This window comes from Streptomyces sp. NPDC015139 (assembly GCF_043079785.1).
In the GTDB taxonomy this organism is placed as follows: Bacteria; Actinomycetota; Actinomycetes; order Streptomycetales; family Streptomycetaceae; genus Streptomyces; species Streptomyces albidocamelliae.
Genome location: NZ_JBIBUW010000010.1, coordinates 224803 through 280231 on the forward strand (window position 1 = coordinate 224803; position 55429 = coordinate 280231).

57 protein-coding genes (1 of these 57 cut by a window edge) are annotated in these 55429 nt (G+C 72.5%); 37 read left to right on the top strand and 20 right to left on the bottom strand.

Features of this window, described 5'->3' with window-relative positions; translation table 11 throughout:
- The first annotated feature begins 138 nt into the window (after nucleotides 1–138).
- From infC to ACF08B_RS26520, 10 genes are all read left to right on the top strand, one after another.
- Nucleotides 139–777 carry a translation initiation factor IF-3 gene (infC, locus tag ACF08B_RS26475; RefSeq protein WP_078637498.1) on the top strand — a complete coding sequence of 213 codons (639 nt, stop codon included), beginning with the start codon at nucleotides 139–141 and terminating at the stop codon, nucleotides 775–777.
- Between the two features lie 111 nt (nucleotides 778–888).
- A complete protein-coding gene (gene rpmI / locus ACF08B_RS26480; RefSeq protein WP_004933563.1) occupies nucleotides 889–1083 on the top strand; it encodes a 50S ribosomal protein L35 in 195 nt (64 codons plus the stop codon).
- A gap of 106 nt (nucleotides 1084–1189) precedes the next feature.
- Nucleotides 1190–1573 carry a 50S ribosomal protein L20 gene (gene rplT, locus ACF08B_RS26485; protein ID WP_014671645.1) on the top strand — a complete coding sequence of 128 codons (384 nt, stop codon included), beginning with the start codon at nucleotides 1190–1192 and terminating at the stop codon, nucleotides 1571–1573.
- Between the two features lie 166 nt (nucleotides 1574–1739).
- Nucleotides 1740–2603: a TrmH family RNA methyltransferase gene (locus ACF08B_RS26490; protein WP_392319700.1), complete on the top strand. Its 864-nt coding sequence runs from the start codon at nucleotides 1740–1742 to the stop codon at nucleotides 2601–2603.
- 50 nt (nucleotides 2604–2653) lie between these two features.
- Nucleotides 2654–3790 (top strand): ATP-binding protein, encoded by a 1137-nt coding sequence (locus tag ACF08B_RS26495; protein WP_093479092.1) that lies wholly within the window; start codon nucleotides 2654–2656, stop codon nucleotides 3788–3790.
- A 155-nt stretch (nucleotides 3791–3945) separates the two neighbouring features.
- The gene (pheS, locus tag ACF08B_RS26500; RefSeq protein ID WP_093479093.1) at nucleotides 3946–5067 is read left to right on the top strand and encodes a phenylalanine--tRNA ligase subunit alpha; all 1122 of its coding nucleotides are present in this window, start codon (nucleotides 3946–3948) and stop codon (nucleotides 5065–5067) included.
- Nucleotides 5067–7580, top strand: coding sequence for a phenylalanine--tRNA ligase subunit beta (gene pheT / locus ACF08B_RS26505; protein ID WP_392319701.1), 2514 nt, complete (start codon nucleotides 5067–5069; stop codon nucleotides 7578–7580). Before pheS ends, pheT begins: the two co-directional genes overlap by 1 nt.
- A gap of 208 nt (nucleotides 7581–7788) precedes the next feature.
- Entirely contained in the window at nucleotides 7789–8862 is a 1074-nt protein-coding gene (locus ACF08B_RS26510; protein ID WP_392319702.1) for a PP2C family protein-serine/threonine phosphatase, read from the top strand.
- 214 nt (nucleotides 8863–9076) lie between these two features.
- The gene (locus ACF08B_RS26515) at nucleotides 9077–10417 is read left to right on the top strand and encodes a transcriptional regulator (protein ID WP_392319703.1); all 1341 of its coding nucleotides are present in this window, start codon (nucleotides 9077–9079) and stop codon (nucleotides 10415–10417) included.
- A gap of 65 nt (nucleotides 10418–10482) precedes the next feature.
- Nucleotides 10483–11019 carry an NUDIX hydrolase gene (locus tag ACF08B_RS26520; RefSeq protein ID WP_073899608.1) on the top strand — a complete coding sequence of 179 codons (537 nt, stop codon included), beginning with the start codon at nucleotides 10483–10485 and terminating at the stop codon, nucleotides 11017–11019.
- On the opposite strand, the gene ACF08B_RS26525 is transcribed toward ACF08B_RS26520, so the two are convergent.
- On the bottom strand, nucleotides 11016–11276 hold the full coding sequence (locus tag ACF08B_RS26525) for a hypothetical protein (protein ID WP_073899605.1): 261 nt from the start codon (nucleotides 11274–11276) through the stop codon (nucleotides 11016–11018). The two genes, ACF08B_RS26520 and ACF08B_RS26525, sit on opposite strands and share 4 nt — an antisense overlap.
- A 194-nt stretch (nucleotides 11277–11470) precedes the next feature.
- Complete coding sequence (locus tag ACF08B_RS26530) at nucleotides 11471–12331, bottom strand: 3-hydroxybutyryl-CoA dehydrogenase (RefSeq protein WP_073899603.1); 861 nt, start codon at nucleotides 12329–12331, stop codon at nucleotides 11471–11473.
- Nucleotides 12332–12510: 179 nt separating this feature from the next.
- On the opposite strand from ACF08B_RS26530, the gene ACF08B_RS26535 reads away from it, so the two are divergent.
- Complete coding sequence (locus ACF08B_RS26535; protein ID WP_392319808.1) at nucleotides 12511–13818, top strand: glycoside hydrolase family 10 protein; 1308 nt, start codon at nucleotides 12511–12513, stop codon at nucleotides 13816–13818.
- 1 nt (nucleotide 13819) lies between these two features.
- On the opposite strand, the gene ACF08B_RS26540 is transcribed toward ACF08B_RS26535, so the two are convergent.
- Together ACF08B_RS26540 and ACF08B_RS26545 are read right to left on the bottom strand one after the other, a co-directional pair.
- The gene (locus tag ACF08B_RS26540; RefSeq protein ID WP_073899599.1) at nucleotides 13820–14017 is read right to left on the bottom strand and encodes a DUF1918 domain-containing protein; all 198 of its coding nucleotides are present in this window, start codon (nucleotides 14015–14017) and stop codon (nucleotides 13820–13822) included.
- 19 nt (nucleotides 14018–14036) lie between these two features.
- On the bottom strand, nucleotides 14037–14948 hold the full coding sequence (locus ACF08B_RS26545) for a DMT family transporter (RefSeq protein ID WP_392319704.1): 912 nt from the start codon (nucleotides 14946–14948) through the stop codon (nucleotides 14037–14039).
- Between ACF08B_RS26545 and ACF08B_RS26550 the strand changes: the two genes are divergently transcribed.
- The 3 genes from ACF08B_RS26550 to ACF08B_RS26560 all read left to right on the top strand — a co-directional run bounded on the left by ACF08B_RS26550 (nucleotide 14947) and on the right by ACF08B_RS26560 (nucleotide 17551).
- Nucleotides 14947–16380 (top strand): PLP-dependent aminotransferase family protein, encoded by a 1434-nt coding sequence (locus tag ACF08B_RS26550; RefSeq protein WP_392319705.1) that lies wholly within the window; start codon nucleotides 14947–14949, stop codon nucleotides 16378–16380. The two genes, ACF08B_RS26545 and ACF08B_RS26550, sit on opposite strands and share 2 nt — an antisense overlap.
- 67 nt (nucleotides 16381–16447) lie before the next feature.
- The gene (locus ACF08B_RS26555) at nucleotides 16448–16885 is read left to right on the top strand and encodes a GNAT family N-acetyltransferase (protein WP_392319706.1); all 438 of its coding nucleotides are present in this window, start codon (nucleotides 16448–16450) and stop codon (nucleotides 16883–16885) included.
- Between the two features lie 72 nt (nucleotides 16886–16957).
- Nucleotides 16958–17551, top strand: a complete 594-nt coding sequence (locus ACF08B_RS26560; RefSeq protein WP_392319707.1) for a histidine phosphatase family protein — start codon at nucleotides 16958–16960, stop codon at nucleotides 17549–17551.
- Here the strand turns inward: ACF08B_RS26560 and ACF08B_RS26565 are convergent.
- Both ACF08B_RS26565 and ACF08B_RS26570 read right to left on the bottom strand, forming a co-directional pair.
- Complete coding sequence (locus tag ACF08B_RS26565) at nucleotides 17548–18003, bottom strand: DUF6314 family protein (protein WP_392319708.1); 456 nt, start codon at nucleotides 18001–18003, stop codon at nucleotides 17548–17550. The genes ACF08B_RS26560 and ACF08B_RS26565 overlap by 4 nt on opposite strands.
- 101 nt (nucleotides 18004–18104) lie before the next feature.
- Nucleotides 18105–18542, bottom strand: coding sequence for a carboxymuconolactone decarboxylase family protein (locus ACF08B_RS26570; RefSeq protein ID WP_392319709.1), 438 nt, complete (start codon nucleotides 18540–18542; stop codon nucleotides 18105–18107).
- Between the two features lie 285 nt (nucleotides 18543–18827).
- Here ACF08B_RS26570 and ACF08B_RS26575 point away from each other — a divergent pair, with 285 nt between their 5' ends.
- From ACF08B_RS26575 to ACF08B_RS26620, 10 genes are all read left to right on the top strand, one after another.
- Nucleotides 18828–21401, top strand: a complete 2574-nt coding sequence (locus ACF08B_RS26575; protein WP_392319710.1) for a YfhO family protein — start codon at nucleotides 18828–18830, stop codon at nucleotides 21399–21401.
- 22 nt (nucleotides 21402–21423) lie between these two features.
- Entirely contained in the window at nucleotides 21424–22374 is a 951-nt protein-coding gene (locus ACF08B_RS26580; protein WP_392319711.1) for a glycosyltransferase family 2 protein, read from the top strand.
- Nucleotides 22371–22754 carry a GtrA family protein gene (locus ACF08B_RS26585; RefSeq protein ID WP_392319712.1) on the top strand — a complete coding sequence of 128 codons (384 nt, stop codon included), beginning with the start codon at nucleotides 22371–22373 and terminating at the stop codon, nucleotides 22752–22754. Before ACF08B_RS26580 ends, ACF08B_RS26585 begins: the two co-directional genes overlap by 4 nt.
- Nucleotides 22755–22799: 45 nt before the next feature.
- Nucleotides 22800–23828, top strand: a complete 1029-nt coding sequence (gene argC / locus ACF08B_RS26590; RefSeq protein ID WP_392319713.1) for an N-acetyl-gamma-glutamyl-phosphate reductase — start codon at nucleotides 22800–22802, stop codon at nucleotides 23826–23828.
- Nucleotides 23825–24976, top strand: a complete 1152-nt coding sequence (argJ, locus tag ACF08B_RS26595) for a bifunctional glutamate N-acetyltransferase/amino-acid acetyltransferase ArgJ (protein WP_392319714.1) — start codon at nucleotides 23825–23827, stop codon at nucleotides 24974–24976. The genes argC and argJ overlap by 4 nt, the downstream gene beginning before the upstream one ends.
- Nucleotides 24973–25881, top strand: a complete 909-nt coding sequence (argB, locus tag ACF08B_RS26600) for an acetylglutamate kinase (protein ID WP_392319715.1) — start codon at nucleotides 24973–24975, stop codon at nucleotides 25879–25881. The genes argJ and argB overlap by 4 nt, the downstream gene beginning before the upstream one ends.
- Nucleotides 25878–27086, top strand: a complete 1209-nt coding sequence (locus ACF08B_RS26605) for an acetylornithine transaminase (protein ID WP_392319716.1) — start codon at nucleotides 25878–25880, stop codon at nucleotides 27084–27086. The genes argB and ACF08B_RS26605 overlap by 4 nt, the downstream gene beginning before the upstream one ends.
- A gap of 7 nt (nucleotides 27087–27093) precedes the next feature.
- On the top strand, nucleotides 27094–27639 hold the full coding sequence (locus ACF08B_RS26610; RefSeq protein ID WP_093479117.1) for an arginine repressor: 546 nt from the start codon (nucleotides 27094–27096) through the stop codon (nucleotides 27637–27639).
- Nucleotides 27640–27748: 109 nt separating this feature from the next.
- Nucleotides 27749–28336 carry an RNA polymerase sigma factor gene (locus tag ACF08B_RS26615; protein ID WP_392319717.1) on the top strand — a complete coding sequence of 196 codons (588 nt, stop codon included), beginning with the start codon at nucleotides 27749–27751 and terminating at the stop codon, nucleotides 28334–28336.
- Nucleotides 28326–29096, top strand: a complete 771-nt coding sequence (locus tag ACF08B_RS26620) for a hypothetical protein (protein WP_392319718.1) — start codon at nucleotides 28326–28328, stop codon at nucleotides 29094–29096. Before ACF08B_RS26615 ends, ACF08B_RS26620 begins: the two co-directional genes overlap by 11 nt.
- A 33-nt stretch (nucleotides 29097–29129) precedes the next feature.
- Here ACF08B_RS26620 and ACF08B_RS26625 read toward each other — a convergent pair whose 3' ends face one another.
- The 8 genes from ACF08B_RS26625 to ACF08B_RS26660 form a co-directional block, all read right to left on the bottom strand.
- Nucleotides 29130–30020, bottom strand: coding sequence for a serine/threonine-protein kinase (locus ACF08B_RS26625; RefSeq protein ID WP_392319719.1), 891 nt, complete (start codon nucleotides 30018–30020; stop codon nucleotides 29130–29132).
- Nucleotides 30017–31831 (bottom strand): ABC transporter ATP-binding protein, encoded by a 1815-nt coding sequence (locus ACF08B_RS26630; RefSeq protein ID WP_392319720.1) that lies wholly within the window; start codon nucleotides 31829–31831, stop codon nucleotides 30017–30019. Before ACF08B_RS26630 ends, ACF08B_RS26625 begins: the two co-directional genes overlap by 4 nt.
- A 72-nt stretch (nucleotides 31832–31903) precedes the next feature.
- Nucleotides 31904–32095, bottom strand: coding sequence for a hypothetical protein (locus ACF08B_RS26635; RefSeq protein WP_392319721.1), 192 nt, complete (start codon nucleotides 32093–32095; stop codon nucleotides 31904–31906).
- A gap of 93 nt (nucleotides 32096–32188) precedes the next feature.
- A complete protein-coding gene (locus ACF08B_RS26640; protein ID WP_392319722.1) occupies nucleotides 32189–32992 on the bottom strand; it encodes an FAD:protein FMN transferase in 804 nt (267 codons plus the stop codon).
- Nucleotides 32989–33789: an FMN-binding protein gene (locus tag ACF08B_RS26645; protein WP_392319723.1), complete on the bottom strand. Its 801-nt coding sequence runs from the start codon at nucleotides 33787–33789 to the stop codon at nucleotides 32989–32991. Before ACF08B_RS26645 ends, ACF08B_RS26640 begins: the two co-directional genes overlap by 4 nt.
- Nucleotides 33790–33806: 17 nt before the next feature.
- The gene (locus ACF08B_RS26650; RefSeq protein WP_392319724.1) at nucleotides 33807–35189 is read right to left on the bottom strand and encodes a ferric reductase-like transmembrane domain-containing protein; all 1383 of its coding nucleotides are present in this window, start codon (nucleotides 35187–35189) and stop codon (nucleotides 33807–33809) included.
- A 59-nt stretch (nucleotides 35190–35248) separates the two neighbouring features.
- Nucleotides 35249–35704: an FMN-binding protein gene (locus ACF08B_RS26655; protein ID WP_392319725.1), complete on the bottom strand. Its 456-nt coding sequence runs from the start codon at nucleotides 35702–35704 to the stop codon at nucleotides 35249–35251.
- A gap of 10 nt (nucleotides 35705–35714) precedes the next feature.
- On the bottom strand, nucleotides 35715–37067 hold the full coding sequence (locus ACF08B_RS26660; RefSeq protein WP_392319726.1) for a ferric reductase-like transmembrane domain-containing protein: 1353 nt from the start codon (nucleotides 37065–37067) through the stop codon (nucleotides 35715–35717).
- A 198-nt stretch (nucleotides 37068–37265) separates the two neighbouring features.
- Here ACF08B_RS26660 and ACF08B_RS26665 point away from each other — a divergent pair, with 198 nt between their 5' ends.
- Both ACF08B_RS26665 and ACF08B_RS26670 read left to right on the top strand, forming a co-directional pair.
- Nucleotides 37266–38006, top strand: a complete 741-nt coding sequence (locus ACF08B_RS26665; protein ID WP_392319809.1) for a response regulator transcription factor — start codon at nucleotides 37266–37268, stop codon at nucleotides 38004–38006.
- On the top strand, nucleotides 38003–39487 hold the full coding sequence (locus ACF08B_RS26670) for a sensor histidine kinase (RefSeq protein ID WP_392319727.1): 1485 nt from the start codon (nucleotides 38003–38005) through the stop codon (nucleotides 39485–39487). Before ACF08B_RS26665 ends, ACF08B_RS26670 begins: the two co-directional genes overlap by 4 nt.
- On the opposite strand, the gene ACF08B_RS26675 is transcribed toward ACF08B_RS26670, so the two are convergent.
- Together ACF08B_RS26675 and ACF08B_RS26680 are read right to left on the bottom strand one after the other, a co-directional pair.
- Nucleotides 39474–40178, bottom strand: a complete 705-nt coding sequence (locus ACF08B_RS26675; protein WP_392319728.1) for a L,D-transpeptidase — start codon at nucleotides 40176–40178, stop codon at nucleotides 39474–39476. The genes ACF08B_RS26670 and ACF08B_RS26675 overlap by 14 nt on opposite strands.
- Nucleotides 40179–40181: 3 nt before the next feature.
- Nucleotides 40182–40769, bottom strand: coding sequence for a pyridoxamine 5'-phosphate oxidase family protein (locus ACF08B_RS26680; protein ID WP_093479125.1), 588 nt, complete (start codon nucleotides 40767–40769; stop codon nucleotides 40182–40184).
- 152 nt (nucleotides 40770–40921) lie between these two features.
- Between ACF08B_RS26680 and ACF08B_RS26685 the strand changes: the two genes are divergently transcribed.
- The 5 genes from ACF08B_RS26685 (at nucleotide 40922) to ACF08B_RS26705 (ending at nucleotide 46949) form a co-directional block, all read left to right on the top strand.
- The gene (locus ACF08B_RS26685; RefSeq protein ID WP_392319729.1) at nucleotides 40922–42115 is read left to right on the top strand and encodes an argininosuccinate synthase; all 1194 of its coding nucleotides are present in this window, start codon (nucleotides 40922–40924) and stop codon (nucleotides 42113–42115) included.
- A 126-nt stretch (nucleotides 42116–42241) separates the two neighbouring features.
- Nucleotides 42242–43675 (top strand): argininosuccinate lyase, encoded by a 1434-nt coding sequence (gene argH / locus ACF08B_RS26690; protein ID WP_392319730.1) that lies wholly within the window; start codon nucleotides 42242–42244, stop codon nucleotides 43673–43675.
- 83 nt (nucleotides 43676–43758) lie between these two features.
- A complete protein-coding gene (locus ACF08B_RS26695) occupies nucleotides 43759–44730 on the top strand; it encodes an aldo/keto reductase (RefSeq protein WP_392319731.1) in 972 nt (323 codons plus the stop codon).
- A gap of 83 nt (nucleotides 44731–44813) precedes the next feature.
- Nucleotides 44814–45362: a TetR/AcrR family transcriptional regulator gene (locus ACF08B_RS26700; RefSeq protein WP_392319732.1), complete on the top strand. Its 549-nt coding sequence runs from the start codon at nucleotides 44814–44816 to the stop codon at nucleotides 45360–45362.
- 63 nt (nucleotides 45363–45425) lie between these two features.
- Complete coding sequence (locus ACF08B_RS26705; protein WP_392319733.1) at nucleotides 45426–46949, top strand: MFS transporter; 1524 nt, start codon at nucleotides 45426–45428, stop codon at nucleotides 46947–46949.
- A gap of 73 nt (nucleotides 46950–47022) precedes the next feature.
- Here the strand turns inward: ACF08B_RS26705 and ACF08B_RS26710 are convergent, their stop codons facing one another.
- The gene (locus ACF08B_RS26710; protein ID WP_392319734.1) at nucleotides 47023–48666 is read right to left on the bottom strand and encodes a multicopper oxidase family protein; all 1644 of its coding nucleotides are present in this window, start codon (nucleotides 48664–48666) and stop codon (nucleotides 47023–47025) included.
- A 125-nt stretch (nucleotides 48667–48791) separates the two neighbouring features.
- Entirely contained in the window at nucleotides 48792–49421 is a 630-nt protein-coding gene (locus tag ACF08B_RS26715; RefSeq protein ID WP_392319810.1) for a lysophospholipid acyltransferase family protein, read from the bottom strand.
- Between the two features lie 467 nt (nucleotides 49422–49888).
- Between ACF08B_RS26715 and ACF08B_RS26720 the strand changes: the two genes are divergently transcribed.
- The 3 genes from ACF08B_RS26720 to ACF08B_RS26730 all read left to right on the top strand — a co-directional run bounded on the left by ACF08B_RS26720 (nucleotide 49889) and on the right by ACF08B_RS26730 (nucleotide 52210).
- Complete coding sequence (locus ACF08B_RS26720) at nucleotides 49889–51067, top strand: glycerophosphodiester phosphodiesterase (RefSeq protein ID WP_392319735.1); 1179 nt, start codon at nucleotides 49889–49891, stop codon at nucleotides 51065–51067.
- Nucleotides 51068–51160: 93 nt separating this feature from the next.
- A complete protein-coding gene (locus ACF08B_RS26725; RefSeq protein ID WP_392319736.1) occupies nucleotides 51161–51667 on the top strand; it encodes an RNA polymerase sigma factor in 507 nt (168 codons plus the stop codon).
- 45 nt (nucleotides 51668–51712) lie between these two features.
- Entirely contained in the window at nucleotides 51713–52210 is a 498-nt protein-coding gene (locus tag ACF08B_RS26730) for a GNAT family N-acetyltransferase (RefSeq protein ID WP_392319811.1), read from the top strand.
- Between the two features lie 70 nt (nucleotides 52211–52280).
- Here ACF08B_RS26730 and ACF08B_RS26735 read toward each other — a convergent pair whose 3' ends face one another.
- On the bottom strand, nucleotides 52281–52700 hold the full coding sequence (locus tag ACF08B_RS26735) for a hypothetical protein (RefSeq protein WP_333761226.1): 420 nt from the start codon (nucleotides 52698–52700) through the stop codon (nucleotides 52281–52283).
- A 1-nt stretch (nucleotide 52701) separates the two neighbouring features.
- Nucleotides 52702–53061 (bottom strand): hypothetical protein, encoded by a 360-nt coding sequence (locus ACF08B_RS26740; protein WP_093479136.1) that lies wholly within the window; start codon nucleotides 53059–53061, stop codon nucleotides 52702–52704.
- A 69-nt stretch (nucleotides 53062–53130) separates the two neighbouring features.
- Here ACF08B_RS26740 and ACF08B_RS26745 point away from each other — a divergent pair, with 69 nt between their 5' ends.
- The 3 genes from ACF08B_RS26745 to ACF08B_RS26755 form a co-directional block, all read left to right on the top strand.
- The gene (locus ACF08B_RS26745; protein WP_392319737.1) at nucleotides 53131–53781 is read left to right on the top strand and encodes an HAD family hydrolase; all 651 of its coding nucleotides are present in this window, start codon (nucleotides 53131–53133) and stop codon (nucleotides 53779–53781) included.
- A 396-nt stretch (nucleotides 53782–54177) separates the two neighbouring features.
- Entirely contained in the window at nucleotides 54178–55221 is a 1044-nt protein-coding gene (locus tag ACF08B_RS26750; protein ID WP_392319738.1) for a methionine ABC transporter ATP-binding protein, read from the top strand.
- A protein-coding gene (locus ACF08B_RS26755) for a methionine ABC transporter permease (RefSeq protein WP_392319739.1) crosses the window boundary here: on the top strand, nucleotides 55218–55429 show its 5' end (the start). Its footprint extends 532 nt past the window's final position; only the first 212 of its 744 coding nucleotides appear in the window; its start codon is at nucleotides 55218–55220; the stop codon falls past the right edge of the window. Before ACF08B_RS26750 ends, ACF08B_RS26755 begins: the two co-directional genes overlap by 4 nt.

The window sequence follows — 55429 nt, forward strand, 5'->3', positions numbered from 1 at the left end:
GGCGGTGCTCCGGTAGTCATTGGAGCCCGCCTGTGATCGTCCGGGGCATTTTTTGTGCCCCGGTGCGGTTGGGTCACAGGAACAAGATGTTACGCGGCTGTCCGCCAGACCGTCGCGTGGTGCTACCGAGGAGGATCCATCAGCGCCGAGCCCCGCATCAACGACCGGATTCGCGTTCCCGAGGTGCGACTTGTCGGTCCCAGTGGCGAGCAGGTGGGCATCGTCCCGCTCGCTAAGGCACTGGAGCTTGCGCAGGAGTACGACCTGGACCTGGTCGAGGTCGCGGCGAACGCCCGTCCGCCCGTGTGCAAGCTCATGGACTACGGGAAGTTCAAGTACGAGTCGGCCATGAAGGCCCGTGAGGCGCGCAAGAACCAGGCGCACACGGTCATCAAGGAGATGAAGCTCCGGCCGAAGATCGACCCGCACGACTATGACACCAAGAAGGGTCACGTCGTACGGTTCCTCAAGCAGGGCGACAAGGTCAAGATCACGATCATGTTCCGTGGTCGCGAGCAGTCCCGGCCCGAGCTGGGCTACCGACTGCTGCAGCGTCTCGCGGAGGACGTCCAGGACCTCGGCTTCGTGGAGTCGAACCCGAAGCAGGACGGCCGAAACATGATCATGGTTCTCGGTCCGCACAAGAAGAAGACCGAGGCGATGGCCGAGGCCCGTCAGGCGCAGGAGGCCCGCAAGGCCGAGGCGAAGGCGAACCCCGGTAAGTCGCAGAACCCTGCCGAGGCCGAGGCGCCGTCCGAGGAGCCTGCCGAGGCGTGATCCCGGGGGACCCGTGTCCCCGAGGATGTAACCGATACAAGAGCGACGCTCCACCGTGCCCGGTTTCACGACCGGGCATCGGAGCGCCACCGACGAGGAGAGAACGGCGCTATGCCGAAGAACAAGTCGCACAGCGGTGCCAGCAAGCGCTTCAAGGTCACCGGCTCCGGCAAGGTGCTCCGCGAGCGCGCCGGCAAGCGCCACCTGCTCGAGCACAAGTCGTCCCGCGTCACGCGTCGCCTCACCGGCAACGCCGAGATGGCCCCGGGCGACGCCGCGAAGATCAAGAAGCTTCTCGGCAAGTGACGCACCGGCGCTCACCATTCGCCGAGCGCCGCACGTCAGGACCGGGACCCAGTCGTTTCCGGGTCGTGTGAGCACCCCCCACGACCCCGCTACAAGGAGTTAACAAGTGGCACGCGTCAAGCGGGCAGTCAACGCCCACAAGAAGCGCCGGGCGATCCTCGAGCAGGCCTCCGGCTACCGCGGTCAGCGTTCGCGCCTGTACCGCAAGGCCAAGGAGCAGGTCACCCACTCGCTGGTCTACAACTACAACGACCGCAAGAAGCGCAAGGGCGACTTCCGTCAGCTGTGGATCCAGCGCATCAACGCCGCTGCCCGCGCCAACGGCATCACCTACAACCGCTTCATCCAGGGTCTGAAGGCCGCGAACGTCGAGGTCGACCGCAAGATCCTGGCCGAGCTGGCCGTGAACGACGCGAGCGCCTTCGCCGCGCTCGTCGAGGTCGCGCAGAAGGCGCTGCCGTCGGACGTCAACGCGCCGAAGGCCGCGTGACGCTGCGCTGGCACTAGCCGACGCTCACTGGACCCGCAGGCCGTGATGGCTTGCGGGTCCTGTTGTTTCGTTCCGGCCGCCGTCGTTCGGCCGCGGGCTCATCGTGGTTGCTCGCGCAGTTCCCCGCGCCCCTTCCGGGGCGCCATGACTCGTCGAAGGTATGAGGATGCCGTCCGTCTCCCCTGAGCTGATCTCGTCCCGGTCCGCCCGTGTCCTGGCCGCGCGCCGGCTCGCCAAGCGGAACTTCCGGGGCAAGGACCGGCTGTTCCTCGCGGAGGGGCCGCAGGCCGTGCGGGAGGCCGCGGGGCACCGGGGCCCGGACGGGACCGCGACGCTCGTCGAGCTGTTCGCCACGGTCGAGGCCGCCGAGCGGTACGCCGACATCGTCGGCGCGGCGCGCGGCGCCGGCGCCCGAGTGCACCTCGCCGCCGACGAGGTCATCGCCGAGATCTCCACCACCGTCACCCCGCAGGGCCTCGTCGGGGTCTGCCGGTTCCTGGACACCCCGTTCGAGGACATCCTCGCCGCCCGGCCGCGGCTCGTCGCCGTCCTCGCCCACGTACGCGACCCGGGGAACGCCGGCACCGTGCTCCGCTGCGCCGACGCCGCCGGCGCCGAGGCCGTGATCCTCACCGACGCCTCCGTCGACCTGTACAACCCGAAGGCGGTACGGGCCTCCGTCGGCTCGCACTTCCACCTGCCCGTCGCCGTCGGCGTGCCCGTCGAGCGGGCGGTCGCCGGACTGCAGGACGCCGGTGTGCGCATCCTGGCCGCCGACGGCGCGGGGGACCACGACCTCGACGAGGAACTGGACAAGGGCTGCATGGGCGGGCCGACCGCCTGGGTGTTCGGGAACGAGGCCTGGGGGCTCCCGGAGGAGACCCGCGCCCTCGCCGACGCCGTCGTACGCGTCCCCATCCACGGGAAGGCCGAGAGTCTGAACCTGGCCACGGCCGCCGCCGTATGTCTCTACGCGTCGGCCCGTGCACAGCGCGCCTCCGGAGGGTGCCGCTCCGTCACCCAGAGCTAGTAGGGTGACCCACTCGGGGCCCTGCGCCGTCTGAGAGGTGGGGTACGGGGATGAGTGTGGCCGGCACGAACGCTGCGCCGGAGGGACGGGACGCGCCGGGCACTCCCGCGCCCCGGCACGCCGAGGCCGGCCTCGGCATGGACCCCGACCAGCTGCCCGACGGCCTGGTCGTCGCCGACGAGCGGGGCCGCGTCGTCCGTTTCAACGCCGCCGCCGCCCGCATCACCTCCGTGCCCGCGGCCGACGTCCTCGGGCTGCCCCTGGAGAAGGCGCTGCCCCTGGAGGACCTGGAGGGCCGGCGCTGGTGGCAGCTCACCGACCCCTACGGCGGACTCGCGATCCGGGTCCGGCAGCCGGAGCGCAACCTGCTGCTGCCCGGCGGCCGCGAGGTGCTGGTCTCCGCCCGGTACGTGCGCGACGCACCCCTCGCACCCGTGCGGTGCGTGGTCGTCTCCCTGCGCGACACCGAGGCCCGCCGCCGCACCGAACGCAGCCACGCCGAACTCATCGCCACCGTCGCCCACGAGCTGCGCTCCCCGCTGACCTCCGTGAAGGGCTTCACGGCCACCCTGCTCGCCAAGTGGGAACGGTTCACCGACGACCAGAAGCGGCTGATGCTGGAGACCGTCGACGCCGACGCCGACCGGGTCACCCGGCTCATCGCCGAGCTGCTGGACATCTCCCGGATCGACTCCGGGCGGCTGGAGGTCCGCCGCCAGCCCGTCGACATCGGCGCCGCCGTCTCCCGGCACATCCAGGCCTACGTCGCCGCGGGCCAGCGGGCCGACCGCTTCCTGCTGCGGCTCGAACAGCCGCTGCCCGCGCTGTGGGCCGACCCCGACAAGGTCGACCAGGTGCTCAGCAACCTCATCGAAAATGCGGTGCGGCACGGCGAGGGAACCGTCACCATTGACGTCACGCCCTCGGCGTCCCCCCGCGAGGGCGAGGAGACCGGCACGTCGGTCACGGTGAGCGACGAAGGGCCCGGCATCCCGGAGGAATCCATGAACCGCGTCTTCACCCGCTTCTGGCGGGGCAGCAAGCGCGGCGGAACCGGTCTCGGGCTGTACATCGTCAAGGGCATCGTGGAGGCCCACGGCGGCACCATCACGGTCGGCCGTGCGCCCGGCGGCGGCGCCGAGTTCCGATTTACGTTGCCCGTGGCGACTCCGGCGTATCTCGCCTGACGGCCCACGGGCTCTTCGTGCACCTCCACCCCGTTAGACTCGGCCTTTGGCACCTTTGTGTCCTGCGCACGGCCCGCACGAGTCGGTGACGGGGACCATCCGCCTGGGGGCACCTCCCAGCGTCAGCTGGGGGACAAACGGAAGTACGGGAAGAGATGTCGGCACCCAATAAGTCGTACGACCCTGTCGAGGTCGAGGCGTTGAAACCGGAAGAGATCGAGCGCATGCGGGACGAGGCGCTCGCCGCCTTCGCCGCCGCGGACTCCCTCGACGCGCTCCACGAGGCCAAGGTCGCCCACACCGGCCCCGCCTCCCCGCTGGCGCTCGCCAACCGCGAGATCGGCGCCCTGCCCCCGCACGCCAAGGCCGAGGCCGGCAAGCGCGTCGGCATGGCCCGCGGCGCCGTGAACAAGGCCCTCGCCGGCCGTCAGACCGAGCTGGAGGCGGAGCGGGACGCCCGCGTACTGGTCGAGGAGGACGTCGACGTCACGCTGCCCTACGACCGCGTGCCGGCCGGTGCCCGCCACCCGCTGACCACGCTGTCGGACCGCATCGAGGACATCTTCGTGGCCATGGGCTACGAGGTCGCCGAGGGTCCGCAGGTCGAGGCGGAGTGGTTCAACTTCGACGCCCTCAACATCGGCCCGGACCACCCGGCCCGCGGCGAGGCCGACACCTTCTTCGTCCAGGGCCCGGACGGCGGCACCGAGTCCGGTGTGGTGCTGCGCACCCACACCTCGCCGGTGCAGATCCGCTCCCTGCTCGACCGCGAGCTGCCGGTCTACGTGATCTGCCCGGGCCGCGTCTACCGCACCGACGAGCTGGACGCGACCCACACGCCCGTCTTCCACCAGGTCGAGCTGCTCGCCGTGGACGAGGGCCTGACCATGGCCGACCTCAAGGGCACCCTCGACCACATGGTCCAGTCCCTGTTCGGCGAGGGCATGAAGACCCGGCTGCGGCCCAACTTCTTCCCCTTCACCGAGCCGAGCGCCGAGATGGACATGCTCTGCTACGTGTGCAAGGGCGAGTCCGTCGGCAACCCCGACCGGCCCTGCCGCACCTGCTCGTCCGAGGGCTGGATCGAGCTCGGCGGCTGCGGCATGGTCAACCCGCGGGTGCTGGCCGCCTGCGGTGTCGACCCGGAGAAGTACAGCGGATTCGCCTTCGGGTTCGGCATCGAACGGATGCTGATGTTCCGCCACAACGTCGAAGACATGCGAGACATGGTCGAGGGTGACCTCCGGTTCACCCGGCCCTTCGGGATGGAGATCTGATGCGGGTCCCGCTTTCCTGGCTGCGGGAGTACGTCGACCTGCCGGCCACCGAGACCGGACGTGACGTCCAGGCCAAGCTCGTCTCGGCCGGTCTGGAGGTCGAGACGGTCGGACAGCTCGGCGCCGACCTCAAGGGGCCGCTCGTCGTCGGCCAGGTGCTGACCATCGAGGAGCTGGAGGGCTTCAAGAAGCCGATCCGCTTCTGCACCGTCGACGTCGGTCAGGCCAACGGCACCGGCGAGCCCCAGGAGATCGTCTGCGGCGCCCGCAACTTCGCGGTCGGCGACAAGGTCGTCGTGGTCCTCCCCGGCGCCACGCTCCCCGGCGGGTTCTCCATCGCCGCCCGCAAGACCTACGGCAAGACGTCCCACGGCATGATCTGCTCCACCGACGAGCTGGGCATGGGCGACGACGGCACCCACGGCATCATCGTGCTGCCGCCGGAGACCGAGGTCGGCAAGGACGCCGTCGAGCTGCTGGAGCTGGTCGACGAGGTCCTGGACATCGCCGTCACCGCCAACCGCGGCGACTGCCTGTCCATCCGCGGCGTCGCCCGCGAGGCCGCCATCGCCTACGGCCTGCCGCTGCGCGACCCCGCCCTGATCGACGTACCGGCCCCGAACGCCTTCGGCTACCCGGTGAAGGTCTCCGACCCCGCGGGCTGCGACCGCTTCACCGCCCGTACGGTCACCGGCCTGAGCCCCGAGGCACGCTCCCCGATCTGGCTCCAGCGCCGGCTGCAGAAGGTCGGCATGCGGCCGATCTCGCTCGCCGTCGACGTCACGAACTACGTGATGATGGAGCTGGGCCAGCCGCTGCACGCCTACGACCGGCGGCTCGTCCAGGGCACCATCGGCGTGCGCCGGGCCGAGGAGGGCGAGAAGCTCGTCACCCTCGACGGCGTCGAGCGCAAGCTGCACTCCGACGACCTCGTCATCACCGACGACCGCGGCCCCATCGGCCTCGCCGGTGTCATGGGCGGCGCCAACACGGAGATCGCCGACCACGACGACCTCCAGAACGCCACCACGGACGTGGTCATCGAGGCGGCCCACTTCAACGCCGTCTCGGTCGCCCGCACCGGACGCCGGCACAAGCTGCTGTCCGAGGCGTCCCGCCGCTTCGAGCGCGGCGTCGACCCGCAGGCCGCGGCCGCCGCCGCGCAGCGCACGGTCGACCTGCTGGTGCTCCTCGCGGGCGGCACGGCCGAGGCCGGCGTCACCGAGATCGTCGCGCCCTCCGCGCCGCACACCATCACGATCCCGGCCGACCACCCGGACCAGGTCGCGGGCGTCGACTACGGCCGCGAGACGGTCGTGCGCCGGCTCCAGCAGGTCGGCTGCCACGTCATCGGGCAGGACGAGCTGGTCGTCACCGTCCCGTCCTGGCGGCCCGACCTCGCCGACGCGAACGACCTGGCCGAAGAGGTCATCCGCCTCGAGGGCTACGAGAACCTGCCCTCCACGCTGCCCAAACTCCCCTCGGGGCGCGGGCTGACCCACCGCCAGCGGCTGCACCGCCGGGTCGGCCGCGCCCTGGCCGGCGCGGGCTACGTCGAGGCGCCGAACTACCCGTTCGTCGGCGAGCAGGTCTTCGACCAGCTCGGACTCGAGCCGGACGACGCGGCCCGCCGCGTGGTGAAGCTGGTCAACCCGCTCAACGACGAGGAGCCCGCGCTCCGCACGACGCTGCTGCCGGGCCTGCTCGGCGCGCTGCGCCGCAACGACGGCCGGGGCTCGCACGACCTGGCCCTGTTCGAGACGGGGCTGGTCTTCCACCCGCGCGAGGAGCCGGGGACCGCCCCGCACCTGTCCGTCGACCGGCGTCCCACCGACGAGGAGATCGCCGCGCTGAACGCCGTGCTGCCCGAGCAGCCCCGGCACGTGGCCGTCGTCCTCGCGGGCGGCCGCGAGCAGGCCGGCTGGTGGGGCAAGGGCCGTCCGGCCGACTGGGCCGACGCGGTGGAGGCCGGACGCGCCGTCGCCCGGGAGTCCGGTGCCGAACTGGTCGTCCGCAAGGGGCAGTACGGCCCGTGGCACCCCGGCCGCTGCGCCGAGCTGGTGGTCGTCGCCGACGGCACCGAGCGGATCATCGGCCATGCCGGAGAGCTGCACCCGCGTGTGCTGAAGGCGCTGGGCCTGCCCGAGCGCACCAGCGCGATGGAGCTGAACCTGGACGCGTTGGAGTCGGCGGGCGACGGCGTTCCGCAGGCGCCGCGGATCTCCACGTTCCCGGTCGCCACGCAGGATGTCGCGCTCGTCGTCGACCGGCCCGTGCCGGCGGCGGAGGTCGAGGCCGCGCTGCGGGAGGGCGCGGGTGAACTCCTGGAGTCCATCCGGCTGTTCGACGTGTACGAGAACGCCGAGCAGCTGGGCGACGGGAAGAAGTCGCTGGCGTACGCCCTGCGGTTCCGCGCGGGTGACCGGACGCTGACCGTCGACGAGGCCTCGGCCGCGCGGGACGCCGCCGTCGTCCTCGCGGGCGAGCGCACCGGGGCGGTGCTCCGGGGCTAGTCGCCTTCCGGGCTCAGCGGCCGGCCGGTCACGACGACGTCGTGGCCGGCCGGCCGCATAAATGCAGGCCGGCCGGTGTTGCCTCACTCGTTCGGGTGGGAATCAGAGGTGATCAGGCCCGTCCGGGCCGTCCCTGTCGACAGAATCGGACCGGCCTTTCGGGGTCGGTCCATCTGCTCTGTCAGGGCCCGGATGGGGGACCACAGGCATGATCCGCATCAAGGCACGGCCGACCACCGCGCGCGGAGCGGTACTGCCCACCATGTGGGGGGCCGTGGCGGTCGCCTACAAGTTCGGCTGCCCGCTCGCCCAGCAGAACGGGCTCGGCGCACGCATCGTCACCAGCGCGGTGTTCTTCGCCGTGGGCACCGGTCTGGTGGTCCACGTCCGCCGCTCCCTCCTCCGCGAGCTGCGGCTGGCCCGGCGGGCGGCGCGCGTCGCGCAGAGCGTCGTGCTGCGTCCCCCGCCCCCGCGTCTCGACGGGCTGAGCGTCGCCGCCGCACAGCTCTCCGCGGACCGGGGCGCGAGCGTCGGCGGCGACCTGTACGAGGCGATCGCCACCGAGCACGGCGTCCGCGTGGTGATGGGTGACGTACGGGGGCACGGTCTGGCGGCGCTGGGCACGGTCGCCGCCGTCCTGGGCAGCTTCCGCGAGGCCGCTCACGACGAGCCGGCACTCGACCTGGTCATGCGCCGGCTGGAGCGGGCGCTGGGCCGGCACCTGCGCGAGCGGGCCCGCGCCGAACACCCGGCCGCCGGCGGCCCCGACCCGGACCGGCCGGTCGCCGAGGAGTTCGTCACCCTCGTGCTGCTGGAGATCGGCCGGGACGGCGAGCTGCGCGCCCTCAACTGCGGCCATCCGTGGCCGTATCTGCTGAGCGGTACGAGCGTCGAGCCGTTGACGCGAGCGGATCCGCTCCCGCCGCTGGGCCCCTTCCCGCTGCCGCCGGACCTTCGGGCCCGCCCCTGCGGCCGGCTGCTCCCGGACGAGTCGCTGGTCCTCTTCACGGACGGCGCCGAGGACGCCCGGGACGCCCGGGGCCGGTTCTTCGCGCTCCCGGAGGTGTTGCGCAAGGCGGTGCGCGACCATCCACTCTCCGCCCAACTGGTCCTGCGCAAGGTCTTCACGGCCCTGCTGCACCACACGGCCGGCAGACCCGCCGACGACGTGGCGCTCCTGGTCCTGCGCAACGACCGCGGCGGCGCCCGGCTCTCCTGCCTGGGAGCGCGGCGGAGCGCGCGGCCGGCCGCCACCGACCCGCAGCCGACGACACGTCCCTGACCCGGGCCCGCGCGCCGACACCGGCCCGCGGGCCGGGCCGCCGCTTTTCGAGGGGGAGCCGGCGGCCCGGCCGACCTCTTGCGAGGGATGCCAGTCAACCGGCGGAACACGCTGAGCGACAGCGCGCGTACGCACCGGATGCGCGTACTCCGTTCACACCCCGTGTGAACCCGGTGCCACTACGCTGACCGCACCAGGCCATTCGGGGGGCATCATGCAGCCCAACACTCTGCTCGACGCGATCCTGGACGAGGCGGGGATCTCGCACGCGGGTCTCGCCGCCCACGTCAACCAGGCGGGCCGGCGACGGGGCCTCGCGCTCCGGTACGAGCACACCGCCGTGGCGCGGTGGCTGAAGGGACAGCGGCCCCGCGGCCAGGTGCCCGACCTGATCTGCGAGGTGCTCGCCGGGCGTCTGCACCGTCCGGTGACCCTGGACGACATCGGCCTCGGGGTGCCCGGCGAGCCGAGCACCCCGCACGCCGGTTCGCTGAGCGGGTTCGTGGAGCGGGCGACCGCGCTGTGGCGGTCCGACGAGCAGCAGCGGCCGCACGTGCTGGGCGCTCAGGCCGTCACGGGCACCCCCGCCGTCATGCCGGTGTGGGAGTGGGAGAACCCGCCGGAGGACGTCGACGTGTCCCGCGGCGGCCGGCACCGGGTGACCGCCGCCGACATCGAGATGCTGCGGGCCGCCCGCACGCACTACGAGCAGATGTACCGCAAGGCCGGGGGCGTCGCGACGCGGACGCGGATCGTCGGCTTCCTCAACGCCGAGGCCGCGCCGCTGCTGCGCGGCAGCTACACCGACGCCACCGGCCGTCAACTGCACCGCTCCACCGGTGGGTTGGTGGCGATCGCCGGGATCTGCGCGTACGACTCCGACGCCCACGGCCTCGCCCAGCGCTACTTCCACCAGGCGCTCAGGCTGGCGAAGGCCAGCGGGGACCGGGGACTCGGCGCGTACGTGATAGCGCTGCTGGTCAACCAGTCGCTGTTCATGCGGGAGTACCGGCAGGCCGTCGCCTTCGCCGAGGCCGCGCTGCGGGCGGCGGGCCGGCACATCACCCCGGCGCTCGCCTCCGACCTGTACGCGATGCAGGCCAAGGCGTACGCCCACCTCGGCGACTCGGGCAGCGCCCTGTCCTGCATCCGGCGCGCCGAGACGGCCGCCGACCGCATCCGCCGCGGATACGAGCCCGACGAGACCGGCTACGTCCAGCCCGGCCTCGTCAACGTGCAGGTGGCCGAGGCGCTGTTGAGTCTCGGGGAGCTGGCGGCCGCCCGGGAGCACGCGGCTGCCGCGGTCGACAATCCGGCGCACGACCGGGGACGGGTGCACCGGCTCGCCATGCTGAGCACGATCGAGCTGCGCCAGGGCAACGCCGACAAAGCGGTGGTCACGGCCGTGCGGATGGCCGAGCAGGCCCGCGGGATGGAGTCCCAGCGGCTGCGCGACAGACTCCGCGCGGTGCGCGAGCATCTGGTGCGCTGCGGCTCGGCCGGGACCGCCGAAGCCGCCGAACTCATCGACGGCGCCCTGCGCGTACCGCTGTAGGCCCACTGTAGGAGCACCGTCCCTGCTGCGATATTGCCACTTACTCGGCGGAAGGTGGCAGAACCGTGCAGTGGACGAAACAGAACGAACAAACTGTGTATGCAAACCGCTGGTTCAGGGTCAATCTCGCGGATGTCGAGCTGCCCGACGGCCGGCACCTGGACCACTTCCTGATCCGGCTGCGGCCCGTGGCGGTGGCCACGGTGGTCAACGAGGCCAACGAGGTCCTCCTGTTGTGGCGCCACCGCTTCATCACCGACAGCTGGGGCTGGGAACTGGCCGCGGGCGTCGTCGAGGACGGCGAGGACATCGCGGGCGCTGCCGCCCGGGAACTGGAGGAGGAGACCGGCTGGCGGCCGGGGCCCCTGCACCACCTGATGAGCGTGGAGCCGTCCAACGGCCTCACCGACGCCCGGCACCACATCTACTGGTCCGACCGGGGCGAGTACACCGGACACCCGGTGGACGACTTCGAGTCGGACCGGCGGGAATGGGTCCCCCTCAAACTGGTCCCCGACCTGATCGCCCGTGGGGAGGTCCCGGCCGCCAACATGGCGGCCGCGTTACTGCTGCTGCACCACCTCAGGCTCGCCGAGGGCTAGCGGACCGTCAGCACCTGCCAGACGGCCACGACGAGCGCGCCCAGCGCCGTCAGCGCGGCGAGCGAGGGCAGCGGCCAGCGGGCGTGTTCGAGCGAGACCATGCGGGTACTCAGCTCGTCCAGCTCCTTCGCCGTCTCCTCGGTGCGGTGACTGAGCAGCGCCAGCCCTCCCTCGACGCGGGCGTAGGCCACATCGAGGCGGCGCCGTAACTCTGCGAGTTCTCCCTGGACCACGGGATGCTCCGGTTCGGCGGTCACGGGTCCGCTCCTTTCGGTGGTCGGTGGGGATGGTTCCGCATCCCTTGCATGCGCATGCAGAGTCAACTCGCCTGGTGGGCGCGAGGGGAGCGTGTGCGAGGGGCATATGCGGGCCCGGCGCGCACACGGAGTGTGAAACGCGCGGGCCCGGCACCGATGTCCGGTGCCGGGCCCGCGGGGGTCGCTCTGCGTGATCAGCCGTACGGGTAGAAGCCCGAGCCGGTCTTCCGGCCGAGCCGGCCCGCCTCGACCATGCGCTGCAGCAGCGGGGGAGCGGCGTACAGCGGCTCCTTGTACTCGGCGTACATCGAGTTCGCGATGGACACGATGGTGTCCAGACCGATCAGGTCGGACAGCTTGAGCGGGCCCATCGGGTGGGCGCAGCCCATCTCCATGCCGTTGTCGATGTCCTCACGGCTCGCGATGCCCGACTCGAACATCCGGATCGCGGACAGCAGGTACGGCACGAGCAGCGCGTTGACGACGAACCCGGAGCGGTCCTGGGCGCGGATGGCGTGCTTGCCCAGCACCTTCTCGGCGAAGACCTGGGCGCGGCTGAGCGTGCCCTCGGAGGTGGTGAGCGCCGGGATCAGCTCGACCAGCTGCTGCACCGGGGCCGGGTTGAAGAAGTGGATGCCGACCACGTGGTCGGGGCGGGAGGTGGCGACGGCCAGCTTCACCAGCGGGATCGAGGAGGTGTTGGAGGCCAGGATCGCGTCCGCCCGGGTCACCACCTGATCCAGCACCTGGAAGATCTCCGTCTTGACCTGCTCGTTCTCGACGACGGCCTCGATGACGAGGTCGCGGTCGGCGAACTCGCCGAGGTCGGTGGTGAAGCTCAGGCGCGCCTGCGTGGCGTCCCGCTCCTCCTCCGTGATCTTGCCGCGTTCGGCGGCCTTGGCCAGGGAGCCGAACAGCCGGGTACGGCCGATCTCCAGGGCCTCGCCGGTGGTCTCGGCGACCTTCACGTCCAGTCCCGCGCGGGCGCACACCTCGGCGATGCCCGCGCCCATCTGGCCGCAGCCCACGACTCCGACGCGCTCGATGTCGGTCACATCGTTCCCTTCGCTGGATTCTCCGGCTCGCTGGCAGACCTCCGGGTTCGGCGCCTGCTCCGATCGTGCACGTTACCGCCAAGTATCGATGATCGATCGGCGGGGTGGGGGCATCCTAAGCCGCGGAACGATCCGTGACGGAGCGGATCCGGAGGGTATGGGGTGTGCGGATGGTTCGGATGTCCCGGCGGGCCTTCACGCTGACCGCGTTGTCGGCACTGGCCACGGCCGCCCAGGGCGCGACGACGGCATGCGGCGCGGCACCCGGGGAGCCGTCCCCGCGCGGGGGGCGGCAGGGCGCCGGGGCGGAGAACCGGATGGCCGCGCAGGGCGGGGCGGCGGCGGGGCGGCGGGGTGAGGTCGCCGAGATGCGGGGCGTGTGGCTCGCGACCGTGGTCAACCGGGACTGGCCCTCGCGGCCCGGCCTTCCGGCGAGCACCCAGCGGCGGGAGCTGCTCGCCCACCTCGACAAGGCGGTGCGCAACCGGCTCAACACGGTGATCCTCCAGGTGCGGCCCACCGCGGACGCCCTGTGGCCCTCGCCGTACGAGCCCTGGTCCGAGTACCTCACCGGCACACAGGGCGGTGACCCCGGCTGGGACCCGCTCGGCACGGCCGTGCGGGAGGCCCACGCGCGGGGCCTGGAGCTGCACGCGTGGTTCAACCCGTACCGGATCGCCAACCACACGGACCCGGGCCGGCTCGTCGCCTCCCACCCGGCGCGCACACACCCGGACCGGGTGGTGTCCTACGGCGGGAAGCTCTACTACAACCCGGGCCTGCCCGAGGTCCGCGCCTTCGTCCAGCAGGCCGTGCTCGACGCGGTCGCCCGGTACCCGGTCGACGGGGTGCACTTCGACGACTACTTCTACCCGTACCCGGTCGCCGGCCAGACCTTCGACGACGACGACGCCTACGACCGCCACGGCGGCGCGTTCGACAGCCGGGCCGCCTGGCGGCGGGACAACATCGACCGGCTGGTGCAGGAGACGGCCGCGGGCATCGACCGGGTACGGCCCGGCACCCGGTTCGGGATCAGCCCCTTCGGGGTGTGGCGCAACGCCTCGACCGACTCCCGCGGCTCGGACACGCGGGCGGGCGTCCAGACGTACGACGACCTGCACGCGGACACCCGCAAGTGGGTCGAGAAGAACTGGATCGACTACGTCGTCCCGCAGCTGTACTGGCACATCGGCAACGGCGACGCCGGCTACGCCGAGCTGGTCGACTGGTGGGCGCGGACCGTCGAGGGGACCAGGACGCGCCTGTACCTCGGCGAGGCGCTGTACAAGGCCGGCGCGGCCGGGGAGCCGTCGGCCTGGCAGGACCCGGTGGAGCTGTCCCGGCACCTCACCCTCGCCGCCGGGTATCCGCAGGTGCGCGGTCATGTGTTCTTCGCCGCCAAGGACGTCGCGGCGGACCCGGTGGGGGCGATGGCGCGCGTGGTCGCCGATCACTACCCGCGACCGGCGACCCCACCGCGCTGACCTACCGCTGTTGTTCGCCCCGGTGCTCGACCTGGCAGTCGGGGCCGGGAGACATGATCGCCTCGTGTCCGTCCTGGAAGCGGACCCGGTAGGGCGGGTTGCCCTCCTGGCCCATCACTTCGACGACTTCCGAGACCTGGTCGTGTTGGCCGACCACCCTGCCGTGCTGGACAAGACGGTCGCCCTTGGATGCGCGCATCTACCGGCCCTCCTCATGTTCACGACCGCTGGGTGACGACGATGCACACGAGCACGGCGACGGCGGTCAGGGGAGCGGCCGCCGTGAAGTGCTCGCCCAGCAGCAGCGCCGACCACACCAGTGTGAGCAGGGGCTGGGCCAACTGCAACTGGCTGGCCCGGGGGATGCCGATGACCGCCATCCCCCGGTACCAGACGACCAGGCCGAGGAACTGCGAGCCCAGCGCCACCCAGAGCACTCCGGCGATGCCGTGGGCGGTGAGGTGGACCGGCTCGTACGCCAGCGCCACGGCGGCGGCCGGCACGCTCAGCGGCAGGCACAGTGTCAGCGCCCAGCCGATCACCTGCCAGCCCGGCATCACCCGGGCCAGCCTGCCGCCCTCGGTGTATCCGGCCGCACACACCAGCAGGGCCGCGAAGAGGTAGGCGTCGGCGGCGGTGAGCGCCCCGCCGCTCTGCCCGATCGTGAAGGCGAGCACGGCCGCGGCGCCCGCCACGGCAGCCAGCCAGAACCTGCGGGAGGGCCGGCTGCCCGTGCGCACGGCCGAGAACACGGCGGTGGTCAGCGGCAGCAGCCCCACCACGACGGCCGCGTGCGCGGTGGTGGAGGTCTGCAGGGCGAGCGTGGTCAGCATCGGGAAGCCCAGCACCACGCCCAGGGCGACCACGGCGAGCCCGGGCAGATGGCGCCGCTGCGGCAGCCGCGCCCGCAGCACCAGCAGGCAGCCGCCCGCGACCAGCGCGGCGAGGACGCTGCGCACGGCCACCAGCGACCAGGGGCCGAAGCCCTCCAGACCCCAGGCGGTGGCCGGGAAGGTCAGGGAGAAGGAGGCGACGCCGAGGGCGGCCAGTCCGGTGCCGAGGGCCCGGTGCTCCCGAGGAGCGGTCACCGCTATCGGGGTGGGTGCAGTAGCGCTACTCTGTACTCTCATGTATGAGCGTAGCAGTGTGAGTGAGCTGGCAGAAGAGCTGCGTCGGGAGCTCGACCGCTACTCTCCTGGTGGAAAGCTGCCGTCGAGTCGTGCTCTGGTGGAGCGGTTCCGGGTGAGCCCCGTGACCGTCTCCCGGGCCCTCGCCCAACTGTCCGCCGAGGGGCTCGTGATCACCCGGCCCGGCGCCGGCGCCTTCCGTGCCCGGACGCGCGTGACGGAGACCGCCACCGGGGACACCTCCTGGCAGGAGGTCGCGCTGAGCGCCGACGGCGCCGCCGAACTCGTACCGCGCACCGTGGACGCCTCCGGTGTCACCGTCTCGCTGGCCGCCCCGCCGCCCGGCGTGCTGGAGTTCAACGGCGGGTATCTGCATCCCTCGCTCCAGCCGGAGCGGGCCATGGCGGCCGCCCTCGCCCGGGCCGGCCGGCGGCCGGGCGCCTGGGGCCGGCCGCCGCTGGAGGGGCTGCCGGAGTTGCGGGAGTGGTTCGCGCGCGGGATCGGCGGCGCCGTCACGGCGGCCGAGGTGCTGATCGCGGCAGGCGGCCAGGCCGCGCTGGCCACCGCACTGCGCGCGCTCGCCCAGCCCGGCGCCCCGGTCCTCGTGGAGTCGCCGACCTACCCGGGCATGCTGGCCCTCGCCCGCGCGGCCGGTCTGCGACCGGTGCCGGTGCCCGTCGACGCCGAAGGAGTGCGCCCCGACCTGCTCGCCGACGCCTTCCGGGCCAGCGGCGCCCGGGTGTTCGTCTGCCAGCCCCTGTTCCAGAACCCGACCGGTGCCGTGCTCGCCCCCGCACGGCGCGCCGAGGTGCTGCGCATCGCCCGCGAGGCAGGCGCGTTCGTCGTCGAGGACGACTTCGTCCGGCGCCTGGTGCACGCCGACGCGGGCCCGCTGCCCCGGCCGCTGGTCGCCGACGACCCGGACGGCGTGGTCGTCCACGTCGGCTCGCTCACCAAGGCGACCTCGCCCAGCTTCCGGGTGAGCGCCCTGGCGGCCCGCGGCCCGGTACTGGAACGCCTGCGGGCCATCCAGGTCGTGGACAGCTTCTTCGTCCCCCGGCCGCTCCAGGAGGCCGCGCTGGAACTCGTCGGCGCCCCGGCCTGGCCCCGCCACCTGCGGACGATCGCGGGGGAGTTGCAGGCCCGGCGGACCGCCATGACGAGCGCGCTCGCCCGGCACCTGCCCGAACTCGCCCTCCCGCACGTCCCGTCGGGCGGCTACCACCTCTGGCTGCGCCTGCCCGACGGGGCCGACGAGTCCGCGCTGGCCGCGGCCGCCCTCCGTGCGGGCGTCGCCCTCACCCCCGGCCGCCCCTACTTCAGCGCCGAACCCCCCGCCGCCCATGTCCGGTTGAGCTTCGCCGCGGTCGCCGGGACCGGCGAGATCACAGAGGGTGTGCGGCGGCTGCGGGCGGCCTGCGACGAGGTGCTGTAGCCGAAGCGGGCCGCACCGGCCGGGATATCCGCTCGACTCCGCCGCCCCGGCCTGTGATGATCACGCGATGACCGACCGGACCGAGCTTCCCGAGGGCTACGAATTCTCCGCCGACCCCGCACGCGTCGACGTCGACCGCGTCCACCGCTGGCTGTCGACCGACGCCTACTGGGCGATCGACCGGCCGCGCGAGAAGCACCGGCGGGCGATGGAGTCGTCGCTGAACTTCGGGGTGTACGAGACGGCGTCCGGGGAGCAGGTGGCCTACGCGCGCGTGGTCACCGACCGGGCGCTGTTCGCCTGGCTCGCCGATGTGTACGTCGACCCGGCGGTGCGCGGCAAGGGGGTCGGCACGGCGTTCGTCGGCCGTATCCGCGACCAGTTGGAGCCGTACGGACTGCGCCGCATCCTGCTCGCCACCCAGGACGCGCAGGAGGTCTACCGGAAGCTGGGCTTCCGGCCGCTGGACCGTCCCGAGCAGTGGATGATCCACCCCTTCGAGTAAGCGCCCGGATACCGCGGGTGACTCCGGACGGCAGCTCTTGACCTGCGCACCCGCGCGGCTCACCATCACCGCATGCCACTGAGGGTGACGTTCGTCGCCGCCGCGCGCAGCTCCTCGCTGCTCGCCGAGCGCTTCGAGGACGACCGGCAGCTGGACCAGGCCGGCTGGGACGAGGTGCAGCGTGCCGCAGGGGACCTGCTGCCGCTGGCGGCCGCCGACCTGCGCTACTGCTCGCCGACCCCGCGCAGCCGGGCCACCGGCGACGCCCTGGGGTACGCCCCGCTGGTGCAGCTCGCCCTGCGGGACTGCGACATGGGCCGCTGGCGCGGGCTGACCCTGGGCGAGGCGATGGCCCGGGAGCCGGGGGCCGTCGACGCCTGGCTCGCCGACCCGCGGGCCACGCCGCACGGCGGCGAGTCGCTGCTCGGGTTCATCTCCCGGGTCGGCGGCTGGCTGGACACCCGGCCGGCGGACGACAGCGGCCGGATCGTGGCGGTCGCCGAGCCGTCCGTGATCCGCGCGGCGCTGGTCTACGCCCTGAAGGCGCCGCCCCCGACCTACTGGAACATCGACGTGCGCCCGCTGTCCACGACCACCGTCACCGGCCGCGGGGGCCGCTGGAACCTCCGCCTCGACGGCGTCGCCCCCCAGCCCTCGCGCACCTAGCCGCCGGTCTCGGCCTCGCGCTCGTACTCGGTGGTGAGGACGAGGTCCTTGGCGGGACCGCCGACCCGCCAGACCGTACGCCAGTGGTCGGCGTCGAGGACGGTGAACTCGCCGCGGTAGTGGTCGGCGGCGCAGGGGTGGCCGGCGACGTACCGTCCCGAGGTCAGGTCCAGCTCGTGGAAGGGACGGCCGTCCGCGAACCGCACGTCCGCCGTGCCCGGGGCGTGTCCCGGCAGGAAACGCAGAGTCCGGGTCGCGGGGCGGGCGACGCCCTGCCAGGTGAACGTGCCGGACTCCTCGTGCAGCAGTCCGCCCTCCGGGAGGCGGCTGAAGACGGTGGTGCCGTCGAAACGCCCTTCGTCCCCGCCGGCCAGGTCCCGCACGGTCCGCCGCACGCGCCAGCGCCCCGCGAGGTGGGCCAGCACGTCCGGCACCGGCCAGCACCCGCTCATCGTCACGCCGTCCCCCGGGCAGGGAGGCCGAACACGACAGCGGAGGGAGGCGGAACACGCATGGGTCGAGCTTACGGCGACGCCGCCCCGCATCCCGCGGATCAGGCCGAAGCGGCCTCAGGCTCCTGCGCGGACTGCTCCAGCGGCAGCAGCCCACGCTCGGCGAAGACCTTCTTCGCGACGAACGTGGCGTTGAGCGCCTTCGGAAAGCCGCAGTAGCCGGCCGAGTGCAGCAGCGCCTCCACGATCTGCTCCGGGGCGAGACCCACGTTCAGCGCGGCGTTGACGTGCACCTCCAGCTGCGGCTCGCAGCCGCCCAGCGCGGTCAGCATGCCCAGGGTCACCAGCTGGCGGTCGCGGGGCGCGAGCTGCGGCCGTGCGTAGATCTCGCCGAACCCCCAGGAGACGATCTGGTGCCCCAGCTCGGGGCTGATGTCGGCGAGCGAGTCGATCACCCGCCGGCCCGACTCGCCGTCGACCGCGTTCAGCACCTCCAGGCCGTGGGCGAAACGCTCTTCACGGGTCGTGCTCTCGCTCATACCGACTCCTCCGTGTGCGGACCCCCGCTCCCGCGGCGGCCGTTGCTGGTACGTGCGGAGAACCGTAGGAGTTGGAGTGCGCTCAAGGTCAACCCGCCCACGCGATTCACCTCCGCATCACCCTCCGGAAAAGCCGGGTTCACCATGGGGCGGCGAAATTCATAAGGCGTTCACCGAATTCGGAGGGATGCGCCTCACTTATCGATGAGCACACAACCAACCGGAAAGTCGCCCCGTCTAAGTCGGCGAAATCATGAAGTGAATTCGCTGGGGGCCTGCCGAGAAATGCAACGCGTCACCACGCCCGGTGGGCCTCGCACACCCGCACGCGCCGCCGCGCTGCTCGCGGCGGCCGTCACGGTCACGGCCCTCTGCGCCGCCGACGTCCTCGCGCGCAGCTATCCCTTCGGCCCCCGCACCCGCAGCGTCAACGACCTCGGCAATCAGTACGTCCCCTTCCACGCCCACCTGTGGGACCTGCTGCACGGCCGGGTCGACGGCGGACTCCTGATCAACTGGCAGTCCGGGTACGGCACCAGCTTCCTGCCGGACCTCGGCACCTACCTCGGCAGCCCCTACGCCCTGCTCGTCGCCGTCTTCCCCCGGGACCGGATCGACCTCGCGGTCTACGTCGTCACCGTCCTGAAGACCGCGTCGGCCGCCGCCGCCATGGCCTGGCTGCTGCTCGCCCTGCGCCCCGGCCGCTGGTGGGCGGCCGGCCTGCTCGGCGCCTCCTACGCGCTGTGCGGCTGGAGCGTCGCCGACGCCTCCTACAACCCGATGTGGCTCGACGGCCTGATCGCCCTCCCGCTGCTCTGCCTGGTCGGTGAACGGGCGATCGCCGGCCGCGGAAGGCTCCCGGGCGTCCTGGTCGTCGCCCTCGCCTGGACCGCCAACTTCTACACCGCCTACATGGCCACCCTCGGCGCCGCCCTCGTCCTGCTGCTGCGCCTGCTGCTCATCCGTCCGCCCCGCCGGCAGGCCCTCGCCGCGGCCGGCCGTGCCGCCCTCACCGTCACCCTCGGCGTGGGCCTCGCCGCCCCGCTCGTCACGGTGATCTGGTTCGGCACCCGGCACGCCTACCCGGGCCGCGTACGGCAGTTCGCGCCGGTACCGGCCGAGGACGTGGCGGCCCGGCTGCTGCCGGCGACGTACGGCTTCGGCTCCCCGGCCCTCTACGTCGGGGCCCTCGCCCTGCTGCTCGCCCTCGCCCTGCCCTTCCACCGGGCGGTCCCGGTCCGGGTGCGCGCGGGCTGGACGGCACTGGTGCTCGCGGTGGCCCTGTCGCTCCAGTGGGGCCCCACCCACCTGGTCTGGCACGCCTTCGCCACCCCGCAGGGCAGCGGCTACCGGCAGGCCTTCGTCCTGTGCGGACTGCTGGTCCTCGCCGCCTGGCACGCCCTGGCCTACGGCCCGCCCGGCCCGCGCGCCCTCGGTGGCGCGACCGCGCTGCTCGCCCTGATCACCGCCGTCGCCGCACGCAGCGAGCTGGTCCGGCCGTACACCTGGCCGGTGCTGGGGCTCGCCGTCGCGGGCGCGCTGGCCGGCCTCGTGCTGCTGGGCCGGGCCGGGCGGCGCGCCGGACCGGTCGCACTCGCCGTCGTCCTGCTCCTCGGCGCGCAGCTCGGGGAGACCGCCGCCACCTCGGCCGTCGCCACGAAGCTGCGCCTCGGGCACCTGGACGACTACGCGCCCTGGGGGCCACGCCAGGAGCGGCAGGCCGCCGCGGTCGCGCGGGCCGACGACTGGCCCCGGTACCGCACCGACCCGGGCCGCGAACAGACCGTCGGCAACGACCCGATGCTGGTGGGCGGCCAGGGCGCCGCCTACTACAGCAGCCTGACCCCGGACGTCCTCAGCCGTACCCTCACCGCTCTCGGCGGCGGCTGGACCTCTCGCGGCCGGAGCGTGCAGAGCCTCGACAACGCCGTCACGGACGTCGTGTTCTCCGTCGGCGCACGGGTGCACTCCCCGCCGGACCCGCACCAGAAGTACCTGCCGCCGGACGGCACCCCGGTGACCGTGGGCCGGCAGGACGTCCCGCCGCCGGTGACCGTGCGGCCCACCGCCGCCACCGGGTCCTTCGGGCCGTCTCCCTACCGCAACCAGGAACTGCTGCTCGGCAGCCGCGTCTACACCGTGCCCCGCCTCACCGTGCACGACGACGACGGGCGGCCGGTCCGGACGCGCCGGGTCGGTACCGGGACCGCCGTGGCGAAGCCGGCGATCACGGCCGTCTGCCCGGCCGGCACCCAGGTGCAGCTGTGGGCGCCGCACTTCTCCGGCACCGCGCGCCTCGCCGGTACCGGCGCCCCGGCGGCCGTCTTCCGGTTCGAGCACCCGCGCAACCGCGCCGCCATGGAGCCGCTCGGCCGTACCCCGGCCTCCGGCCGGGTGCGCGTCGAACTGACCCCGAGCCGTCCCGGCCGCGTCCCGGCCGGCGCCGTCGGCTGCCTGGACACCGGCCGGCTGCACACCGCCGCCGCCCGTCTGAAGGCGACCGGAGCCACCCGCGTGACGGTGTCCGACGGCGTCGTACGGGCCGAGCTGCCCGCCGGCAGCAAGGGGGTCGCGGTCGTCGCCGCGCCCCGCATCGCCGGCTGGCGGTGCGCCACGGGCGACGGCCCCGCCCGCCCCGCCGAGCAGTACCACGGCCTGATCGCCGTCCCGCTCGACGCCGGTGCGACCAGCCTGACCTGCACCTTCCATCCACCCGGCCTGCGGCTGGGCACGACCGTCGGGGCCGCCTCGCTCGGCGCCCTCGTCCTGCTCACCGCCTTCACCGCCGTCCGCCGCCGGCGCACCACCGCGCCGCCCACGCCCACATCACCGCGCGAGCGCGTGACCACCGCTTCCTGACCGCGCCCAGGGGGGACCCGCCATGCTGATATCGATCGTCGCGCCCTGCTACAACGAGGAAGACGTCGTGGAACGCTTCCACCAGGAGGTGCAGAAGGTCGCCGACGACCTGCTGCCGCTCGGCCACGACATGGAGTTCGTGTACGTCGACGACGGCAGCCGCGACCGCACCCTCGCCGTCCTCCGGCACCTCGCCGACCTCGACCCGCGGGTGCGCTACGTCTCCTTCAGCCGCAACTTCGGCAAGGAGGCCGCCCTGCTCGCGGGCCTGCGGCACGCCTCGGGCGACGCGGTGATCGTGATGGACGCCGACCTGCAGCACCCGCCGGAGCTGATCCGGCGCATGGTGGAACTGCGGGAACAGGGCCACGACCAGGTCATCGCCAGGCGCTCGCGCACCGGTGACCGCCTCGCCCGGACCCTCACCGCGCGCCTGTACTACCGGCTCGTCAACCGCCTGGTGGACGTCGAACTCGTCGACGGCGTGGGTGACTTCCGGCTGCTGTCGCGCAGGGTCGTGGACGCGGTGCTGGCCCTCACCGAGTACAACCGCTTCTCCAAGGGCCTGTTCGCCTGGGTGGGCTTCCCGAGCACGACCTTCGAGTACGAGAACGCCGTCCGCGAGGCCGGCCGCAGCTCCTGGAACCTGCGCGGCCTGCTCAACTACGGCCTGGACGGCCTGCTGTCCTTCAACAACCGCCCGCTGCGTGCCGCCCTGTGGCTCGGCATGGGCCTGCTGCTCTGCGCGGGCCTCTACACCGCCTGGATCGTCGGCGCCGCGCTCGCCAACGGGGTCCAGACCCCCGGCTATGTGACCATCATCACCGCCGTCACCGCCCTCGCGGGCGTCCAGATGGTCATGCTGGGAGTGATCGGGGAGTACACCGGCCGCATCTACTACGAAGTGAAGGGCCGCCCGCACTTCCTGGTGAAGGCGACCAACGTGGAACGCGCGAAGGACCTCATTCCTTGAAACGACAGATCATCACCTTCGCACTGGTCGGTGTGATCAACACCGCCACCTATTACTGCCTCTATCTGTTGTTCCTGATGTGGCTGCCCTATCTGGCCGCCCACGTGCTCGCCTTCGCGCTCAGCATGGTCGGTTCCTTTTTCCTGAACGCGCGCTTCACCTACCGGACGCGGCCCACCTGGCGGAAATTCCTGCTGTTCCCGCTGACCAACGCGACCAACTTCCTGATCACCACGGCCGGGGTGTACGTCATCGTCGACGTCCTGCACGCGGGCAGCCGCTTCGCCCCGCTGCTCGCCTCCGCGGCGGCGATCCCGGTCACCTTCGTCGTCTCCCGCTGGGTGATGCTCCCCGGCCGCGAGACCCGGTCGATTGCATAAACGTGCAGCGATACGTATAGTCATGCCATCCGGAGGAGGATGGACATGGTGGTACGTGCGGCGGTGGCCGGGGCGAGCGGATACGCGGGCGGAGAGCTCCTGCGCCTGCTCCTCGCGCACCCCGAGGTCGAGATCGGCGCCCTGACCGGCAACACGAACGCCGGGCAGCGGCTCGGCACGCTCCAGCCGCACCTGCTGCCGCTGGCCGGCCGTGTGCTCACCGAGACCACGGCCGAGCACCTCGCCGGGCACGACGTGGTCTTCCTGGCGCTGCCCCACGGGCAGTCCGCCGCCGTCGCCGAGCGGCTCGGCCCCGACGTCCTCGTCGTCGACATGGGCGCCGACTTCCGGCTGCGGAACGCGGCCGACTGGGAGACGTACTACGGCTCGCCGCACGCCGGCACCTGGCCCTACGGCCTCCCCGAACTTCCGGGTGCCCGCGCCGCGCTGGAGGGGTCCAAGCGCATCGCGGTGCCCGGTTGCTACCCCACCGCCGTCACCCTCGCCCTGTTCCCGGCCTACGCGGCCGGGCTCGCCGAACCCGAGGCGGTGGTCGTCGCCGCGTCCGGCACCTCCGGCGCCGGCAAGGCGCCCAAGCCGCACCTGCTCGGCAGCGAGGTCATGGGCTCGATGTCGCCGTACGGCGTCGGCGGCGGCCACCGGCACACCCCGGAGATGATCCAGAACCTCAGCGGTGCGGCGGGCAAGCGGGTGGCGGTGTCCTTCACCCCGATGCTGGCGCCGATGCCCCGCGGCATCCTGGCCACGTGCAGCGCCTCCGCCGTGGCGGGGGTGACGGCCGACTCCGTCCGCGCGGTCTACGAGAAGGCCTACGCCGACGAGCCCTTCGTCCACCTGCTCCCCGAGGGCCAGTGGCCCGCGACGGCGTCCGTCCACGGTTCCAACGCCGTTCAGGTGCAGGTCGCGTACGACGCCTCCATGGGTCGCATCATCGCGATCAGCGCCATCGACAACCTGACCAAGGGCACCGCGGGCGGTGCCGTACAGAGCATGAACCTCGCCCTGGGACTCGACGAGACCACCGGGCTTTCCACGATCGGAGTCGCACCGTGAGCGTCACGGCAGCCAAGGGATTCACGGCGGCGGGCATCGCCGCCGGGATCAAGGAGAACGGCAACCCCGACCTGGCCCTCGTGGTCAACGACGGGCCCCGCCGTGCCGCCGCGGGCGTCTTCACCTCCAACCGTGTGAAGGCCGCGCCGGTGCTGTGGTCCGAGCAGGTCCTCAAGGGCGGCCAGGTGTCCGCCGTGGTACTCAACTCCGGTGGCGCCAACGCCTGCACCGGACCCAAGGGCTTCCAGGACACCCACGCCACCGCCGAGAAGGCCGCCGAGGTGCTCGGCCGGGGCGCCATCGAGATCGCGGTCTGCTCCACCGGCCTGATCGGCGTCCTGCTGCCCATGGACAAGCTGCTCCCGGGCATCGAGACGGCCGCCGCGCAGCTCTCCGAGCACGGCGGTGAGAAGGCCGCCATCGCCATCAAGACCACCGACACCGTCCACAAGACCTCCGTCGTGACGAAGTCCGGCTGGACCGTCGGCGGAATGGCCAAGGGCGCCGGCATGCTCGCCCCGGGCCTCGCCACCATGCTGGTCGTCCTCACCACCGACGCCGACCTCGGCGACGAGGAACTGGACAAGGCTTTGCGCGCCGCGACCAGGGTCACCTTCGACCGCGTCGACTCCGACGGCTGCATGTCCACCAACGACACCGTCCTGCTGCTCGCCTCCGGCGCCTCCGGCATCACCCCGGAGTACGCCGAGTTCGCCGAGGCCGTCCGGCAGGTCTGCGACGACCTCGGCCGGCAGCTCATCGGGGACGCCGAGGGCGCCGGCAAGGACATCAAGATCGAGGTGATCAACGCGGCGAGCGAGGAGGACGCCGTCGAGGTGGGACGCTCCGTCGCCCGCAACAACCTCCTCAAGTGCGCCCTGCACGGCGAGGACCCCAACTGGGGCCGGGTCCTCTCCGCGATCGGCACCACCGGGGCCGTCTTCGAGCCGGACCAGCTCAACGTCGCCATCAACGGCGTCTGGGTCTGCAAGAACGGCTCCGTCGGCGAGGACCGCGAACTGGTCGACATGCGCTACCGCGAGGTGCACATCGTCGCCGACCTCGCCGCCGGCTCCGACACCGCGACGATCTGGACCAACGACCTCACCGCCGACTACGTCCACGAGAACAGCGCCTACTCCTCATGACACCCACGCGAAAGCACACCGCGCTGCCCAAGGCGCAGATCCTCATCGAGGCGCTGCCCTGGCTGACCCGGCACAACGGCAAGACCGTCGTCATCAAGTTCGGCGGCAACGCCATGGTCGACGAGGAACTGAAGGCCGCGTTCGCCAAGGACGTGGTGTTCCTCCACCACGCCGGCCTCAAGCCCGTCGTCGTGCACGGCGGCGGCCCGCAGATCAGCGCCGCCCTGGACCGGCACGGCATCGTCAGCGAGTTCAAGGCGGGCCTGCGCGTCACCACCGAGGACGCCATGGACGTCGTACGGATGGTCCTCGCCGGGCAGGTGCAGCGCGAGCTGGTCGGCCTGCTCAACCAGCACGGCCCGCTCGCCGTCGGCCTCACCGGCGAGGACGCCCACACCATCACCGCCACCCGCCACCAGCCCGAGATCGACGGCGAAGTCGTCGACATCGGTCGGGTGGGCGAGATCACCGAGATCGACACGGGCGCGATCGAGGCCCTGCTCGCCGACGGCCGCATCCCGGTCGTCTCCTCCATCGCCCGCAGTCAGGACGACGGACATGTCTACAACGTCAATGCTGATACGGCGGCTGCGGCACTCGCTGCGGCACTGGGCGCCGAGACCCTCATGGTCCTCACCGACGTCGAGGGCCTCTACGAGGACTGGCCGAACTCCGACGAGGTGATCAGCCGCCTCACCGCATCCCAGCTGGAGAAGCTGCTGCCGGAACTCAGCTCCGGCATGGTGCCGAAGATGGAGGGCTGCCTGCACGCCGTGCGCAACGGCGTCACGACCGCCCGCGTCATCGACGGCCGGGTCCAGCACTCCATCCTGCTGGAGATCTTCACCGACGAAGGCATCGGCACCATGGTCGTGCCCGACGAAGCCGAGGGGGAACGGTCATGACGGGGACCGGGAGCAACGCGGAACTGACCACGCGGTGGCAGGGCGCGCTCATGAACAACTACGGCACCCCCCGGCTGCCCCTCGTGCGCGGTGCCGGCACGACGGTGTGGGACGCCGAGGGCCGCGCCTACCTCGACTTCGTCGGCGGCATCGCCACCAACGCCCTCGGCCACGCCCACCCGGCCGTCGTCGAGGCCGTCAGCCGGCAGATCGGCTCCCTCGGCCACATCTCGAACCTCTTCCTGGCCGAGCCCACCGTCGCCCTCGCCGAGCGGCTGCTGCAGCTGTTCGGCCGCGAGGGCCGGGTCTTCTTCTGCAACTCCGGCGCCGAGGCCAACGAGGCCGCCTTCAAGATCGGCCGGCTGACCGGGCGGACCCACATGGTCGCCACCGAGGGCGGCTTCCACGGCCGCACCATGGGCGCCCTCGCCCTCACCGGCCAGCCCGCCAAGCAGGAGCCGTTCCGGCCGCTGCCCGCCGACGTCACCCACGTGCCCTACGGGGACGCCCAGGCCCTGGCCGCGGCGGTCACCGAGGAGACCGCCCTCGTCGTCATCGAGCCGATCCAGGGCGAGAACGGCGTGGTCGTACCGCCGCCCGGCTACCTGAAGGCGGCCCGCGCGATCACCGCGGCCACCGGCGCCCTGCTCGTCCTCGACGAGGTGCAGACCGGCATCGGCCGCACCGGCACCTGGTTCGAGTACCAGGCCCACGAGGGCGTCCTGCCCGACGTCGTCACCCTGGCCAAGCAGCTCGGCGGCGGACTCCCGCTCGGCGCCACCGTGGCCTTCGGCCGCGCCGCGGACCTGCTCGCGCCCGGCCAGCACGGCACCACCTTCGGCGGCAACCCGGTCGCCTGCGCCGCCGGACTCGCCGTCCTGGACACCATCGCCGGCGACGGACTGCTGGAGAACGTCAAGCGGCAGGGCGCGGCGCTGCGCGAGGGAATCGAGTCGCTGGGCCACCCGTTGATCGATTGTGTCCGGGGCTCGGGCCTGCTCCTGGGTATCGTGCTCACCGGGCCGCACGCGCCTCAGGTGCAGCAGGCGGCCCAGGAGGCCGGTTTCCTGGTGAACGCCCCCGCCCCCGACGTCGTACGGCTCATGCCGCCGCTGAACCTGCGGGACGACGAGGCGGGAGCGCTGCTCCAGGCACTGCCCGGCATCCTCGAGGCGGCCCACGGGGACGGACGATCCGGAGAATGAGACGACGATGAGCCAGGCGCAGGACCACGAGCAGGCGGCGGGCGCCGGGCCGGCCGTGCCGCAGACCCGCACCGCACGGCACCGCCGGATCGTGGACATCCTCAACCGGCAGCCGGTGCGTTCGCAGAGCCAGCTGGCGAAGCTGCTCGCCGACGACGGGCTGAGCGTCACCCAGGCGACGCTCTCCCGGGACCTCGACGAACTGAACGCCGTGAAGATCCGCAACAACGACGGCGACCTGATCTACGCGGTGCCGAGCGAGGGCGGGTTCCGCACCCCGCGCGCCCCGCTCGGGGAGTCGGCGAAGGAGGAGCGGATGCGGCGCCTGTCCCAGGAGCTGCTGATCTCCGCGGAGGCCTCGGCCAACCTGGTCGTGCTGCGCACCCCGCCCGGGGCGGCGCAGTTCCTCGCGTCGGCCATCGACCAGGCCGAGCTGCACGACATCCTCGGCACCATCGCCGGCGACGACACGCTGCTGCTGATCAGCCGGGAGCCGACCGGCGGGCAGGCCCTCGCGGACCACCTGCTGCGACTGGCGCAGAACGGGCACTGACCCGCGTGCGGGGCCCGGCCCGCCGACGGAGAATGGGTAGGTGATCTTCCGCGGCGAGCGGTCAGGCGGGCGGGCAATCCCCTGGCGGCCGTCGGACGTATACAGAGGTGTGTCGGGTTCCCGGTTCCCCGTCGGCCGTCTCCCGGACGAGGCTCTGCTGTCCGGGCTGGCCACCGGCGATCCGGAGCTCGCCGTGCTCTTCGTACGGAGGTTCCAGCACCGGGTCTTCGGTGTCGCCATGACCGTCACCGGGGACCAGCAACTCGCCGAGGACGTCGCTCAGCAGACGTTCGAGCGTGCGTGGCGGCATGCCCAGATCTACGACTCGCGCCGCGGTTCGGTCACGACCTGGCTGACCACCATCGCGCACAACCTCGCCATCGACGCCGTCCGCGCACGGCGGACGGAGCCGATGGCACCCGAGGACCTCGACCCCCTCCTCGGAGTCGTCACCGAGACCCCCGAGCGGTGGGCGCTGGCCGACGAGGCCTCCTCCCAGCTCCGGGCGGCCCTGGCACGGCTGCCGCGGGAGCAGGCCAGGGCCCTGATGATGGCAGGCATCTACGGCATGACGGCCCAGCAGGTCGCCGACGCGGAGCAGATCCCGCTGGGCACCGCCAAGACCCGGATCAGGGCGGCGATGGCGAAACTGCGCACCACACTCGCGTCTCCGAAGCGAGGCGACCATGTCCAGTGACGCGAACTGCGAGAAGCTGCGGGAGGTCGGCGCCGAGCTGGCGCTGGGCGTGCTGCCCGGCCGCGAGCGGGCCGAGGCGATCGCCCATCTGGACCGGTGCGCGGGCTGCCGGGAGTTCGTCCGGCAACTGACCGGGATCGGCGACCGGTTGATCGGCCTGCTGCCCGACAGCGAACCGCCGCCCGACTTCGAGACACGGGTGGCGCGCAGGCTGACGCAGGGCGCGGGATCCGAGGCAGGGCGGGCCGCCCGTGCCGCCGGCCGCACTCCGCGGGGGCTGCGCGGCCGGGCGCGACGGGCCAGGCTGCGGGTCGCGGCCGTCGCCGCCGCGGTCACCGTGGCCATCGGGTTCGCCGGCTGGGCGGTCGGCACAGCCGTCCAGGAGGTCACCGCCTCGGCGCCGCCCGCCGTCGGGTCGGAGCCCGTGCTCGTCGGGGACATGACCTCGGCCGGGGACGGCGCGGAGCCCGTGGGCGAGCTCTACGCCCACCCCGGCAGCCCCGGCTGGCTCTTCGTCTCCGTCGCGCTCACCGGCCCCGGCACCCCGTACGACGGCCGGGTCACCTGCCTGCTCGAACGCGCCGACGGTACGACCGTCCGCGCCGGCGACTTCCCCGTGCGCGACGGACGCGGGGCCTGGGGCGTCGCCCTCCCGCACGACCTCACCACATTCTCCGGCGCCCGGCTGACGGCCGCCGACGGCACGGTCCTGGCCACCGCCCAGCTCGAAAAGGGACGGGTCGTGACCCCGCAGGCGTGACGGGGGTGAGCCGCCTCGGGCGGGCCCGCTCGCTCACGTGCGGTGCGGCGGCACCGGCAGCGCCGCCGCCAGGGCGGCGGTCAGTTCGGCCATGTGGGGACGGGCCGTGGGATCGGCCCGGAGGCAGCCGTCGACGGCGGCGGCGAGCGTGTGGGGCAGCCGCCGCAGGGACGCGACCGGTGGGGCGCCCCGCTCCAGTTGCGGGAACCACTCGCCGCCCCCACCGGTCCCGGTGCCGTCGTACGGCTCGCCGCCGCTCGCGTCGTCCCCGCCCGAGTCGAACGGCGCGTGACCGCAGGCGAACTCGAACAGGGTGACCCCGATGCCCCACACGTCGGCGGCGGCCGAGAGGGTCCCGCCGCGGGCCTGCTCGGGTGAGAGGTAGCCGCGGGTGCCCAGACCGGCCGGGGCGGGCCCCGGAGCCCGCGCGACGCTCAGGTCCAGCACCGTCGCGTGACCGCGCTCCACCACGACGTTGGACGGCTTGAGGTCCAGGTGCAGCAGGCCCCGCCCGTGCAGGTAGTGCAGCGCCGAGCACAGCTGGACCCCCAGCAGCGCCACATCGGCGGCGGCCGGCCGGCGCCGCAGCCGGTGCAGCAGATGCGACAGCGTCTCGCCGGTCAGCGTCTCCAGGACGACGAGCGGCTCGGGCCGGTCCAGGACGTCGTAGGCGCGGACCAGGTGCGGGTGGGTGAACTCGCGCAGCCACCGGCCCTCCCGCAGCAGCCGCTCGCCCAGCCGGCGCTCGCCCCGGCGGTCCGGGCGCACCATCTTGAGCACGCACCGGCAGTCCCGCTCCGCGCTCCAGGCGTCGTGCACGTCGAGCCAGCCGGTGCGGGCGAGATGCGCCAGCACCTCGTAGCCCGGGGCCGGTTCGGTGCCGGGCAGCAGGGGCGGGGCCGGTCCGGCGGCGGTGCGGTTCACGACGGCACCGCTCCCGCGCTCAGCCGGTGCAACCGGGCGTACGACCCCTCCCGGCCGAGCAGTTCCCGGTGGTCGCCGTGCTCGACGACCCGGCCGTGGTCGAGCACCACGATGCGGGTGGCGTCGCGGACGGTCAGCAGGTTGTGGGAGATGACGACGGTCGTCCGCCCGGCCATGAGCCGCCGCAGCGGTTCCATGATCCGCCGGCCCGAACCGGCGTCCAGCCCGGCGGTCGGTTCGTCGAGGAGGAGGACCGGCGCGTCCCGGATCATCGCCCGGGCGATCGCCAGCCGCTGGCACTGCCCGCCGGAGAGGGTCCGGCCGCGCTGGCCGACGAGCGTGTCGTAGCCCTCCGGGAGCCGCTCGACGAACTCGTGCGCGTCGGCGGCGCGCGCGGCGGCGGCGATCTCCGCGTCCGTGGCGTCCGGCCGGCCGTAGGCGATGTTGTCCCGCACGGTGCCGTGGAAGACGAGCGTCTCCTGCAGCACCACGGCGACGCTCTCCCGGACGTCGGCCAGGGCGAGTTCCCGCAGATCGGTCCCGTCCAGCCGGACCGCTCCCCGGTCGGGGTCGTAGAAGCGCAGCTGGAGCTTGGAGAGGGTGGACTTGCCCGCCCCGCTCGCCCCGACCAGGGCCAGCGTCTCCCCGGGCGCCACGTGGAAGGACACGTCCGACAGCGCCCAGGCGTCCGTACCGGGATAGCGGAACCACACCCCGTCGAACTCCACGTCCCCGCGGGCCCGGCGGATCCGCCGGGCACCGGGTGCCTCGGCCACCTGGGGCCGCTGGTCCAGCAACTCGATGATCCGTTCCGCCGAGGCGGAGGCCGCGTAGAAGGTGGTGCCGAGGTGGGACAGCCCGCGCACCGGGCCGTACAGCTTGCCGATCAGCGCCAGGAAGACCAGCAGCCCGCCCAGCGTGAGCTGTCCCTGGGCCAGCTTCCAGGTGCCGAGAGCCATCACCGCCAGGCCGCCCGCCACCTCGATCGTCTCGACGACCGGCCCGTAGACGGCGCGGATCCGTACCGAGGCCATGGCGGCCCGGAACCTGCCGACGTTCTCCCGCTCGAACCGCCGCGCCTCCCACCCCTGCCGGTTGTACGCCTGCACCAGCGCGACGTTGCCGAGGCTCTCCTCGGCGATCGCGCTGAGCGAGCCGCTGCGCCGCCGCCGCTCCCGCGAGGCCTCCTTGATCAGCCGCGAGAAGTGCCGGGCCGAGCCCCAGAACAGCGGCACGATGACCAGGGCGAGCAGGGTCAGGTCCCAGCGCAGGTAGAACAGCAGGCCGAGGAAGACGGCCAGGCGCACCACGTAGTAGAGGGCGTCGGCGACACCCGAGAGCAGGAACGTCTCCACCGCGTCGACGTCCCCGGTGACGCGGGACAGCACGTCCCCGAGCCGCCGGCGTTCGAAGAAGCCCAGTGACAGGCCCTGGACGTGCCGGAACACATCGGAGCGCAGCCTGAGCAGGAAGCGCTCGCCCACCCAGGTGGACGTCACGTCGTCGGCGAAGCCGAGCACCCCGGAGCAGACGACCAGGCCCAGGTAGGCCGGGGCGATCCACAGGAAGGGCCGCAGGTCCCGCGGGACGAGCACGTCGTCCACGACGGTCTTGAAGAGCCAGAGCTCCGCCGCGTCGACGACGGGGGCGGTCAGGCTCAGCAGGACGACGGGCAGCAGCCAGCGCCGGCCACCGCGGGTGTACGGCCAGAACCGGCGGAACACCTCGCGCGGGGGCACGTGGGGCGCGGCCGCGACGACGGGGTCGGAGGTCTCGCCCACCGGCGGCGGACGGCGAAGGACGGTCACCATGGCGCGGGTTCACGGACGGGGGAAGCGGGCCGGGGCCTCCTGTCCCCGGTCCGCTCGGTCCTCGTCGTCGGGTCAGTAGCCGCCGTGTCCGTGGCCGCCGTGGCCGTGTCCGTGACCGTTGCCGTGTCCGTGGTCGTGACCGTGTCCGTGGTCGCCGTGATCACCGTGGCCGTGCCGGTTCCCGTGCCCGGAACTGTCGTGCCCGGACGTGTCGTTGCCGTCGTCCCGGTGCCTCGCGGGCATCAGATGGCTGAAGATGGCCATGTTCGTTCCTCCCGAAACTTGCCTCACACCGGATACGTCCGAGACCGGGAGTCGGATGGCGATCCGGGTGAAAAAGTTGAAAAAGGCGCTTTCTCAGCCCAGCCGGGCCGCCAGCCCTCCGGTGCACCGCACCTCGTCGCCCGCGGTGATCAGCAGCGCCTCCACCTCGGGCAGCGACTCCAGCCACGCCAGGCCCGCCCGCGATCCCATGGCGAAGGCCGCCGTGGCCCAGCAGTCCACCCAGGTCAGCCGGGGCCCCACGACGGTCACCGCGACCAGGTCCGTGACCGCGGGCCGGCCCGTGCACGGATCCACGATGTGCGCTCCGCGCTCCGCCGTCCCGGACGTCGCGACGGACAGCTCCGCCACCCCGGCCGCCGAGATCACCGCCGCGAGACCGCCCGGCCGCAGCGGATCGGCCACCCCCACCCGCCACGGCCGGTGCGGGTCCGGCGCGCCGAGCATCTGGACGTCGCCGCCCCCGTTGACGCTGACCCCCCGCACCCCGTCGACCCGCTCCAAGAGCCGGGCCGCACGCTCGGCCGCCCAGCCCTTGACGATGCCGGTGGGGTCCACCGAGCCCCGGTACCGCGGGCTGAACCAGCCGTCGCTCACCCGCTCGGCCTCGGCGGCGAGCTCCAGCACCGCGGCCACCTCCGGAGCGCAGCGCGCCACGGTCAGCTCGCCCCGGGCCAGCCGGGAGACCTCGCTGTCCTCGCGGTAGGTGCTGAACAGGGCGTCCACCCGGTGCAGGCCCGCGACGGCCTCGGCGAGCGCCGCCCGTACGGCATCGGGTTCCCCGCCGCGGACGTCGAAGGAGAAGACGGTCCCCATGACCTCCTCCGCGTGACGCACCGCGGCGGGAGCCTCGGCCGGCTCGGCCACCGTGTCCGTCACCGGGCCTGGTCCAGCGCCGACTGCAACGACTGCTGGTAGCCCGTGCTGGTGTAGGTCGCCCCGGAGACGGCGTCGATGTCGGCGTTGCCGGCGGCGACGGCCTCCTGGTTGAGCCTGGGGACGGCGAGCCGGGTCTTCTGGTCGCTGAGCCCGCCCTTGGGCGCCTGGACCGCGTCGGCCTTGACGATCTTCCCGCCGCCGACCGTGATCCGCACCTGGACCGGCCCGTACTGGGTCTGCACGGCCTTCCCGGTGACCGTCCGGGCCTGCCCGGCCGTCGAGCCGGCTCCGCCGGAGGACCCGGAATTCCCCGAACCGCCCGAGGGCGCCGCCGTCTTCATCCTGTCCAGCGCCGACTGGAGCGACTTCTTGTACCCCGCGCTGGTGTAGGTCGCCCCGGAGACGGCGTCGATGTCGGCGTTGCCGGCGGCGACGGCCTCCTGGTTGAGCTTGGGGACGGCGAGCCGGGTCTTCTGGTCGCTGAGCCCGCCCTTGGGGGCCTGGACCGCCTCCGCCTTGGTGATCTTGCCGTTGCTGACGGTCAGCCGCACCTGCACGGCTCCGTACTGCGTCTGCGCCGCGTCACCGGTCACCGTGCCGGAACCGCCGGCCCGGGCGCCGCCGCGGGTGCCGCCCTGCGGGGACTCCTGCCCCGCCGCGGGCTGCTGCGGGGCGGTTCCCACCGCCGACGCCGAGGCCGGGTCGGACGCCGGCTTCAGCGACAGCAGCAGCACGACACCGGACACCGTCGCGGCGGTGGCCAGCACGACCCGCCGAATGGGGTGGCTCTTCCTCATCTGTCCCTAGCTCCCGCTCACATCTCGAACGACTCGTGATGGATGCGGCGGGCGGGTACCCCCGCGCCGCGCAGTGCCTCGTACACCGACTGCGCGAACCCGGGCGGGCCGCACATGAAGACGTCGTGGTGGTCGATGTCCGGGATCTTCTTCTGGAGGTTCTCCGCGGAGATGTCCGGCCGCTCGCCCTCGGGGCTGTTGACCGCGTACATCAGCCGGGCGCCCCGCTCCTCGGCGATCGCCGCGAGCTCGTCCCACAGCGCCAGGTCCCCGGTGGTGTTGGCCCGGTAGAGCAGGGTGATGTCCCCGGCCGCCCCGGGCAGCGTCTCGAACAGCGCGCGCATCGGGGTGATGCCGACCCCGCCCGCCACCAGCAGCACCTTGCCGCGGCTGCGGCGCTGCGCGGTGAGCGCGCCGTACGGCCCCTCGGCGTACACCCGGGTGCCGGGCGTCAGTTCGCGCAGCCGGGCACTGTGGTCGCCGATCGCCTTCACCGTGATCCGCAGCATGTCGGGCCGGGGCGCCGCCGACAGCGAGTACGGGTGCGAGCTGAACCGCATGCCCGGCGCGAGGAACCGCCAGCGGAAGAACTGGCCCGCCTCCGCGCCCATCCGGTGCAGCTTCCGCCCGCCGATCAGCACCGACACGATGCCCGGGGTCTCCTCGATGACCGCCTCGACCCGCATCCGGTGACGGACGTTCAGCCGGATCGGGACGAGGATCCGGTACCAGACCACGAGGGCGGTGACCGTGCCGTACAGGCCGTACCAGAACGTCTTGGCGGCCGGCTCGACCGCGAAGTCGTTTCCCGTGGTGATCTGGTGCCAGAACGTCAGGAACACGGCCGCGTACGTCAGCAGATGGACGTGGTACCAGGTGTCGTACGGCATCCGGCGCCGGATGCCCCCGATGGACGTCAGCCCGATGAGCACGAACAGGCCCGTGCCGATGGCGGCCTTGCCCATGTCCGGCAGCTGCTCGACGGAGTCGACGGTCTGCTGCACGATGTCGCCGAGCGACTTGCCCGCCTGCAGCGCATACCCCCACATGATGAGGAACACGTGCGCGACGATCAGGCAGAGCGTGTACCGGCCGCTCATCGCGTGCCAGCGGGCCACCCGGTCGGAGCCGACCCGTCGCTCCAGCGCCGGCACCCGTGCCATCTGGAGCACGACGAGCGCCATCAGATAGCCCGCCAGCAGTCCGGTGATCCGGCCCGCGTTGAGGATCCTGCTGTTGTCGTCGGCGATCGAGGGGGTGTTGTGCCACCAGAGCCACAGCACCGCCGTCGCACCCGCCCAGACCGCGAGCAGCAGCGGGACGGCCGGGGAGCGGCGCGGGCGGATGCGGCGCATCGTCTGGCGGCGGGCGGCACGTCCGCCTGCGAGCGTGGTGGTCACGGTTCCTCCGGGGGACTTGACCCAATGGCCCACAGATACGTGCCGCGTCCGCCGAGTGTTCAGAGGCCGGCCGAGTCGAGGGCGGACTGGAGGGACTGCTGGTAGCCGGTGCTCGTGTAGGTGGCGCCGGACACCATGTCGATCTGCGCGCTCTGCGCCGCCAGCACCTCGCGCCGCAGCTGGGGGAGCGCGTAGCTGTTGATCTCCTGGTCGCGCGGGTTGTCCTGCGGGTACTGCACGGCCGTCACGTCCGTGACCCTGCCGCTCTCGATCGTCACCCGCACCTGCACCGGTCCCCAGCGGGTCTGGACGGTGTCACCCGTGACGGTCCTGCTCTTGGAGGTGGTGCCGCCCGGGGCCGTACTGCCCGACACGGCGGGCGACTTCGCGCCGGCGGTCACCACCGTGGGCGGGGTGTGCGGTTTCAGCGACAGCAGCATGACCATCCCGGACACCGTGGCGGCACTCGCCAGGACGATCCGGCGCAGGGGGCGGTTCTTCTTCAGCGCGTGCACTTGGAGGGCCTCACAGCTCGAACGACTCGTGGTGGATACGGCGGTCCGGCACCCCGGCCGCCCGCAGTGCCGCGTACACGTCCCGTGCGAAGCCGGGCGGCCCGCACACGTAGACGTCGTGGCCGGGCAGCCCGGGGATCGCGGCGCGCAGCGACTCCGCGGTGACGGGCGGGCGTTCGCCCCGGGGACCGTTCAGGGCGTACAGCACGCGGGCGCCGCGCCACCGGGCGATCGCCTCCAGTTCGCCGCCGAGCGCGAGGTCCTCGGCGGACCGCGCCCGGTACAGCAGGGTGACCTCGCCGGGCAGCGTCTCGAACAGCGCGCGCAGGGGGGTGACGCCGACCCCGGCCGCGATCAGCAGCGAGCGGCCGCCGGTGGCCCGCTCCGCGGTCAGGGAGCCGTACGGGCCCTCCGCCCACACCCGGGTGCCGGGCCGCAGCAGCGACACGGCGGCGCTGTGGTCGCCGAGCGCCTTGACCGTGACGCGCAGCAGGTCGGGGCGCGGCGGCGCCGACAGGGAGTACGGCGTGGAGGTCCGGCCCATCCCGTCGGCCAGGAACCGCCAGCGGAAGAACTGCCCCGGTAGCGCGCCCAGTTCGTCCAGGTGCCGCCCGCGCACCACGACGGAGTACACCCCCGGTGCCTCCCGGTGCACGGAGTCCACACGCAGCCGGTGCCGCCGGTTGAGCCGCACCGGGGCGAGGATCCGGAACCACACCACCAGCGCCGCGACACCCAGGTACAGGGCGTACCAGACCGCGGTGGCGGACGTGCTGCCGGCGAACTGCTCACCCAGCGTCAGCTGGTGGAAGAAGGCCAGGAAGACGGCCGCGTAGGTGAGCAGATGGACGTAGTACCAGAACTCGTGGCGGACGCGGCGGCGGGCGGCCCGCACCGACGTGACGCCGACCGCGAAGAGGATCACCGTGCCGGCGGTGGCCTTGAGCATGTCCGGGTAGTCGAGCACCACGGTGACCGTCTCGCGCCACCACGAGACCCCGTCCTGGGCGGCGTACCCGGCCAGGACGAGCGTGATGTGCGCGACCAGCAGGCAGAGCGTGTACCGGCCGGCCATCGCGTGCCAGCGCGCCACCCGGTCCGAGCCGATCCGGGTCTCCAGCAGCGGCACCCGCGCCATCAGGCCGACCAGCACCGCGCAGGCGTACCCGCACAGCAGTCCCGCGATACGCCCGGCTCCGGTGAGCGGTCCGGCCGTACCGACCACCGCGCCGGTGTCGGCCCACCAGAGCGCGACCACGGCCGCCGCCCCGGCCCAGAGCACGGCCAGCACCGGTCCGGCGGGGGAGGGCCGTGCCGTCCCCGGCCGGGGCGGGGCGGTCCGCCCGGTCTCCACGGTGGTCATCAGTGCCGTTCCCTTCGTCCGTCAGCCAGGCCACTGTGCGGGCCGAACCTCTGAGCCGGCTCTGAAAAGGGCGGCTTCAGAGGGTTCTCCGAGGGTCTTCTCAGAGAGGTCTCAGACAGGGGCGGCACCCTCTCAGAGGAAACTCACAGGACCTGGGGCCGCTGCTCGCCCCGCGCAGGAGCGATGCTGGTGGACGCGATGCACACGACCCGGCCGGGCCGCCCGGCCCTCACCCGCCCCGACGGGACCCCGCCGCGGGTCCTCGTCGTCGACGACGACCCCGACCTCGCGGAGGTCCTCACCGGTGCCCTGCGCTACGAGGGCTGGCAGGTCCGCGCGGCCGGCGACGGGGCCGCCGCGCTCACCGCGGCCCGCGAGCTGCTGCCGGACGCCGTCGTCCTCGACGTGATGCTCCCGGACACCGACGGGTTCGCCGTGCTGCGCCGCCTGCACGAGGTGAAGCCCGACGTGTGCGTGCTGTTCCTCACCGCGCGGGACGCGGTGGAGGACCGGATAGCGGGCATCACCGCGGGCGGCGACGACTACGTCACCAAGCCCTTCAGCCTGGAGGAGGTCGTGGCCCGCCTGCGCGGACTGCTGCGCCGGGCCGGGATGGCCCGCCGGCCGGAGGAGGGACCGCGGCTGACCGTCGGCGACCTGGTGATGGACGAGGACGCGCGCGAGGTGACCCGGGCCGGCGGGCTGATCGACCTCTCGCCGACCGAGTTCGAACTCCTCCGCTTCCTCATGCGCAACCCGCGCCGGGTGCTCAGCAAGGCGCAGATCCTCGACCGGGTCTGGTCCTACGACTTCGGCGGCCGGGCCCACGTGGTCGAGCTGTACATCTCCTACCTGCGCAAGAAGATCGACGCGGGCCGTGACCCCATGATCCACACCGTGCGCGGGGCGGGCTACGTCCTGAAGCCGGTGACCAGGTGAACCGCGCGCGCCGGCTGCCCCGCCCCCGCACCCTGCGCGCCCGGCTCACCGTCGGCCTGGTGGTCCTGCTGGCCGTGAGCTGCGCCGCCGTCGGACTGGCCGCGGTCGTCGAACTGAACGGCTTCCTCACCCAGCGCCTGGACCAGCAGCTCATCCAGGCCGGCACCCGTTTCCCGGAGAGCCTGGAGCACGCAGGAAAGCTGCCCGACGATCACGACGGCGACGAACGCGGCGACACCCGCCGCATGGCCACCGGCACCTTCGGCGCCCGCCTGCTGCACGGCACCGTCACCCACAGCGGCCTCATCCGCTCGGGCGACCCCTCCGCGGACCTGGACGTCGGCCTGACCGCGCGGGACGCGCGGCGGCTGGCCCGGACACCGGCCGACGGCCGGCCCCACACCGTCGAACTGTCCGCGCTCGGCCACTACCGGCTCACCGCGTCCCCCGGCCGGGACGGGGACGTGCTGATCGTCGGACTCCCGCTGGAGCCGGTCGAGGCCACGGTGCACCGGCTGGAACTGGTGGCCGGCGCGGTCTTCGGGCTGGCCCTCGTGGTGACCGGGGTGGCGGGCGCCCTCTGGGTCCGCTGGTCCCTGCGCCCCCTGGGCCGGGTCACCACCACCGCCACCCGGGTCGCCGAACTTCCGCTGGCCAGCGGCGAGGTGATCCTTCCGGCGCGGACCGCGGACAGCGACCCGCACAGCGAGGTCGGCCAGGTCGCCGCGGCCCTCGACCGCATGCTCGGCCACGTCGGGGACGCCCTCGCCCAACGGCACGCGAGCGAGGAGCGCCTGCGCCGCTTCGCCGCGGACGCCAGCCACGAACTGCGCACCCCGGTCGCCTCGGTCCGCGGTCACGCCGAACTGGCCCTGCTGCACCCCGGCCCGGTGCCGCCCGAGGTCACCCGGGCCCTGGAGCGCATCGCGGCCGAGTCGTCCCGGATGGGTCTGATGGTCGACGACCTGCTGCTGCTCGCCCGGCTCGACGCCGGCCGCCCGCTGGAGCGCCGGCCGGTCGACCTGACCCACCTGGTCCTGGACGCGGTCACCGACGCCCGGGCCGCGGGTCCGGACCACCGCTGGACCCTCGACCTGCCCCGGGAGCCGGTCACCGTCGCGGGGGACGCCCACCGCCTCCAGCAGGTGCTGGCCAACCTGCTCGCCAACGCGCGTCTGCACACCCCGAAGGGCACCGAGGTCACGGTGACCCTGGAGGCCGGGCCGGAGACGGTCGGACTGTCCGTGCACGACGACGGCCCCGGTGTGCCCGAGGACGTCCGGCCGGCCGTCTTCGAGCGGTTCACCCGGGCGGAGCACCGCCGCAGGCCGGACGCCCCCGGCGGGGGAGCGGGGCTGGGGCTGGCGATCGTGGCGGCGGTGGTGGAGGCGCACGGGGGCGGCGTCGGGGTGGAGAGTGCTCCGGGTTCGACCGCGTTCACCGTGCGGCTGCCTGCCGCTGCCGGGCTCAGTAGCGGGTGATCGCCGTGTCCCCGCCGTCCGTTCCGATGGCGACGTGCGGCTTCCTCCCCGGCTCCGCCCACTGCAGGATCCGCCGCATCGCGTCCTGTGGGACGGACACGCAACCTGCCGTCGCGGCACGGCCGTTGACATGCAGGAAGATGCCGGCGCCGCGCCCGTGCACCGGCCGGTCGTAGTTGAACCCGATGACGAGTCCGTGCGCGTACTGGGTCGGGTAGGAGACCAGGTGCTCGGACTCGGCGGCGCGGCAGTCGGCGGGCAGCGGGTCCACCCACCGGTTGTACGCGTCCGAGTCGTTGTCCTGGCACCACCAGGAACTCTCCAGCACCGGCCGGTACGTGACGTGGGTCCCCTCGGGCGCCGCCTTGGTCCCGAAGGCGAACGGGAGGTCGTACAGGCCGGTGGGCGTCGTGTTCGTGCCCTGTTTCCGCGACCCGCCCTCGACGAGCCCGTTCGCCCCGAACCGTCCCGGTGCGGAGCCGGCCTGCACCCACTGCCCGTCCCGCAGGTCCCACCAGGCGACCGTTCCCGACGTCGCGCCGGCGTCCGCGGCCTGGGCGGTGATCAGCTGGGTGCCGCCGCCCGTGTCCGCCAGCCGCGCGGGCAGCGCGGCCGGCTCGGGGGCGGCCCGGAGGCCGAGCAGGCCGAGGGAGGAGACCGAGACGAGGGCGAGGACGACACCTGGGCGCATGGCTCAGACCGTAGACGGAGGCAGCGGCAGCGGCAGCCCGGGTAGTCCGTCCAGGCTGGTCGCGATGTGCTCCTTCTTGGCGAAGTAGGCGCTCAGCGAGGCGTCGTCCTCCCGGGAGAAGCGCCTGCCGTGCAGATCGCGGTCCTCCTCGTAGGCCATGTGGGGAACGGCGTACCCGCAGCTGTCCCGGACGGTCTCGGCGTGCACGACGACGATCGCGCGCAGCCCGTGCGCTCCCGGCTCGATGTCCGGGAAGCGGGTCAGCAGCTCGGCGAAGCGCGGGTCGTCCCGGAAGACGGGCTCGCCCCGGCCGTGCACGCGCACGATGTTCGGCGGTCCCTGGAAGGCGCACCACATCAGGGTGATTCGTCCGTTCTCCCTGAGGTGCGCGATCGTCTCGGCGGTCGAACCGGCGAAGTCCAGGTAGGCGACGGTCAGTTCGTCCAGCACGGCGAACGAGCCGCGCAGTCCCTTCGGGGAGAGGTTGACGGTGCCGTCGGCGGACAGCGGGGCGGTGGCGGTGAAGAAGAGGGGCTGCTCCTCGATGAACGTGCGGAGCCTGCCGTCGATGCGCTCATAGGTCTTTCCCATATCTAACGATTATCGACGAACATCGTTCGTTTGTCTAAGGAATAACCGGAGTCGTGGCCCCGCCCGCCGGGTCACCCGGAAGTGCGATTGACGAATCATGCAGAGTTCTGCATACTCATGCATGTCAGCGAATGCACTGTGAGGAGAAACCCGTGACCGAGCGCGTCGTACTCGCCTATTCGGGCGGTCTGGACACCTCCGTCGCCATCGGCTGGATCGCCGAGGAGACGGGCGCCGAGGTCATCGCCGTTGCGGTCGACGTCGGCCAGGGCGGCGAGGACCTCGACGTCATCCGCAAGCGCGCCCTCGCGTGCGGCGCGGTGGAGGCCGAGGTCGCCGACGCCAAGGACGAGTTCGCCGACGAGTACTGCCTCCCGGCGATCAAGGCCAACGCCCTGTACATGGACCGCTACCCGCTGGTCTCCGCCCTCTCCCGGCCGACGATCGTCAAGCACCTCGTCGCCGCCGCCAAGAAGCACGGCGCCACCACGGTCGCCCACGGCTGCACCGGCAAGGGCAACGACCAGGTCCGCTTCGAGGCCGGCATCGTCGCCCTCGCCCCCGACCTGAAGTGCATCGCCCCGGTCCGCGACTACGCGATGACCCGGGACAAGGCGATCGCCTTCTGCGAGGCCAAGCAGCTCCCGATCGCCACCACCAAGAAGTCCCCGTACTCCATCGACCAGAACGTCTTCGGGCGCGCGGTCGAGACGGGCTTCCTGGAGGACATCTGGAACGCCCCGATCGAGGACATCTACGAGTACACCTCCAACCCGGCCGTCCCGCGCGAGGCCGACGAGGTGGTCATCACCTTCAAGCAGGGCGTCCCGGTCGCCCTCGACGGCAAGCCCGTCACCGTCCTGCAGGCCATCCAGCAGCTCAACGAGCGCGCCGGCGCCCAGGGCATCGGCCGGATCGACATGGTCGAGGACCGTCTCGTCGGCATCAAGTCCCGCGAGGTCTACGAGGCCCCGGGCGCGATCGCGCTCATCACGGCCCACCAGGAGCTGGAGAACGTCACCGTCGAGCGTGAGCTGGCCCGCTACAAGCGGCAGGTCGAGCAGCGCTGGGGCGAGCTGGTCTACGACGGCCAGTGGTTCTCCCCGCTCAAGCGCGCCCTGGAGGGCTTCATCGACGAGGCCAGCCAGCACGTCTCCGGCGACATCCGGATGACCCTGCACGGCGGCCGCGCGGTCGTCACCGGCCGGCGCTCGGAGTCGTCCCTGTACGACTTCAACCTGGCCACCTACGACACCGGCGACACCTTCGACCAGGCGGCTGCCAAGGGCTTCATCGACATCTACAGCCTGTCGTCGAAGATCGCCGCCAAGCGCGACCTCGCCTGACCGCGTACGGCCTTCGGGTCGCCTCGCGCGCATCAGCCTGACAGCCGCCTCCTCGCCTGCAAGGGTGGGGAGGCGGTCGCACAGAGGCCTCTGTGCCACACAGACCACCTCCGAGGAGCAACGCAAGTGAGCAGCAACAGCGGTGACGTACGGCTCTGGGGCGGCCGTTTCGCCGACGGTCCCGCCGAGGCCCTGGCCAAGCTGTCCGCGTCCGTCCACTTCGACTGGCGGCTCGCGCCCTACGACATCGCCGGTTCGCGTGCCCACGCGCGCGTGCTGCACAAGGCGGGCCTGCTCACCGAGGACGAGCTGACGCGCATGATCGCCGGGCTCGACCGGCTGGAGGCGGACGTCGCCGACGGCTCCTTCGTGGGCACGATCGCCGACGAGGACGTCCACACCGCCCTGGAGCGCGGCCTGCTGGAGCGGCTCGGCCCGGACCTCGGCGGCAAGCTGCGCGCCGGCCGCTCCCGCAACGACCAGGTCGCGACGCTCTTCAGGATGTACCTGCGGGACCACGCCCGGATCGTCGGCGGCCTCGTCGCCGACCTCCAGGACGCGCTGATCGGCCTCGCCGAGGCCCACCCCGACGTGGCCATGCCCGGCCGCACGCACCTCCAGCACGCCCAGCCGGTGCTCTTCGCCCACCACGTCCTCGCCCATGTGCAGTCCCTGTCCCGGGACGCCGAGCGGCTGCGCCAGTGGGACGAGCGGACCGCCGTCTCGCCGTACGGATCCGGCGCGCTGGCCGGCTCCTCCCTCGGACTGGACCCGGAGGCGGTGGCCAGGGACCTCGGCTTCGAGCACGGCAGCGTCGGGAACTCCATCGACGGCACGGCGTCCCGGGACTTCGTGGCCGAGTTCGCCTTCATCACCGCGATGATCGGCGTGAACCTCTCCCGGATCGCCGAGGAGATCATCATCTGGAACACGAAGGAGTTCTCCTTCGTGACCCTGCACGACGCCTTCTCCACGGGCTCGTCGATCATGCCGCAGAAGAAGAACCCGGACATCGCCGAGCTGGCGCGCGGCAAGTCCGGCCGGCTGATCGGCAACCTCACCGGGCTCATGGCGACCCTCAAGGCCCTCCCCCTCGCCTACAACCGCGACCTCCAGGAGGACAAGGAGCCGGTCTTCGACTCCTGTGACCAGCTGGAGGTGCTGCTGCCCGCCTTCACCGGCATGGTCGCCACCCTCACGGTCCACCGCGAGCGCATGGAGGAACTGGCCCCGGCCGGGTTCTCGCTCGCCACCGACATCGCCGAGTGGCTGGTCAGGCAGGGCGTGCCGTTCCGCGTGGCCCACGAGGTCGCCGGCGAGTGCGTGAAGGCCGCCGAGGCCGAGGGCAAGGAACTGGACGACCTCACGGACGAGCAGTTCGCGAAGATCTCCGCGCACCTCACGCCCGAGGTCCGTACCGTCCTGAACGTCCCGGGCGCCCTCGCCTCCCGCAACGGCCGCGGCGGCACGGCCCCGAGCGCCGTCGCGATCCAGCTGGCGGAGGTCAAGGCGGACGTGGCCGGCCAGCACACCTGGGCGACGGCCCGGCAGCAGGCCTGACCCCCTTCCGCACCCGGAGGCGAAGGGCGTCACGGGTTACGTTGGTCGCGAGCCGTACCGTGCCCGACCGAACGGAGCCCGCGATGCCCTTCGCCCGCCTGGCCGCAGCGACGACCCCCACCTGTCACATCGGACTGGGCCTCGCCGCGGTGGGCCGTCCCGGCTACATCAACCTCGGCCGGGACCGCGACCTCGGGGACAACCGCAGCGCGGACGCCCTGCGCGCCCGCACCCACGAACTCCTCGACGCCGCCTACGCCCAGGGCGTCCGCTACTTCGACGTCGCCCGCTCCTACGGCCGTTCGGAGGAGTTCCTCGCCGACTGGCTCCACGCCCGCCCCGACGTCGACGACGTGGTCGTCGGCAGCAAGTGGGGCTACACCTACACCGCGGGCTGGTCCACCGACGCCGACAAGCACGAGGTCAAGGACCACGGCCTGGCGACCTACGAGCGCCAGCGCGCCGAGTCCGACACCCTGCTCGGCGACCGGCTCGACCTCTACCAGATCCACTCGGTGACCCCGGACAGCCCCGCGCTCACCGACAAGGAACTCCACGCCAGGCTCGCGGAGGCCGCCGCCGGTGGCCTGACCGTCGGCTTCTCCACCAGCGGCCCCGCCCAGGCCGAGGCCGTCCGCGCCGCCCTCGCCGTCACGGTCGGCGGCGAACCGCTCTTCCGGACCGTGCAGTCGACGTACAACGCCCTGGAGACCTCCGTGGCCCCGGCGCTCGCCGAGGCGTACGACGCCGGCCTCACCGTGATCGTCAAGGAGGGCATGGCCAACGGCCGGCTGGCGGCACCGCACGCCCCGGAGGCGCTGCGGGCCGTGGCCGAGGAGTCCGGGCTCGGCTGCGACGCCGTCGCCCTCGCGTGGATCCTGCGCCGGCCGTGGACCGGTGTCGTCCTGTCCGGCGCCGCGACCGTCGGCCAGCTCGTCTCCAACCTGCACGCCCCGGCGGTCGACCTCGACGAGGAGCAGCTGGACCGCCTCGACGCGCTGGCCGAGGAGCCGCGCGTCTACTGGGAGCGGCGCGGACAGCTGCCCTGGCACTGACGAGAACCGCCGATCACCAGCGGCGATGAGTCACGCATGCCTATTGTGAGACACGAATGTCTCACATGGGCTACACTTGTCTCATGGCCATCGATCGTGACCACGTGCTGCGCAGCGCAGCCGCCCTGCTGACCCGCAAGTCCACCGCCACCATGGACGAGGTCGCCAAGGCCGCGGGAATCAGCCGGGCCACGCTGCACCGCCACTTCGCCGGCCGCGACGCGCTCGTACGGGCGCTGGAGGCGCTCGGCATCGCCGAGTGCGAGGCGGCGCTGGACGCGGCCCGCCCGGACGAGGGCCCGGCGGGCGAGGCCGTCCGCCGCCTGGTCCGCGCGATCGAACCCTCGGCGGCCCTGCTGGCCTTCCTCTACACCGAGAACCAGCTGTTCGAGGGCGAGGGGCAGAACCAGGGCTGGGCCCGCATGGACGAACGCCTCACGGCCCTGTTCCGGCGCGGCCAGGAGAGCGGCGAGTTCCGCATCGACCTCACGCCGGCCTGGCTCACCGAGGCGCTCTACGGCCTGCTGGCCTCCGCCGCCTGGGCCGTGTGCGAGGGCCGCGTGGCCTCCAAGGACTTCACCCACTCGATCGTCGAGCTGCTGCTCGGCGGCGCCCGCCGCCCGAACGCCTGAGGCGACGCACGGCGCGGGAACAGCACAGACGACAAGCACAGCGCACGCAAGAAGAGAGGAATCATGACCAGCACCCTGCAGCCGGCTCGTGCGGCGGAGGTGGAGAAGCGCCCGGGCCGCTGGCTCGCGCTCTCCGTCCTCGTCCTGGCCGTGCTGCTGGTGGCCGTCGACGCCACCGTCCTCGGCCTGGCGACCCCCTACATCAGCGAAGACCTGAACCCCTCCGGCACCCAGCTGCTGTGGATCGGTGACGTCTACTCTTTCGTCATCGCCGGCCTGCTGGTCTCCATGGGCAGCCTCGGCGACCGCATCGGACGCAAGCGGATCCTGCTCGGCGGTGCCACCGCGTTCGGCGCCGTGTCCGTGCTGAACGCGTACGCGACGACCCCGGAACTCATGATCCTGGCCCGGGCGTTGCTGGGCGTCGCGGGCGCGACCCTGATGCCCGCCACCCTCGCCCTGATCCGCAACCTCTTCCACGACGCGCGCGAGCGCAGCCTCGCCGTCGGCATCTGGGGCGCCACCGCCTCCGCCGGTACGGCCGTCGGGCCCATCGCGGGCGGATTCCTGCTCGAGCACTTCTGGTGGGGGTCGGTCTTCCTGATCAACCTGCCGGTCATGGCGGTCCTGGTCCTCGTGGGCATCCGCACCCTGCCCGAGTCCCGCAATCCGAACCCCGGCCCCTGGGACCTGGCGAGCGTGCTGCTGTCGCTGGTCGGCATGATCGGCATCGTGTACGCGGTCAAGGAGCTGGCCACCCACGGCCTCACCTGGTCCACCGTCGCGGCGGCCCTGCTGGGCGCCGCAGCGCTGTACGGGTTCGTCCACCGCCAGCTCACGATGCCGACGCCGCTGCTGGACATGCGGCTGTTCGGGCGCCGGGGCTTCAGCGGGGCGGTCCTCGCCGACCTGCTGACCGTGCTCGGCATGTCCGGCCTGGTGTTCTTCCTCTCCCAGTACCTGCAACTCGTCCAGGGCAGGCGCCCGTTCGAGGCGGGCCTCGCGGAAGTGCCCGCGGCCGTCGGCGCGGTCGCGGCCGGTCTGGTCGCCGGCCGCGCGGCCCGGCGCTTCTCGGTCCGCGCCGTGGTCTCGGGCGGTCTGGCGGCCGTCGGCCTGGCCCTGGCCGTGCTGACCATGCTCGGCCGGACCACCGGCTACCCGGTCCTCGGCGCCGCCCTGCTCGTCGTCGGTGTCGGCGCGGGCTTCTCCTTCACGGTCACCGCAGACGTGATCCTCTCCAGCGTGCCGAAGGACCAGGCGGGCGCCGCCTCGGCGGTCTCCGAAACGGCGTACGAACTGGGCGCGGCCCTGGGCATCGCCCTGCTGGGCTCGATCGTGACCGGCGTCTACCGCGGCTTCGCCGGCCCGGCCGGCACCCCGGCCCAGGCCCACGAGTCCCTGGGCGCGGCGGTGGAGTCGTCGGCCCACCTGCCCCCGCACTCGGCGGAGGCACTGCTGACGGCGGCCCGCGACTCCTTCGTCCACGGCCTGCAACTGGCCTCGGGCGCCGGAGCGGCGGTCCTGCTGGGCACGGCGGTCGCGGCCTGGTTCCTGCTGAAGGGCCAGAAGCTGGAGGGCGCGGAGTAGGCCGGACACCTCAGGGGCGCGGGAAGCAGCGTGCGCGAGCACGCCGCACCCGCGCCCTGTCGCGCCCCGCCCCTCAGCGCTTGTAACCCAGCACCGTCATCATCCCGCTCTCCGAGTGGTACTGGTTGTGGCAGTGCAGCATCCACAGCCCGGGGTTGTCGGCGTCGAAGTCGACGACCAGCTTGCGGTGCGGCAGCACGATCGCGGTGTCCTTGCGGGCGCCGACCGCGTCCAGACCGGTCATCGCGAAGGTGTGCCCGTGCAGGTGCAGGGGATGCCACATGTCGGTGGCGTTGATGAGGGTGAGCCGTACCCGCTCACCGGCGCGGACCGGGTGGCGCTGCCGCACCGAGTAGGGCTCGTGGTCGAAGGCCCAGTCGAACTTCTTCATGCCGCCGGTGAGCCTGATGCGCATCTCCCGGTCGGGGCGGCGGTCGTGGAGGGCCACGGAGTCGTGGGGCAGCAGGCGGCGGGCGGGGACGGTGTTCCCGTCGAGTTCGTCCGGGTGGACGTCGGCCGGCGGGAGGTTCTTGTTCCCCTTCGAGGTGCGCAGGACCGCCACGGCCCTGCCGTTCTTGCCCTCGGGAAGGGCGACCAGCGGGAACACACCGTCCTTGGCGGTGATCAGCACGTCGTAGCGCTCGGCCATGCCGACGAGGAGGGCGTCCGTCGTCTTGTGCTTCACGGGGTAGCCGTCGGTGTGCGTGACGGTCATCCGGTGACCGCCCAGGGCGACCCGGAAGGCGGTCTCGGAGCCGGCGTTGATGATGCGCAGCCGGACCCGGTCGCCTGGACGGCAGCGGAACACCGACGGGTCCTTGGGCAGCCGCCCGTTGACGAGGTAGTGCGGGTAGGCGACGCTGCCGCCCTCGCCGTGCAGCATGCGGCTGTGGGAGTCGTGCAGCACCCGGGAGGGGCCCGTGGGCTTCTTGGGCTTCTTGGCCTTCTTGGACGGTGCGGGATGCGCGGAGTGCCCGCCCGGGCTCGGGCTGCCGTGACCGGGACCCATCGCCATGCCGCCCATGTCCATGGCGCCACCGGGCTTGAGCTGCTCCAGGACCTGCTCGGGGGTGGAGCCCTCCACTCCGTCCAGCCAGTCGTCGAGGACCAGGACCCACTCCTTGTCGTAGGAGAGGGGCTCCTTGGGATCGTCGACGACGAGCGGCGCGTACAGCGCCCGGTCGGCCTGCATGCCGACGTGGGAGTGCAGCAGATAGGTCCCCGGATGCGGGACGGTGAACCGGTAGCCGAACTCGTCCCCGGGCCGGATGGCCGCCTGGGTCAGGTCCGGGACGCCGTCCATGTCGCAGCGCAGCCGTACCCCGTGGGAGTGCAGGGTGGTGGTGGCGGGCAGCCGGTTGGCGAACGTCAGGTCGAGCACGTCACCGGCGGTGACCCGGACCAGCGGGCCGGGCACCGTCTCGTTGTACGCCCAGGTGTGGACCCGCCGCCCGCCCAGATCCAGCTCGGCCTCGGCGGCGGTGAACCGGTAGGTGCGCACGCGGCCCGTCCCGCGCTTCCGTTCGGCGGCGAGGACCTCGGGATCCGACGGATTGACGTACCCCCGTGGCCCCTCTGGGACGAACGCCTTCTCGCCACCCGTGTGTTGGGGGCCGGAGCTGGGCTCGGATCCGGAGCCGGTGCAGGAGGCGAGGAGTCCTGCGCCGGCGGCGGCGATCGGGGCACGGAGAAGGGTACGCCGAGAAGGTTTGTACATGTCTGAATCAGACATGTTATGTGGTCATATGGCTTGTAGATGCGGCCGAATGCCCGATGTGTCGGCGACAGATTCCACCGGCAGGCGGACGGTCCGGGCCGTCGCGTCCGTCCGGGCGGACGATCTCAGGCGGCCTTGGCCTTCGTGGCGTACATGTCGACGTACTCCTGGCCCGACAGCCGCATGACCTCGGCCATGACCGAGTCGGTCACGGCCCGCAGCACGTAGCGGTCCCGGTCCATGCCGTCGTACCGGGAGAACTCCATGGCCTCGCCGAACCGGACGGTCACCCGGCCGGGCCGCGGGATGCCCCGCCCGCCCGGCTGCAGCTTGTCGGTGCCGATCATGGCGAACGGGACGACCGGCGCGCCGGTCATCAGGGTCAGCCGGGCGATACCGGTGCGCCCGCGGTAGAGCCGGCCGTCGGGGGAGCGGGTGCCCTCGGGGTAGATCCCGAAGACCTTGCCCTCCTCCAGGATCCGGCGCCCGGTCATCAGCGCGGCCACGCCGCCGTTGGCGCCGTCCCGGTCGACCGGGATCATGCCGACGCCGGTGAAGAACCACGCCATCAGACGGCCCTTCACGCCCTTGCCGGTGACGTACTCGTCCTTGCCGATGAAGAGCACCTGCCGCTTGGTGACGATCGGCAGCACGATCGAGTCGATGAACGTGAGGTGATTACCGGCCAGGATCACCGGACCGTCCCCCGGGATGTTCTCCACGCCCTCCACCTGTGGGCGGAACATCAGGCGCATGATCGGTGCGAGCACTGCCTTGATGAGCGCGAAGCGGGACAACGGGTCCTCCGATGTCGAGGTGAGCGATATGAGTCTGTGCAGGTGAGGACATTACTCGCGGCGCGTGGCCGAACGCACATCGGGTGCGGCCGGTTCACCGAGGTCTTACGTACTGTTGACACGGGTTTACCTGCGGTGACGCCTCGGGGACGGCCCGTCACCTCGTGAAGAGGATGTGACGGACATCGCGCCGGGTCCTCACTCTTCCGGCTACCCGGACCCCGCCCGGCGATGCCGACGGGCCGTCATGTTCCGCCGCACGGCGGACACACGGCGGCACCCGGGTGTTCCGGTCGAGGACTCCCGTCCGTCATGTGCACACCCCTACGATCGGCCCGCACGAAAGGCGCGAGCCGTACCGCACGGTGCGGACCGCGAAGGGTGCGCCGACGGTACGGCGCGGCGCGGACGGCAGGAGGACGCCCATGGGCGGCGACCAGGCGAACGAGCGGACACAGGGCATCACGGGGCGGCGGGCGATCCTCGGCGCGGCGGTGCTCGGCGCGGGCGGAGCGGTCCTCGGACTGCCGGGTGCGGCCAGAGCCGCCGAGTCCCGTACGGCCGGGCACGGCGGCCGCGGACTGAAGGGCCTGCCGGTGCCGACGATCATCGGCCACCGGGGAGCCAGCGGCTACCGCCCCGAGCACACCTTCGGCTCGTACGAGCTGGCCCTCGACCTCGGCGCCGACATCGTCGAGGCGGGCGACCTGGTCCCGACGAAGGACGGGCACCTGGTGTGCCGGCACGAGCCGGAGATCGGCGGCACCACGGACGTCGCCTCCCACCCCGAGTTCGCCGGCCGCAGGACCACCAAGGTCCTCGACGGTGTCTCCACGACCGGCTGGTTCACCGAGGACTTCACGCTCGCCGAGCTGAAGACGCTGCGTGCGGTCGAGCGGATCCCCGCCAACCGGCCGCACAACACCCTCTACAACGGGCGCTGGGAGATCCCCACGTTCGAAGAGGTCCTCGCATGGCAGGACGAGCAGACCCGCAAGCGCGGCCGGCAGGTGTGGATCTACCCCGAGACCAAGCACCCCACCTACTTCCGGGGGCTCGGCCTCGGCCTGGAGGAGCGGGTCGCCAAGCTGCTGCGCAAGCACGGCAAGGACGGCCGGAAGTCGCCGGTCATCCTGCAGTCCTTCGAGCCCACCAGCATCCAGAAGCTGAACCAGCTGGTCGACAACCCGCTCGTCGTCCTGCTCTCCTCGGCCGGCAGCCGCCCCTACGACTTCGTCGAGACGGGTGACCCGCGCACGGTCGCCGACCTGATCACGCCCAAGGGTCTCCGGGAGATCGCCGGCTACGCCCAGGGCATCGGCCCGACCCTGGACCTGGTCATCCCGAAGAACGCGGACGGCACCCTGGCGCAGCCGACCACCCTGGTCGCCGACGCGCACAAGGTGGGCCTGATCCTGCACCCGTACACCATGCGCAATGAGAACCCCTTCCTGCCGGCCGAGTACCGCAAGGGCGGCGCGGCCGACGCCTACGGCGATGCCTTCGGCGCCTTCAGGACGTACTTCGCCACCGGGATCGACGGCGTCTTCACCGACAACGCCGACACCGGCCTGCTCGCCCGGGCCGACTTCCTCAACGGCTGATCCGCGTCAACCGGCCGCCGTGCCGGCACCCCCTTCGGGGTGACTACGGGCCGTCCCGGCAACCCGCCGCCGGGGCGGTTCGTCGTTTCGCACATGACACACGAACTGGTAGCCGACCTGCATCCGCTGCTCACCGCCGAGGCCCTGGCCGAGGCGCATGCCTCCGGGGGCGAGCCGGGCGATCTGGAGCAGGCCGTCTGGCTCCGTCTGCTGGAGCGGCTGGAGAGTGACGGGCCGCCGCCGGACCCCCAGGGCTGGCTGCGCAAGGCCGTCCGCGCCGAGGCCCGCCGCGCCCGCCGCACCACCCGCCTCGAACGTCCCTACGGCGCCGAGCCGGTGGACGACGACCGGCCCGGTCCCGAGCAGCTCGCCCTCAGGGCCGCCCGGCACCGCGCACTGCGGGACGCGGTGCGCCGGCTGCCCGGCCGCTGCCCCCGTCTCCTGGAGGCACTGCTCTCCCCACAGGACCTCACATACCGGGAGATCGCGGGGGAGTTGGGTATCTCACAGGGCAGTCTCGGCCCGGAACGCTCCAGATGTCTTGGTTGTCTGCGTCGTTTGCTCACCCCGGAGGTTGCTTCCCGCGAAGCGCGGGGATAGGAGTGGGGGACGACAGGTGATCAGGTGAGCGGGAGGCGTGCGCACATGGGCATGAGCGTGACCATCTCGGTGGCGACCGAGCAGGACACGGAGCAGATCTTCAAGCTCCAGTACCTGTGCTTCCAGAGCGAGGCGGCGCTGTACGGCAACTACCGCATCGACCCGCTCGTCCAGACGCTGGACTCCGTCCGTCAGGAGGTCGCCGCCGACTGCGTCTTCGTCGCCCGGCTCGGCGACGAGGTGGTCGGCTCCGTGCGCGGCAAGGTCACCGAGGACGGCGCGGCCGCCATCGGCAAGCTCTGCGTCCACCCGCGCCTCCAGGGCCACGGCATCGGCGCCCGGCTGCTGCGCGCGGCCGAGACGGCCCTGTCCGAGCAGCGCGGCGCCACCCGGTTCCGCCTCCACACCGGCCACCGCAGCGAGGGCAGCCTCCGCCTGTACCGCCGCTCCGGCTACCAGACGGTGGGCCGGTCGCAGGGCGCCGACGGCGTGGAGATGATCGTGCTGGAGAAGCAGGCCGGTACGTACGCCCAGACCGCCTGAGCCGAACGCCCGGAAGCGGCGCGGGACGGCGCGCGAAGAGCGCGGCGCGTCCGCGCCCGGCCGGACCTCCTCAGCCGGCCCGGCGCTCCCGCGCCTTCCGCAGCCAGTACAGGGCGGAGAGCGGCAGGAGCACGGGGATGAACACGTAGCCCATGCCGTAGTCCGACCACACGGTGGCGTCGGGGAACGCGGACGGCTCGACCAGGGTCCACGTGCCCACGACCAGCACGCCCACGAGCTCCGCCGCGCAGCACACCAGGGCCGCCCGGCGGGCCGTCTCGCCGCCGCGGACCAGCGTGTACGTGATGAAGCCGTACACCACGCCGGCCACCGCCGACAGGGAGTACGCCAGCGGTGCCCGGCCGAAGTCCGTCGCGATCTGGTAGGCCGACCGCGACACCGCGCCGACCACCATCACGCCGTAGAACCAGACGAGCAGCATGCCCGGCCCGCCGATCAGCCGGGCCGGCTTCTCCTCCACCGCCGTCACCTCAGCCTCCCCAGATGTCGTAGAGCCGTACTTCGAGCACCGCGAGGACCACGCCGCCCGCCGCGGCCGTCACCGAGCCCCAGCGCGTGCGCTCGGACAGGGACATGAACCCGGCCGCGGGGACGCACGCGAAGGCGCCCAGCAGATAGGCCACGAAGATCACCGTGCCCTGGTCCGGCTTCTCGCCCCGCGCCAGCTGCACGATCCCGACGACCAGCTGGATCACCGCGAGCAGCGACACCACGGCCATGCCGATGAAGTGCCAGTCCTTGGTCGGCTGGTCCCGGTGGGCGGCCCAGCCGCACCAGGCGGCGAGCAGCAGCGCGGCGACGCCGGTCACCAGCGTCAGGGCATTGAGCATGCGGTGACCTTATTACGGCGGAATCGGGCCCCCGCCGCCGCCCCCGTCGTACGCCGTAGGGTCTAGACCATGACGATCCACGCACACGCCCTTTTGTTCGACAACGACGGCACCCTGGTCTCCTCCCTCGACTCCGTCGAGCGCTGCTGGACCCGCTGGGCCGGCGAGTACGGGATCACCGCCGAGCAGTTCGGGCGCGTGGAGCTGCACGGGCGCACCGCGGTGGAGATCGTCGGCGACCTGCTGCCCGCCCACCTGGTCCCCGAGGCCGTGGCCCGCGTCGAGCAGCTGGAGGTCGAGGACGTGCCGAACGGGGGAGTACGGCTGCTGCCCGGCACCCGGGACTTCCTGGACTCCCTGCCCGCCGACCGCTGGGCCGTGGTCACCTCCGCCACCGGCCGCCTCGCCGAGGCCCGCCTCGACGCCGTGGGCATACGCCCGAAGTCCCTCATCTCCGCCGACGACGTCACCCGCGGCAAGCCCGACCCCGAGCCCTATCTGCTCGCGGCCCGCCGGCTCGGCGTGGACCCGGCACACTGCGTCGTCTTCGAGGACGCCCCCGCCGGACTCCGGGCGGGCCGGGCGGCCGGTATGACCACCGTGGCCTTGGCCACAACCCACCGCGCGCAGGAGCTGGACGCCGACCTGGTGGTGAAGGACCTCTCGGCCCTGTCCGCACTGGTCACCTCCGCCGGAGTCGAGATCGCCGTCCGCCGCTGAGCCCACGCCCCGGGTGTCCGCCGCTGTCCACTATGCGGACAGCGGTCACCGGTCAGCACCGTAGGTCTGCTTTACTGATCGCATGACCACCACGAGCAGCCGCATCCCTGCGACCGAGGCGACCACGACGCCCGGTGCTCGTTGTATGTGTCCGTGCCGAATGTGCGCCTTCTAGAGGGCCCCCGCACCACCTGAGCCTCGCGCCCCGAAGCGAGAGCCACGGCCTGCCCCGCGCCGATTCACGAGCGCGATCGCCGGCCGCCCCGCGCACACGGCGTTCTCCCCGGTCGCACCGCCTCCGCGAGAACCGTGCCGCGTCCCTGAACGAACGCACGCAATGCACCCGTGCCAGGGCACACCCATGCCCCGCGCACTCGACAGTGACGGAAAACCCACGTGATCACCACCTCGGGCCTGACCAAGGTCTACCGCTCCCGCGGCCGTGAGGTCACCGCCCTCGACGGCGTCGATCTCCATGTCCGCGAAGGCGAGGTCTACGGCGTCATCGGACAGTCCGGCGCCGGCAAGTCCTCCCTCATCCGCTGCGTCAACCTGCTGGAGCGCCCCACCACCGGCACCGTGACCGTCGCCGGACAGGACCTCACCGCCCTGGCCGGCCGCGGACCGCGCGCCGGCCGGGAACTGCGCCGGGCCCGCAGCAGCATCGGCATGGTCTTCCAGCACTTCAACCTGCTGTCCTCGCGCACCGTCCAGGACAACGTCGAACTGCCCCTGGAGATCCTCGGCAGGTCCGGCCGGGAACGCTCCCGCAAGGCCCTGGAACTGCTGGACCTGGTCGGCCTGGCCGACAAGGCCAAGGCCTACCCCGCCCAGCTCTCCGGCGGGCAGAAGCAGCGCGTCGGCATCGCCCGCGCCCTCGCCGGCGACCCCAAGGTGCTGCTCTCCGACGAGGCCACCAGCGCCCTCGACCCGGAGACCACCCGCTCCATCCTCCAGCTGCTGCGCGACCTGAACCGGCAGCTGGGCCTGACCGTCCTGCTCATCACCCACGAGATGGACGTCGTGAAGTCGGTCTGCGACTCCGCCGCCCTCATGGAGCGGGGCCGGATCGTGGAGTCCGGCACGGTCAGCGAGCTGCTGGCCACCCCGGGCTCCGAGCTGGCCGCCGCGCTGTTCCCGGTCGGCGGCGAGGCCTCCGGTGCCGAGCGGACCGTCCTGGACGTCACCTTCCACGGCGAGGCCGCCACCCAGCCGGTCATCTCCCAGCTCTCGCGCACCTACAACGTCGACATCTCGATCCTCGGCGCCGCCATCGACACCGTCGGCGGTCTCCAGATCGGCCGCATGCGCATCGAGCTGCCCGGCCGCTACGAGGACAACGTGGTGCCGGTCGGCTTCCTGCGCGAACAGGGCCTGCAGATCGATGTCGTCGACCACGAGGGCGCTGCGCCCCTGCTGGTCAAGGAGGGTGCGAAGTGACCTGGTCCGAGATGCAGCCGGTGCTGTCCCAGGCGTGTTGGGACACGCTCTACATGGTCGGCTGGTCCACGCTGATCGCCGTCGTCGGCGGACTCCCGCTCGGCATCCTCCTCGTGCTCACCGACCGGGGCGGGCAGCTGCGCAACGTCGTGGTGAACAAGGTCATCGGGCAGATCGTGAACGTCGCCCGCTCGATGCCGTTCATCAT

Excerpts from the sequence above, each read along its gene's own strand:
- ACF08B_RS26645 (WP_392319723.1), bottom strand. The coding sequence starts at position 33,789 with ATGAGGAAGAGCCACCCCATTCGGCGGGTCGTGCTGGCCACCGCCGCG.
- pheS (WP_093479093.1), top strand. The coding sequence starts at position 3,946 with ATGTCGGCACCCAATAAGTCGTACGACCCTGTCGAGGTCGAGGCGTTG.
- ACF08B_RS26680 (WP_093479125.1), bottom strand. The coding sequence starts at position 40,769 with ATGGGAAAGACCTATGAGCGCATCGACGGCAGGCTCCGCACGTTCATC.
- ACF08B_RS26540 (WP_073899599.1), bottom strand. The coding sequence starts at position 14,017 with ATGCGCGCATCCAAGGGCGACCGTCTTGTCCAGCACGGCAGGGTGGTC.
- ACF08B_RS26635 (WP_392319721.1), bottom strand. The coding sequence starts at position 32,095 with ATGGCCATCTTCAGCCATCTGATGCCCGCGAGGCACCGGGACGACGGC.
- ACF08B_RS26610 (WP_093479117.1), top strand. The coding sequence starts at position 27,094 with ATGAGCCAGGCGCAGGACCACGAGCAGGCGGCGGGCGCCGGGCCGGCC.
- ACF08B_RS26605 (WP_392319716.1), top strand. The coding sequence starts at position 25,878 with ATGACGGGGACCGGGAGCAACGCGGAACTGACCACGCGGTGGCAGGGC.
- ACF08B_RS26545 (WP_392319704.1), bottom strand. The coding sequence starts at position 14,948 with ATGAGAGTACAGAGTAGCGCTACTGCACCCACCCCGATAGCGGTGACC.
- ACF08B_RS26720 (WP_392319735.1), top strand. The coding sequence starts at position 49,889 with ATGGGCGGCGACCAGGCGAACGAGCGGACACAGGGCATCACGGGGCGG.
- ACF08B_RS26510 (WP_392319702.1), top strand. The coding sequence starts at position 7,789 with ATGATCCGCATCAAGGCACGGCCGACCACCGCGCGCGGAGCGGTACTG.
- ACF08B_RS26620 (WP_392319718.1), top strand. The coding sequence starts at position 28,326 with ATGTCCAGTGACGCGAACTGCGAGAAGCTGCGGGAGGTCGGCGCCGAG.
- ACF08B_RS26725 (WP_392319736.1), top strand. The coding sequence starts at position 51,161 with ATGACACACGAACTGGTAGCCGACCTGCATCCGCTGCTCACCGCCGAG.
- ACF08B_RS26715 (WP_392319810.1), bottom strand. The coding sequence starts at position 49,421 with ATGCGCCTGATGTTCCGCCCACAGGTGGAGGGCGTGGAGAACATCCCG.
- ACF08B_RS26560 (WP_392319707.1), top strand. The coding sequence starts at position 16,958 with ATGCCACTGAGGGTGACGTTCGTCGCCGCCGCGCGCAGCTCCTCGCTG.
- argC (WP_392319713.1), top strand. The coding sequence starts at position 22,800 with ATGGTGGTACGTGCGGCGGTGGCCGGGGCGAGCGGATACGCGGGCGGA.
- ACF08B_RS26630 (WP_392319720.1), bottom strand. The coding sequence starts at position 31,831 with ATGGTGACCGTCCTTCGCCGTCCGCCGCCGGTGGGCGAGACCTCCGAC.
- ACF08B_RS26580 (WP_392319711.1), top strand. The coding sequence starts at position 21,424 with ATGCTGATATCGATCGTCGCGCCCTGCTACAACGAGGAAGACGTCGTG.
- ACF08B_RS26515 (WP_392319703.1), top strand. The coding sequence starts at position 9,077 with ATGCAGCCCAACACTCTGCTCGACGCGATCCTGGACGAGGCGGGGATC.
- ACF08B_RS26565 (WP_392319708.1), bottom strand. The coding sequence starts at position 18,003 with ATGAGCGGGTGCTGGCCGGTGCCGGACGTGCTGGCCCACCTCGCGGGG.
- ACF08B_RS26570 (WP_392319709.1), bottom strand. The coding sequence starts at position 18,542 with ATGAGCGAGAGCACGACCCGTGAAGAGCGTTTCGCCCACGGCCTGGAG.
- ACF08B_RS26550 (WP_392319705.1), top strand. The coding sequence starts at position 14,947 with ATGTATGAGCGTAGCAGTGTGAGTGAGCTGGCAGAAGAGCTGCGTCGG.
- ACF08B_RS26700 (WP_392319732.1), top strand. The coding sequence starts at position 44,814 with ATGGCCATCGATCGTGACCACGTGCTGCGCAGCGCAGCCGCCCTGCTG.
- ACF08B_RS26490 (WP_392319700.1), top strand. The coding sequence starts at position 1,740 with ATGCCGTCCGTCTCCCCTGAGCTGATCTCGTCCCGGTCCGCCCGTGTC.
- argB (WP_392319715.1), top strand. The coding sequence starts at position 24,973 with ATGACACCCACGCGAAAGCACACCGCGCTGCCCAAGGCGCAGATCCTC.
- ACF08B_RS26575 (WP_392319710.1), top strand. The coding sequence starts at position 18,828 with ATGCAACGCGTCACCACGCCCGGTGGGCCTCGCACACCCGCACGCGCC.
- ACF08B_RS26710 (WP_392319734.1), bottom strand. The coding sequence starts at position 48,666 with ATGTACAAACCTTCTCGGCGTACCCTTCTCCGTGCCCCGATCGCCGCC.
- ACF08B_RS26555 (WP_392319706.1), top strand. The coding sequence starts at position 16,448 with ATGACCGACCGGACCGAGCTTCCCGAGGGCTACGAATTCTCCGCCGAC.
- ACF08B_RS26665 (WP_392319809.1), top strand. The coding sequence starts at position 37,266 with ATGCACACGACCCGGCCGGGCCGCCCGGCCCTCACCCGCCCCGACGGG.
- ACF08B_RS26705 (WP_392319733.1), top strand. The coding sequence starts at position 45,426 with ATGACCAGCACCCTGCAGCCGGCTCGTGCGGCGGAGGTGGAGAAGCGC.
- ACF08B_RS26675 (WP_392319728.1), bottom strand. The coding sequence starts at position 40,178 with ATGCGCCCAGGTGTCGTCCTCGCCCTCGTCTCGGTCTCCTCCCTCGGC.
- ACF08B_RS26495 (WP_093479092.1), top strand. The coding sequence starts at position 2,654 with ATGAGTGTGGCCGGCACGAACGCTGCGCCGGAGGGACGGGACGCGCCG.
- ACF08B_RS26535 (WP_392319808.1), top strand. The coding sequence starts at position 12,511 with ATGTCCCGGCGGGCCTTCACGCTGACCGCGTTGTCGGCACTGGCCACG.
- ACF08B_RS26740 (WP_093479136.1), bottom strand. The coding sequence starts at position 53,061 with ATGCTCAATGCCCTGACGCTGGTGACCGGCGTCGCCGCGCTGCTGCTC.
- ACF08B_RS26745 (WP_392319737.1), top strand. The coding sequence starts at position 53,131 with ATGACGATCCACGCACACGCCCTTTTGTTCGACAACGACGGCACCCTG.
- ACF08B_RS26660 (WP_392319726.1), bottom strand. The coding sequence starts at position 37,067 with ATGACCACCGTGGAGACCGGGCGGACCGCCCCGCCCCGGCCGGGGACG.
- rpmI (WP_004933563.1), top strand. The coding sequence starts at position 889 with ATGCCGAAGAACAAGTCGCACAGCGGTGCCAGCAAGCGCTTCAAGGTC.
- ACF08B_RS26695 (WP_392319731.1), top strand. The coding sequence starts at position 43,759 with ATGCCCTTCGCCCGCCTGGCCGCAGCGACGACCCCCACCTGTCACATC.
- ACF08B_RS26730 (WP_392319811.1), top strand. The coding sequence starts at position 51,713 with ATGGGCATGAGCGTGACCATCTCGGTGGCGACCGAGCAGGACACGGAG.
- pheT (WP_392319701.1), top strand. The coding sequence starts at position 5,067 with ATGCGGGTCCCGCTTTCCTGGCTGCGGGAGTACGTCGACCTGCCGGCC.